At 60.7% G+C, this 57,671-nt stretch carries 53 protein-coding genes and 1 pseudogene (1 of these 54 running past the window's edge); 31 read left to right on the forward strand and 23 right to left on the reverse strand.

Features of this window, described 5'->3' with window-relative positions; genetic code table 11:
• A pseudogene (locus AC2ETI_RS29990) lies at positions 1-238 on the forward strand (hypothetical protein); the annotation flags it as partial.
• On the opposite strand, the gene AC2ETI_RS29995 reads toward AC2ETI_RS29990, so the two are convergent.
• From AC2ETI_RS29995 to AC2ETI_RS30005, 3 genes are all read right to left on the reverse strand, one after another.
• On the reverse strand, positions 220-1,206 hold the full coding sequence (locus tag AC2ETI_RS29995; protein WP_084326093.1) for a DUF4192 domain-containing protein: 987 nt from the start codon (positions 1,204-1,206) through the stop codon (positions 220-222). The pseudogene AC2ETI_RS29990 and the gene AC2ETI_RS29995 overlap by 19 nt on opposite strands.
• 194 nt (positions 1,207-1,400) lie before the next feature.
• A complete protein-coding gene (locus AC2ETI_RS30000; protein WP_011331730.1) occupies positions 1,401-1,757 on the reverse strand; it encodes a hypothetical protein in 357 nt (118 codons plus the stop codon).
• A complete protein-coding gene (locus tag AC2ETI_RS30005) occupies positions 1,754-2,761 on the reverse strand; it encodes a DUF3560 domain-containing protein (RefSeq protein ID WP_084326092.1) in 1,008 nt (335 codons plus the stop codon). The genes AC2ETI_RS30000 and AC2ETI_RS30005 overlap by 4 nt, the downstream gene beginning before the upstream one ends.
• 207 nt (positions 2,762-2,968) lie before the next feature.
• On the opposite strand from AC2ETI_RS30005, the gene AC2ETI_RS30010 reads away from it, so the two are divergent.
• A complete protein-coding gene (locus AC2ETI_RS30010; RefSeq protein WP_084326091.1) occupies positions 2,969-5,776 on the forward strand; it encodes a DUF4365 domain-containing protein in 2,808 nt (935 codons plus the stop codon).
• A gap of 60 nt (positions 5,777-5,836) precedes the next feature.
• Here AC2ETI_RS30010 and AC2ETI_RS30015 read toward each other — a convergent pair whose 3' ends face one another.
• The 9 genes from AC2ETI_RS30015 to AC2ETI_RS30055 all read right to left on the reverse strand — a co-directional run bounded on the left by AC2ETI_RS30015 (position 5,837) and on the right by AC2ETI_RS30055 (position 17,317).
• Entirely contained in the window at positions 5,837-6,412 is a 576-nt protein-coding gene (locus AC2ETI_RS30015; protein WP_256922266.1) for a hypothetical protein, read from the reverse strand.
• Positions 6,409-6,543, reverse strand: a complete 135-nt coding sequence (locus AC2ETI_RS30020; RefSeq protein ID WP_256922265.1) for a hypothetical protein — start codon at positions 6,541-6,543, stop codon at positions 6,409-6,411. The genes AC2ETI_RS30015 and AC2ETI_RS30020 overlap by 4 nt, the downstream gene beginning before the upstream one ends.
• 21 nt (positions 6,544-6,564) lie before the next feature.
• Positions 6,565-7,197, reverse strand: a complete 633-nt coding sequence (locus AC2ETI_RS30025) for a helix-turn-helix domain-containing protein (RefSeq protein ID WP_084326089.1) — start codon at positions 7,195-7,197, stop codon at positions 6,565-6,567.
• 7 nt (positions 7,198-7,204) lie between these two features.
• Positions 7,205-7,936 (reverse strand): hypothetical protein, encoded by a 732-nt coding sequence (locus AC2ETI_RS30030; RefSeq protein ID WP_003942446.1) that lies wholly within the window; start codon positions 7,934-7,936, stop codon positions 7,205-7,207.
• Positions 7,936-13,245 carry a telomere-binding protein gene (locus tag AC2ETI_RS30035; protein ID WP_084326088.1) on the reverse strand — a complete coding sequence of 1,770 codons (5,310 nt, stop codon included), beginning with the start codon at positions 13,243-13,245 and terminating at the stop codon, positions 7,936-7,938. Before AC2ETI_RS30035 ends, AC2ETI_RS30030 begins: the two co-directional genes overlap by 1 nt.
• Positions 13,246-13,443: 198 nt before the next feature.
• Positions 13,444-13,719 carry a hypothetical protein gene (locus tag AC2ETI_RS30040; protein ID WP_011331723.1) on the reverse strand — a complete coding sequence of 92 codons (276 nt, stop codon included), beginning with the start codon at positions 13,717-13,719 and terminating at the stop codon, positions 13,444-13,446.
• Between the two features lie 536 nt (positions 13,720-14,255).
• Positions 14,256-14,996, reverse strand: coding sequence for a hypothetical protein (locus AC2ETI_RS30045; RefSeq protein WP_058037131.1), 741 nt, complete (start codon positions 14,994-14,996; stop codon positions 14,256-14,258).
• A complete protein-coding gene (locus tag AC2ETI_RS30050; RefSeq protein ID WP_003942441.1) occupies positions 14,993-15,958 on the reverse strand; it encodes a ParA family protein in 966 nt (321 codons plus the stop codon). Before AC2ETI_RS30050 ends, AC2ETI_RS30045 begins: the two co-directional genes overlap by 4 nt.
• Positions 15,959-16,642: 684 nt before the next feature.
• Positions 16,643-17,317 (reverse strand): hypothetical protein, encoded by a 675-nt coding sequence (locus tag AC2ETI_RS30055; RefSeq protein WP_058037130.1) that lies wholly within the window; start codon positions 17,315-17,317, stop codon positions 16,643-16,645.
• Between the two features lie 834 nt (positions 17,318-18,151).
• Between AC2ETI_RS30055 and AC2ETI_RS30060 the strand changes: the two genes are divergently transcribed.
• The gene (locus AC2ETI_RS30060; RefSeq protein WP_256922264.1) at positions 18,152-18,439 is read left to right on the forward strand and encodes a hypothetical protein; all 288 of its coding nucleotides are present in this window, start codon (positions 18,152-18,154) and stop codon (positions 18,437-18,439) included.
• A 261-nt stretch (positions 18,440-18,700) separates the two neighbouring features.
• On the opposite strand, the gene AC2ETI_RS30065 is transcribed toward AC2ETI_RS30060, so the two are convergent.
• The 5 genes from AC2ETI_RS30065 to AC2ETI_RS30085 form a co-directional block, all read right to left on the reverse strand.
• The gene (locus tag AC2ETI_RS30065; protein ID WP_253741151.1) at positions 18,701-19,222 is read right to left on the reverse strand and encodes a hypothetical protein; all 522 of its coding nucleotides are present in this window, start codon (positions 19,220-19,222) and stop codon (positions 18,701-18,703) included.
• 77 nt (positions 19,223-19,299) lie between these two features.
• A complete protein-coding gene (locus tag AC2ETI_RS30070; RefSeq protein WP_058037126.1) occupies positions 19,300-19,965 on the reverse strand; it encodes a hypothetical protein in 666 nt (221 codons plus the stop codon).
• 143 nt (positions 19,966-20,108) lie between these two features.
• Positions 20,109-22,109 (reverse strand): cutinase family protein, encoded by a 2,001-nt coding sequence (locus tag AC2ETI_RS30075; RefSeq protein WP_058037125.1) that lies wholly within the window; start codon positions 22,107-22,109, stop codon positions 20,109-20,111.
• A 23-nt stretch (positions 22,110-22,132) separates the two neighbouring features.
• On the reverse strand, positions 22,133-22,390 hold the full coding sequence (locus AC2ETI_RS30080; RefSeq protein ID WP_058037124.1) for a hypothetical protein: 258 nt from the start codon (positions 22,388-22,390) through the stop codon (positions 22,133-22,135).
• Positions 22,390-23,229, reverse strand: a complete 840-nt coding sequence (locus tag AC2ETI_RS30085) for a sigma-70 family RNA polymerase sigma factor (RefSeq protein ID WP_172826992.1) — start codon at positions 23,227-23,229, stop codon at positions 22,390-22,392. The genes AC2ETI_RS30080 and AC2ETI_RS30085 overlap by 1 nt, the downstream gene beginning before the upstream one ends.
• 339 nt (positions 23,230-23,568) lie before the next feature.
• Here AC2ETI_RS30085 and AC2ETI_RS30090 point away from each other — a divergent pair, with 339 nt between their 5' ends.
• From AC2ETI_RS30090 to AC2ETI_RS30125, 8 genes are all read left to right on the forward strand, one after another.
• Positions 23,569-23,823, forward strand: a complete 255-nt coding sequence (locus AC2ETI_RS30090; RefSeq protein ID WP_011331715.1) for a hypothetical protein — start codon at positions 23,569-23,571, stop codon at positions 23,821-23,823.
• A complete protein-coding gene (locus tag AC2ETI_RS30095; protein ID WP_058037122.1) occupies positions 23,820-25,013 on the forward strand; it encodes a conjugal transfer protein in 1,194 nt (397 codons plus the stop codon). Before AC2ETI_RS30090 ends, AC2ETI_RS30095 begins: the two co-directional genes overlap by 4 nt.
• 26 nt (positions 25,014-25,039) lie before the next feature.
• Positions 25,040-25,360, forward strand: coding sequence for a hypothetical protein (locus tag AC2ETI_RS30100; RefSeq protein ID WP_084326087.1), 321 nt, complete (start codon positions 25,040-25,042; stop codon positions 25,358-25,360).
• Positions 25,361-25,499: 139 nt separating this feature from the next.
• The gene (locus AC2ETI_RS30105; RefSeq protein WP_058037120.1) at positions 25,500-26,105 is read left to right on the forward strand and encodes a hypothetical protein; all 606 of its coding nucleotides are present in this window, start codon (positions 25,500-25,502) and stop codon (positions 26,103-26,105) included.
• A gap of 37 nt (positions 26,106-26,142) precedes the next feature.
• Positions 26,143-28,638: an ATP-binding protein gene (locus tag AC2ETI_RS30110; RefSeq protein ID WP_253741148.1), complete on the forward strand. Its 2,496-nt coding sequence runs from the start codon at positions 26,143-26,145 to the stop codon at positions 28,636-28,638.
• Positions 28,635-30,983, forward strand: a complete 2,349-nt coding sequence (locus tag AC2ETI_RS30115; RefSeq protein ID WP_058037118.1) for a hypothetical protein — start codon at positions 28,635-28,637, stop codon at positions 30,981-30,983. Before AC2ETI_RS30110 ends, AC2ETI_RS30115 begins: the two co-directional genes overlap by 4 nt.
• Positions 30,983-32,698 (forward strand): peptidoglycan DD-metalloendopeptidase family protein, encoded by a 1,716-nt coding sequence (locus tag AC2ETI_RS30120; RefSeq protein WP_058037117.1) that lies wholly within the window; start codon positions 30,983-30,985, stop codon positions 32,696-32,698. Before AC2ETI_RS30115 ends, AC2ETI_RS30120 begins: the two co-directional genes overlap by 1 nt.
• Before the next feature lie 11 nt (positions 32,699-32,709).
• Positions 32,710-33,390 (forward strand): hypothetical protein, encoded by a 681-nt coding sequence (locus tag AC2ETI_RS30125; RefSeq protein ID WP_058037116.1) that lies wholly within the window; start codon positions 32,710-32,712, stop codon positions 33,388-33,390.
• Positions 33,391-33,567: 177 nt separating this feature from the next.
• Here AC2ETI_RS30125 and AC2ETI_RS30130 read toward each other — a convergent pair whose 3' ends face one another.
• Entirely contained in the window at positions 33,568-33,987 is a 420-nt protein-coding gene (locus tag AC2ETI_RS30130) for an SMI1/KNR4 family protein (RefSeq protein ID WP_058037115.1), read from the reverse strand.
• A 523-nt stretch (positions 33,988-34,510) separates the two neighbouring features.
• Here AC2ETI_RS30130 and AC2ETI_RS30135 point away from each other — a divergent pair.
• Positions 34,511-34,933 (forward strand): hypothetical protein, encoded by a 423-nt coding sequence (locus AC2ETI_RS30135; RefSeq protein ID WP_253741146.1) that lies wholly within the window; start codon positions 34,511-34,513, stop codon positions 34,931-34,933.
• A gap of 790 nt (positions 34,934-35,723) precedes the next feature.
• Entirely contained in the window at positions 35,724-38,081 is a 2,358-nt protein-coding gene (locus AC2ETI_RS30140) for an FtsK/SpoIIIE domain-containing protein (protein WP_253741145.1), read from the forward strand.
• A 2-nt stretch (positions 38,082-38,083) separates the two neighbouring features.
• On the opposite strand, the gene AC2ETI_RS30145 is transcribed toward AC2ETI_RS30140, so the two are convergent.
• Both AC2ETI_RS30145 and AC2ETI_RS30150 read right to left on the reverse strand, forming a co-directional pair.
• Positions 38,084-38,998 (reverse strand): nucleotidyl transferase AbiEii/AbiGii toxin family protein, encoded by a 915-nt coding sequence (locus AC2ETI_RS30145; protein ID WP_058037111.1) that lies wholly within the window; start codon positions 38,996-38,998, stop codon positions 38,084-38,086.
• Positions 38,998-39,795, reverse strand: coding sequence for a type IV toxin-antitoxin system AbiEi family antitoxin domain-containing protein (locus AC2ETI_RS30150; RefSeq protein ID WP_058037110.1), 798 nt, complete (start codon positions 39,793-39,795; stop codon positions 38,998-39,000). Before AC2ETI_RS30150 ends, AC2ETI_RS30145 begins: the two co-directional genes overlap by 1 nt.
• Positions 39,796-40,017: 222 nt before the next feature.
• On the opposite strand from AC2ETI_RS30150, the gene AC2ETI_RS30155 reads away from it, so the two are divergent.
• Positions 40,018-40,383 (forward strand): hypothetical protein, encoded by a 366-nt coding sequence (locus tag AC2ETI_RS30155; protein WP_058037109.1) that lies wholly within the window; start codon positions 40,018-40,020, stop codon positions 40,381-40,383.
• A 26-nt stretch (positions 40,384-40,409) separates the two neighbouring features.
• Here the strand turns inward: AC2ETI_RS30155 and AC2ETI_RS30160 are convergent, their stop codons facing one another.
• Entirely contained in the window at positions 40,410-40,862 is a 453-nt protein-coding gene (locus AC2ETI_RS30160) for a helix-turn-helix domain-containing protein (RefSeq protein WP_253741143.1), read from the reverse strand.
• Between the two features lie 200 nt (positions 40,863-41,062).
• On the opposite strand from AC2ETI_RS30160, the gene AC2ETI_RS30165 reads away from it, so the two are divergent.
• From AC2ETI_RS30165 to AC2ETI_RS30180, 4 genes are all read left to right on the forward strand, one after another.
• Positions 41,063-42,604: a hypothetical protein gene (locus tag AC2ETI_RS30165; RefSeq protein ID WP_058037107.1), complete on the forward strand. Its 1,542-nt coding sequence runs from the start codon at positions 41,063-41,065 to the stop codon at positions 42,602-42,604.
• A gap of 131 nt (positions 42,605-42,735) precedes the next feature.
• Complete coding sequence (locus AC2ETI_RS30170) at positions 42,736-43,374, forward strand: hypothetical protein (protein ID WP_058037106.1); 639 nt, start codon at positions 42,736-42,738, stop codon at positions 43,372-43,374.
• Positions 43,367-44,035 carry a TetR/AcrR family transcriptional regulator gene (locus AC2ETI_RS30175; RefSeq protein ID WP_228233074.1) on the forward strand — a complete coding sequence of 223 codons (669 nt, stop codon included), beginning with the start codon at positions 43,367-43,369 and terminating at the stop codon, positions 44,033-44,035. Before AC2ETI_RS30170 ends, AC2ETI_RS30175 begins: the two co-directional genes overlap by 8 nt.
• A gap of 146 nt (positions 44,036-44,181) precedes the next feature.
• Entirely contained in the window at positions 44,182-44,997 is an 816-nt protein-coding gene (locus AC2ETI_RS30180) for an alpha/beta fold hydrolase (protein ID WP_058037104.1), read from the forward strand.
• Between the two features lie 12 nt (positions 44,998-45,009).
• Here the strand turns inward: AC2ETI_RS30180 and AC2ETI_RS30185 are convergent, their stop codons facing one another.
• Together AC2ETI_RS30185 and AC2ETI_RS30190 are read right to left on the reverse strand one after the other, a co-directional pair.
• Positions 45,010-45,792 carry a helix-turn-helix domain-containing protein gene (locus AC2ETI_RS30185; RefSeq protein ID WP_058037103.1) on the reverse strand — a complete coding sequence of 261 codons (783 nt, stop codon included), beginning with the start codon at positions 45,790-45,792 and terminating at the stop codon, positions 45,010-45,012.
• 266 nt (positions 45,793-46,058) lie between these two features.
• Positions 46,059-46,535 (reverse strand): helix-turn-helix transcriptional regulator, encoded by a 477-nt coding sequence (locus AC2ETI_RS30190; RefSeq protein WP_082661289.1) that lies wholly within the window; start codon positions 46,533-46,535, stop codon positions 46,059-46,061.
• Between the two features lie 206 nt (positions 46,536-46,741).
• On the opposite strand from AC2ETI_RS30190, the gene AC2ETI_RS30195 reads away from it, so the two are divergent.
• From AC2ETI_RS30195 to AC2ETI_RS30255, 13 genes are all read left to right on the forward strand, one after another.
• Entirely contained in the window at positions 46,742-47,446 is a 705-nt protein-coding gene (locus tag AC2ETI_RS30195) for an SAF domain-containing protein (RefSeq protein ID WP_011331694.1), read from the forward strand.
• A 6-nt stretch (positions 47,447-47,452) separates the two neighbouring features.
• Positions 47,453-48,250, forward strand: a complete 798-nt coding sequence (locus AC2ETI_RS30200; RefSeq protein WP_058037101.1) for a P-loop NTPase family protein — start codon at positions 47,453-47,455, stop codon at positions 48,248-48,250.
• Positions 48,247-49,893, forward strand: a complete 1,647-nt coding sequence (locus AC2ETI_RS30205; protein WP_058037100.1) for an ATPase, T2SS/T4P/T4SS family — start codon at positions 48,247-48,249, stop codon at positions 49,891-49,893. Before AC2ETI_RS30200 ends, AC2ETI_RS30205 begins: the two co-directional genes overlap by 4 nt.
• Positions 49,890-50,771: a type II secretion system F family protein gene (locus AC2ETI_RS30210; protein ID WP_228233078.1), complete on the forward strand. Its 882-nt coding sequence runs from the start codon at positions 49,890-49,892 to the stop codon at positions 50,769-50,771. The genes AC2ETI_RS30205 and AC2ETI_RS30210 overlap by 4 nt, the downstream gene beginning before the upstream one ends.
• On the forward strand, positions 50,768-51,667 hold the full coding sequence (locus tag AC2ETI_RS30215) for a type II secretion system F family protein (RefSeq protein ID WP_058037099.1): 900 nt from the start codon (positions 50,768-50,770) through the stop codon (positions 51,665-51,667). Before AC2ETI_RS30210 ends, AC2ETI_RS30215 begins: the two co-directional genes overlap by 4 nt.
• Positions 51,668-51,783: 116 nt before the next feature.
• Positions 51,784-52,038, forward strand: coding sequence for a hypothetical protein (locus AC2ETI_RS30220; protein WP_058037098.1), 255 nt, complete (start codon positions 51,784-51,786; stop codon positions 52,036-52,038).
• A 178-nt stretch (positions 52,039-52,216) separates the two neighbouring features.
• The gene (locus AC2ETI_RS30225; RefSeq protein WP_125461379.1) at positions 52,217-52,483 is read left to right on the forward strand and encodes a hypothetical protein; all 267 of its coding nucleotides are present in this window, start codon (positions 52,217-52,219) and stop codon (positions 52,481-52,483) included.
• An 88-nt stretch (positions 52,484-52,571) separates the two neighbouring features.
• Entirely contained in the window at positions 52,572-52,886 is a 315-nt protein-coding gene (locus tag AC2ETI_RS30230; protein ID WP_058037096.1) for a hypothetical protein, read from the forward strand.
• Positions 52,887-52,925: 39 nt separating this feature from the next.
• Complete coding sequence (locus tag AC2ETI_RS30235; protein WP_058037095.1) at positions 52,926-53,339, forward strand: hypothetical protein; 414 nt, start codon at positions 52,926-52,928, stop codon at positions 53,337-53,339.
• Between the two features lie 47 nt (positions 53,340-53,386).
• Positions 53,387-53,788, forward strand: coding sequence for a pilus assembly protein TadG-related protein (locus AC2ETI_RS30240; protein ID WP_265155243.1), 402 nt, complete (start codon positions 53,387-53,389; stop codon positions 53,786-53,788).
• A complete protein-coding gene (locus AC2ETI_RS30245) occupies positions 53,785-54,240 on the forward strand; it encodes a TadE/TadG family type IV pilus assembly protein (protein WP_058037093.1) in 456 nt (151 codons plus the stop codon). The genes AC2ETI_RS30240 and AC2ETI_RS30245 overlap by 4 nt, the downstream gene beginning before the upstream one ends.
• Positions 54,237-57,422: an AfsR/SARP family transcriptional regulator gene (locus tag AC2ETI_RS30250; protein WP_058037092.1), complete on the forward strand. Its 3,186-nt coding sequence runs from the start codon at positions 54,237-54,239 to the stop codon at positions 57,420-57,422. The genes AC2ETI_RS30245 and AC2ETI_RS30250 overlap by 4 nt, the downstream gene beginning before the upstream one ends.
• Positions 57,419-57,671 carry the 5' end (the start) of a hypothetical protein gene (locus AC2ETI_RS30255; RefSeq protein WP_058037091.1) on the forward strand. It continues 314 nt past the right edge of the window, so the window shows 253 of its 567 coding nt (coding positions 1-253); it begins with the start codon at positions 57,419-57,421; the stop codon falls past the right edge of the window. Before AC2ETI_RS30250 ends, AC2ETI_RS30255 begins: the two co-directional genes overlap by 4 nt.

Below are 57,671 nucleotides of genomic sequence, written 5' to 3' on the forward strand. Positions count from 1 at the left end.
GGAGGTGATGCAGCGGCAAGCCAAGCGGCTGGCCGCTGCGGGGTTTTTGACGCTTGCTGTCGACCTCTACAGCGCGGCCGGGGTTGCGGGCGTTTCCGTTGTGCTAAAACGCAATTTAGAAAATCGCGGCGAAAAGGAATCGGCGCTCGGCTCCATTCGGCGTAGCGCAAGAAAATCGGTGGCGCAATCACGAAATGCATTGCGCCACCGATTCGTTATCTACTGCGCCTGGGTTTGATGTGCCAGAACTGCCGCAGTCCGCAATTGTTCCCAGATCGCGGGGTGCAGACCGTTGTCGAGAACCTGCTCGAACATCTTCCCGAAGCTGTGGGACGGGTCGAGTCGGCGGCCGCTCGTCAGTGCTTCACGTGCCAGCGCAGAGCGGCGATTGACCCAGTTGAAGACTCCGGCGAACACCATGAGCGGACCGGCCAAATCCTCGGGCAACAGTGCGCCGACTTGCCGCATTACCTCGGCGGCTGCATCGGCATTGTTTTCGTCGATGTGTGCGAACAACAGATCGCGCACCGTCACGTCATGCATGGCAGCAGCAATAACGGCTGCGTGCTCATCGGTAACGGTAATGCCGTGCTGTGACGTGCCGTCCAGGTAGTGCGAAAGTGCCAGATCGAATACCCGATCGGCCGCTCGCTGTGGCTCCATGGCGCGTAGAACGATGCGCTTGGCGCCGAAGGCCCGTGAGGCCGCCGCAGCGCGTTCCGGACCGTGCTGTGCGGCTGTAAACCCTGCTCGGATCTCGCTGCGGGTTTTGAGAATCGTTGTTCCCTCAAACAGCGCTTCGGTGATCAGCGGGTGTGCTGCGAGATCGACGGGTGTACCCGACTGTGCGGCAAGTGATCCCGCGCCCGTCCATCGGCGTACCAGACCATCGGTGAAAACGAACACAGGCGGAACTGAATCGGGCCGAAATGCTTCGAGCGCTTCGGCTACGTCATTGCCCCGTTCGAGCGTGCCAAAGACAACCACGAGCATCGATTGGCACTCTTCCAGAGCTGGTGTCACACGCAGGGAACTCAGAATTCCCTCCGACACGCCAGGGAGCAGGTTGAGGAGGGGGAGCATGGCGACCCTGCACGGGTGCACATCGAGGGTGATGATGACCAACTCGTCCTCGGGAAGATGGCCACCCATAGCCACGGCACCGGCGACAACATCGGACGGGCTGGTCATTCGGAAAGCTGGCATTGCGGAACCCCTTTGGGTCGGTGGGCGAACTGGTCAGATTCACCCGATGGATTGGACTGACGAACACTTGAAAGTTACCCCACGCATACGACAAAAAGGCGCTTTGACCTGTGTCTATGTCCCCGGCGCACCCGGTGCCGGGGACATAGACACAGGAGGCGGCGCAAAGCGCCGGCCTCCCGTGGTTTTAGCTGCTAAGGGGCAGTGATCGCCTCGGCCGTGAATCTGCCGATCCGGGTGCGTGACAGACGAGAATTGGTGCCGCGCACATGCTCGAACCAGGCTTCGCGCTGATCGTCCGGCAGAGCCGCCCAGGAGCTCGCCGTCAGGGTTTCGTAATCGAGAGCGGCGACAGTCTCGAGCGGTGTGAGCAGTCGCCAGCTGGCGAGGCGGTACACGTCCGCGAAGTGGCCGTTAGCCGGTGGCCACTCGGTGTCGGGATTGAGTCGCGTAAATGTTTGGGCAGCAACACGTTCCACGGAACGTGCAACCGGATAGTGGCGCGACTGCCGAAACTCTCCGCTGTGAATCTCGTCCCGAAGACTGTTCACGACCGAACCTCCTTGATGGAAGATGAACTGGCCGAAGATGTTTCGGCTTCCTTCGCCTGTCTGTGTCCAGCAAGTTTGTGATACGGGATAGTGTCCGTCCAATCACCGCCTATCCTCGCCGGAACAGTGACAGATTTCTTGTTGACCCGAACTACCGGATACCAGACACCCGAGCACCTGACCAGATCTCCTTTCGCGATCGTGTCCGGCCCGAAATTGTTGGCCTGACCTGACGCGATCTGCTGGGCGCGGATTTCTTCCCAATAGGTGATCTGTTCGGCCCGCTCGGCGATGCGGGTAATCAGCGACTGACGGTAGGTGCCCTCGGCCGGAGGGAATTTCTCGATCTGCTTCACGCCACGCACCACGAAGAGCGTTCGCTCGTGGCCGTCGAGCTCGCGGTGGTCCGCGCGCTGCTCTGCGTGCATTTTGTCGATTCGATTCTTCACGGTCACGGGGCTGTAGCGAGCCGCTGTGGTCACCGCTGCCGCCTCTGCACGCCTACGTGCTTCCTTCGCCTCCCCCTCGGCTGACACAGCCTGTCCCAGGCGCAGATGGACTTTCTCGAGCGCTCGCCGATGCCGGCCCTCCGAATGGTGCCCGATCTTGATCGGCTCACCCCCAGGGGGAAGCTGGGCAGCCGCGCGCTGCTCTGCCTCCCACGCCGATTCCGCCTGTTCTGACCGGCGCCCCGCCTTCAGCTCGAGCGCTTCCACCCGAGCAGCTTGACGATCAATGCGATCGGCCTCGACCTCGGCCGTCGGCCGCGCTGTCGAGTCGATATCAATCTCGACATCGAAACCACTCGCGCGCAACGCCTCTGCAGTCATCTCGATCAGGCGAACCTTCGGAGCCCGATCCCTACTGCTCCGGATCCCCCAGAAACCGATACTGCGAAACCACCTCCACCCGCGCGCCGCCAATACATCTCCGGAACCATCACCGCGAGAGGTCCCGTCAATCAGCGTTCCATCCGCGGCAGTGTGCGAAATCGTCAACGTCACTTCGAATCTCCGACCTAACAATGGGGCAGGGGGTCAATCCGCCCGTCAGCAATTGGACACCTCCAAACCTACCCTCGATATCCGACAAAAACATGCATTCACCTGCGTGTATGTCCCCGCCGCACCCGGTGCCGGGGACATACACGCAGGATGTGCTTTTCTTTATCGCAGAAGATGAAATTCGTTGAGTGAGGGCGGGAACAGAGAATGAAAGCAAGTAGGACCACCCAGGTAGGGAATATCGGGGAGGCGCTCGCCACTTTGGAGTTCCTTAAAATTGACTGGCATGTTGCACAAAATCCTGCCGGCGAAGTGGGCTCGGATCTTCTGCTGCAGGCGCGAACCGCCGATCTCATGGATCACGGTGCACTCGTGGGAGCTCAAGTGAAGTATGGCCCCTCGTTCTTCGATGAGCCGGAGACTGATGATGACGGAAATATCGTCGGATGGTGGTTCCGTGACGCGGACAGTGAACACGTGAAGTACTGGCTCGACTACGCGGTTCCGTTCATCCTTTTGCTGTGCGACGAGACCACCAAGAAATTGTATTGGGTTCACGTGACACAGGACGCCGTCGTGAGCACGGGTAAGGGCTCCAAGATCCTCGTTCCTGCTCATTCCACCGTTGACGCGGATCACGCCGCGGAGCTCTTGGAGGTCGCCACCGAAGGGCGGATCAGTTCGCAATGGGAAGGGAGCGCATGGGGTGGCGTGAAGGTCCTGGCGGCTGATCGTCTTCGTTACGCCATGCTGGCGCCACGATTGGTGGCCCCACACCCGAACTTGGAAGTGGCGGAACTTAGCTCGGAGGAGGCCGTCGCGCTTTTGGTCAAGATGCGACTACACGATCTGGTACCGCGACCCGAAAGCAGGAGAAAAACATCCCTTGAAAATAGCCCGGCACCAGACCTTGAACAATGTCGGAAATCGAACAAATGGGGTTGGCGTTTTTACGCAGCCCTGCACGACGTTTTGCTTGGTGATGACAGAGCGATTCCTTCTCAGGATGTTGACTCTGATCCCCTCAAGCAGATTATTGAGGAGGCCACAGAACCGCATGACCGCGCTGCAGCGGCAGTATGCGCATGTGCGCTATTGGTCGAAGAATCGAATCCGGAAGGAGGCTTGCGGGTAATCGAGAGCGCCCTCTCGACTACTGAATACAGGCCCATCGATCAGGCTTGGCTGATTTTGCATAAGGCCCGGTGCCTGGCGGAACTTGGCGATCTGGAAGGCGCTCGGCTGTTGGCCCTCGACGTGCAGAAGGTCCGCGCCTCTGCAGTTGACGATCCCACGGCAATGGCAATCACAGGGTCCGGCGCGGACCTCATCTTCAGGCTGGACCCGTGGGCCTCCGATATTGGCGAGTTGATCAAGGGGCGGGACACCCTTGCATCGTGGTGGCGAAATCAAGAGGTTGCCGCCGGCCTTCAGAGCAATTTCGACTCATTGTTCCAACAGTGGGTGGGCGAATCGAAGAGCACCGAATTTGACTCGACTTTCCTGAGGCTTCGAGCCGCGGCTCTGCTCGCTGGGCTGGCGGCGGATCACTCATCCTGGCAGCACTCTCATAAACTACTGGCCCAGCACGTTCTTACTTCGTACAGATCGCAGGACGATCTTGCTGAATCCCTATCAGCGCTGCGGCACGCTAGTGAGGAGAAAGTGGTTGCACAAGTTGCGCGTCATCTACTCCGAGTGGGGCCGGCAGAAGCTGTCCGCGCAGCCGTAGGCAAGGTGAAACTCGATAGGGCGACCCGGACCTCGCTGCACGCAGACCTTCAACTGGTCTCAACCGCCTCTGATGTTCTCGAACCAGCGCAGGCCGACGAACATGTTCGATGGATTTTGTCCAACCTGAGCGACCTCGGGGGGTTGGCATCACGACTACAACCGAGTTTTTCCCTGGAATATGTCCTCCTGGATACTTTGGAAAACCTCGCGCCAGTGGTCTCGGCCGATGCGCTACGCGAAGTGATTGAGTACATCAAAGACTTGCCAGAACAAAGCGATATTGGTTCTGCGCATGACTGGGCCGCAGTAATCAATAACATTCCCACCACCGCATGGACTGATGACGACAGAGCGGCATTGGCCGCGCGAAACGAAGACAGCTCAGAGGTAAAGGAAGCCATCGACCGCGTCCTAGCTGAGGGCGACCCCACTCATAGGGAGAGGATTCGAGAGAAACTTAGAGATGGGAATGTCCTAGCTCTCGATGCATTCGGCGACGTTCGAGATCTTGACGCCGATACGGTGAAGACGGTGATCGACAAGTTAGTCTCGGGAATTGAACAACAAATTCTTGATCTGACGAACGGAAACCTCAACATTGGAGGCTCAGATTTCGCGGCAACGCTGATACTGCTTAACGCCTGGCATCCAGAAGTTGCTGTGTGGGAACCTATCTCGGAACTGTTCACTACCCCTTCGCCTTTCCGTGCTCACCTGACGAAATCATTGAAGGGTTTGAGGGGACATAGCAAGCGTATCCCTACTGAAGTGGTCGACAGGCTCGTCCCGCCGCTCCATGATCTGATGGTTACACCGCCGTCGACCCATCCGTTCTTCCGAAATGAAGATGTTCGAGGCCGGGCAGCGAGTGCATTGGCTGCCCTTCGTCCAGCCGCAATTTCAGATGAAGAACTATGGGATCTTTTGCAGGGCAACGCGCATCAGCGTGCAGCAGCGGTCGAGGTTGTTGTCGGCAAGGGACTGTCTGGCCGCTACGACACGCTCGTGGCGATGTCCCGAGACAGGGATCCGTGGGTGCGCGCCGTTATCGCTAATCAGATAGCCCGAACAACGCCGGAAGATGGAGATGCTATCCGCCTCAAGCTGATTAGTCGGCTTCTCTCAAATGAAGGGACGTTGGTGGCGCAGATGGTTGCGAACATAATCAATTCATCACCACCTGATGTCGAGACTGACCAGGTGGTTGGCATGCTCCGCGAAAACGTGTCTGCGGACGTGCGACGAGCCATCGCTGAATATGACGCAAAACGGGAACTTTGAGTGAACCCCACCAGCTAGGGCCGAGGATTGCAAGAGGTCGAGTTTCGAAACCAGGCTCCGTCACTCTCGATATTGAGAGCGACGGAGCCGCGGTGCTGAAGTGCCTAGATCTTCAGTTTTGATGTGATCGAGTGCCGCCCAGAGGTTTTCATTGTCGCAATCGCGGCGGTGCTGATCAATGGCGGAGATCAGCTTGTCGATCACGATCCGTGCAGCCGGATTGAACGATGCAGCGGCGGCGCCGGCCCAAGCCAGTGGTTCGTCTGCGCGGTTGAGAATGCGATCCAATGCACCTTCGCATCGGTCGAAGAATTTCCCGGTCCGTTTGGCCTGATTGGCATCCTGATCATCTGCCGCGAGCGCGGACTCGGCCAGGTCCAGAAACCCATTGATGATAGCGGTGGCACGTTCTCGTAGAACTGGGTCGAAACCCAAGGCCGCCCAGAAACTGTTCCACCGCACCCGATATCCGCGTTCGGAGTCGAGCGGCACGAGGTGGTCACGGATCAACCGGCCTAACGCTTCGTCATCGAGGTCGCGCAAGTGCCCCGCCAGGAGCGCCGGCTTCGATGCCGTCGGCAATGACTGTGGATCTTTGACGCGTTGCCAAGGCTGTGGGCCTACGGATTCGATCACGACGGAATGTTCTCCGCCGGCCACGACACATCAGTCGCGCCGGCCGGCGACGCCCCTGCCTGTTCATCGATCAAGAACTCGGACAGCACCGCGCTGACGCGAGCTTCGATTGCACTGCTGGTGGGATTCATGTTCATGTCCTTATCTGCCGTTCATTTCAGTTCTCTCGCCACAGCTAACACCGCAAGATCGACAGCCGGCGCGTCATCGGACCAGACCTGGGTTCGGCCCTGAGGCAGGATTTCAGAGCGAGGGTGCACACGCCATGGCTCCACCTCCTGCAGGACCTCGTGGGCAAGTACAACACCATGGAAACGGGTCGGCAGCGTCGTGAGGTCAACGATGGAGCCTCTACGGCGGAACTCCTTCACCGACCGCGCTGAACCGTTACTGATGACAACCTGCCGCCACGGCGTGCCCGCGAGGTCCACGATCGCAACCACATGCGTATCGAGCCATCCACGATCACGCCACGCTGGCAAAATTCCTCGACCTTTTGGTAGTGCGATCGAGGTTATGGCGTCACGGGCATAGTCGGCTTGTTGCTGGCTGCGCAGCTCCGAATCCGGCGCCGGCAGACGCAACTGCGCCAACCGAGCAGAAGGGATCGCCGCAAGCTGGCGGTTGGTGCCAGAAAGCCACCGTCGCACGGTGCGCGTTGAAACCCCGCAAGCCTCGGCGACGACCGCGACGTCCACTCCCCCGCGCTCGGTCTCGCCGTAACAAGTCCGGAGCATCATTTCGAGTCGCTTGCGTGTCCACCGCGGTCCTCGCCGAGAGGGCATCGCTCGCTTACCGTTCCACGTCGAAGCTATTGATTTGGTAGAACTCCCAGCCGCCGACATAGTCTTGGGCTCGGCTGTTCATCCAATTGATCATTCCCTTGTCGCCCCCATTTTCGTAGGCGCTCCACATGGATTCAACCTGGTCGGGTGTCAGGGCCAAGGTGATCATTCGGTCGCGCGCATACTCTCGGGTGCCGGGCCCCTGTACGGCGTCGATCTTGATCTTCCCACCGAAGTTCGACAGTGCTTTTCCTCGTGCGCTGCTGCGTACGCTCGACATCGCTTCTTTACGTGAGGTTCGAGTGGACGCGGATTGTTTCGCTTTGCGGGCCAGTGCATTCAGGGTTTCGGTGCGTGGCTTCGCAATTCGCTGTCGGCCCTCGGGAGCCAGCCAACGCTCGACTGTTCGTTTGGAGACACCCAAATCACGTGCCGCTGCAGCGGTGTTGATTTCGCTGCGCTTTCCCGGTCCGTAAGCGGCCAGCAGCTGAGCCTTCAGGTTCGACGCATTTGGCTGTCCGGAAATGTCGGCCCCTTGCCGGCCGGTCAACTTCCCGAAGAACTCCCCCTGAAGTTTTCCTCGTTCCCCCCTCAAGACTTCCCGGATGGCAGTCTGAGTGACACGAAGCTCTTTGGCTGCTCGCGAGATGTTGATTCGGCCGGCCACGACAGACCCGAAGTCGGAAAGACTGTCTGCGATGCGCGAATACGACGCCCTACTGAGTGGGTTGCGTGCCATCAGGAATCACTCCCCTCCGCACTAGCTGCCCATTCGTTCGGGGCAATCAGCTCCGACTTTCCCCGATAGCCTTGGCCGTCCAAATACTGCAGGTGGTCGGATAACAGTGCCGATCCTTCCGGCTTGTAGTTCCCGAACCCTCGTCCGAACTGCTTCTGATCTCCAGGCCATGCCAATTGTGGATCGCGCTCGTCGGAGACATACAGGACAGTGTCTTTGGTGACCGCTACAGGCCACACTCCGCTGTCCTCGCCGATCTTCGCGATCCGATACATGATGTTCGCGCGAGATTTGGCGACAATGTGGTGGTGTCGCTCGGGCGAGTAGCCGGGTCGCCCGGCCAAATGCATGTCGGAGTTGAGCATGCCAATGGTGTGCGTGTAGATCACTTTGTTCTGCTCACGCGCCAACAGTGCGTCGGTATCACCCTCGATATCCAAGGCGGTTCGCGCATCGCGAATGCGTTCGTACCAGGGCACCAGAACTCGCCCGTGATCTCGCCAGACGAACGCTTCCAAGATCTCCGGCTCGTAACCGAGTTGTGCAGCGCGTTCGAGAGTCGGAGTGGTCACCCACTTCGGTTCGGAGATAGACAGCCCCATCGGATTCAAGGGATTCGGGTAACGCCAGTCCGCTGCGTCGGGGATCTCGATCAGCCAGTACCCGGGAAGCTTGCGATCGAACACCATCCCATCTGGGTGATGCTCTGGCTCCCCGATCGGCAATTCGAGACCAGCAATACCGGCAGCATAGGAACCGCCGCGATCGAAGGCATGAACATAGCGGCATTTCACCTCTGAATCGGAAAGGGTTCGCGACCAGTCGATATCGGCTTCGAAGATCTGGAACTTCTTCGCAAAATCCGAATCGGACGGCGCGAAGATCCGCTTCCATTCCTTGGGACGGGCAGCGATCATCAAGTCGATCCCGGTCGATGCGGGACTCACAGCCCACGGGAATCGGAGTGCCCCAGCCAACAACGCAAGCCGCCTTGCCAATGTTGCTGCGGTAGGAGAGTCACCAAGTACGGGCATCTCTTTCGGGTCCTGGCTCATCCCGGAGATCAGAGCTACCCACACGCCGCGTGCCTCGCCTCGCCACACACGAGTCCAGGTCCCTAGCCGGTCACCCGGCTGCCCGCCAAGCTGCCACCCCTGAGCCAGTGCATCAGTCACAAATGCAGATTCGGCCGACAGCTCCTTGAGTCGATCATTCCTGTTGCGTTTTCCCAACGTGCTGGTGTCAATGCCAACTTTCTGGGCCATCGCATCGGTGATCCAGATCTGACCAGGCACAGACCACGTGTCAGACGTCCACGTCCCGAGATTCAGCGTCGTGACCAACTCGGCGACATCTCCGACATGAACGATCGGAGTAGCCAGCTCGTGACGACTGCCGTCCGGCAGCCACACTCCGTCGACATCGAGTACTGCAGCAGGCGCAGTGAACGCGGCCGCCTTCTCCTTGCCGGTCGTCTTCACTACCTTCGTGCGAGTCTCAGTGGCTTTCGGTGCCGGCGCTACCGGCGGTGAAGGTTCGGGAGCTGGCGTGATTTCTTCCTGATTTCCGGTTGTGCCAGCTGCAATCGCCCGAGAAGCGGCGGTGCTCTGCCACCAGCACGGGAGGTGCATCACGAGTCCGTCGATCTCCCAGCCAGCTTCGTCGCCATGGCAGAGAGCGCAGGTAGATGTAGGTGAGATCTGGAACCCGTCTGCGGAGAATCCCTCTGCATCGGTTTCAATCGCCATTTCAGGCTCCTTGTCGGTAATCGAGCTGGTCAGGCTCTTTGCTTCGGTGGACGAATCAGTCGAAGCTACTCCGTGTCCTGGACTGGTTGGACTACTCAGCCAGCCCTCGAAGAGATCCGGAATCACGGAGTGGCTCGAAGTCGGCTGGTCGGTGGGCTGATCATCGGGCGTCGGGTCCGTTGGCCCGCCCCATCCGGATTCGGGATCGATATTGTCGGGACCGTCGTTGCCGAAAAGTTTGTCCAGCCGGAGAGCGACCATGCGCTGACGCCGGTTCTCGCACTTGATCATGCGCTGCACGGTGTAGCGGGGCATCCGTCCTTTTCGCTCTTCCGCGATCAGCACACCTTCGTCGTACAACGCCCTCGACGCCGTACCGCGATCGATTTGCAGTCCGTCTGTCATCGTTCCGCCGGCGGCCTTGAGTACCTGCTCGAGTCCGGTCAATTCCAGAAGCAGCTGCGGGTCCCCGTCGCACGGCCGAGGGTTCGACACGACATAACCCAGACGGATACCGCGGGCTTCCTCGCGCCACCGCTGAGCTCCGTCGTTGCTGACGCCCATCGAACTTCGGCGCCAACCCAGTCGGCTGGCCAACGGCCATTCCGGCGCTTCCCCGGTTTCGACATCTTCGACAAACGCCAAACCAGTCTGCAATGCGTGTACCAGCAGCTCGCGCACTCGTCCGCCGGTACGCATCGGAAGATCGGGGTCAGTCGAAGCTGTTGCGGCATCGGACAATCCGAGAGTGACAAGGTCGCCGGTTTGCGCAACTTCCCCTTCTGTCAAGGCGCCGATATCGACGAGAAAGCGTGACATCGCGTGCCATCCAGCCCACAAGGAGCCCAAAGCATCTGCCTGGCGGACGCTTTCGCCACTATCGCGCAGCTGGTTGCCGTAGGTGTTTCCCTCGGCGAATGCTTCTTCGCGAATTTCCTCCAGCCGTGGGCACAGCCACTGCAAGAAGCTTGCCATCAGGAGAGCCCGCCCGTGCCGAGAGTCGGCGCCGTCGAGCCGCTTGAGCTCTTCGAGGTCGATCTCGGCAGCCTGAAGGGGGACGACCAGCATTCGCTGGGCTCCCGATCCAGGGCGCGGCATGACTTCAGACGTGATCAGAGCTGACGCCCGCGGCGGTGTGCCATCGAGGACTCCGAGACCGTCCCTGGTGCTGCGGCTCCTCTGCTCGCCATTGTGAACGAGTCGGGCGAACTCTTCGAGAGACTTCTGTGCAGCACCAAAATCGCGCGTCGGAGCGACATCATCTGCCCAGTACAAGGCGTCTTTCGCGGCGTTGAGTTTGATGCGTAACGCATTCAAGGTGTCACCGTTGCCGGACATCGATGTCGCTGGGCGCCGACGGTCCCATTTTTCTCCCCAGTGGTGCATCACAAGGGAGGCGATCGAGGTCTTGTAACTGCCAGGGGAGCCGATCAGAGCGAGCACCCAAGGGTTCGGGCCGAGCGCGGACCGGAAGACGTGGCCGAGAAGTGCTGCCGAGACTCGGGTGGGTGTTCGTTCGAGCATCGAGGCGGAGTGCAGCAAAAACGCCTCCCGGATCCGCTGAGGATCCGGACTGGGTGCCGGCAAGTCGTACATCCTCAAAGGCCCGGTCAGGAGGACCGGCGCCACTCGTCCGCCATTTGCGTCGATGGCACCACCGGCGTGTACGAAGAAGTATTTTCCTTGCTCGTCCCGTCGCCACCCGGTGGATCGATACCGTACAACGCGCCGAATCTCGCGTCCGCCAGCGCCTTTGAGTGCGTCACGAAGCTTTGCAACGCCGCTAGGACGGCTGTCGTAAGCAGGAGGGCCTGGCAGAGTTTCCACCCACGCGCAGTCCCGGTACTCCTTTGCCGGGATCCGGATCCGCAGAAACTCGCGGCTGTCCGGATGCGTGTATCCGATGATTACCGCAGTCAGCTCCTGCGGCGAGGCTGGGTTAATTTCGTTCTGACCGGCCATCGCTTCGCGGCCCATCAAATCAGGCTCGTCGACGTCCACCCCATCGTCGGTGACTTCGAGATATTCCATCTCGACGATGCGAGCATCGATGTCCAGCACCAGCTTTGCCTGCTGATCGCCGTCTTTTCTGGTGACGATCTCGACGAGGTTTCCTTCGATGATTCGATAGACAGGGGCGATGAAATTGGTTCCGCGGATGCCATTGAGAACCACGACCGACGTCGCAGACGGGTCGTTCGCTGTGGTGGCCTCGTCCGCGCCAGCTTCAGTGACTGGCGTGGGTTCGAGCTCCGGATCCTGCAGCAGTGGAGGGATCGCGACGCCTGCGATCTCGTGAGCAGCTCGCGCCGCCACCCGTGCAGCATTCCAAGCAATCGTCGCGGACTCGACGGCTTCGCCGGCCCACTCGGTGCCTTCCTCGGCTGCCTGCTGAACGACTTTGTCCACGAGCTCGCTCAGATGCTCAAAACGGCGCTCAGCCTCCAGAGCCCAGCGCTGAGCGCGTACCAACTCTTCGTCGGACTCGACCTGCGTGTCAGCTAGATCGACACGCGCTGCAGCCTCGGCGAGCGCGACCTCGACAAGGGTCTGCTTTTCGACCACGTCAGCAGCGAAGCTATGTGCGGCGACTTCTCCTGGACGGACCGGAGTAAACCCACCCCACTCGTCCTCGTCCGACCACAGCCCAGCTTCGACGTGGTCGGTGAAATCAGACTTCGGGGTGACTGTGGCAGGGAGTAACAGTTGAACCTGGGCGCCGACTCCGCCCAGCAATGACGCAAGTTCTATGCCGCGCTTCCATCCGGCGCCATCTCGATCGAGAACGACGCGGACCTCTGCACCTTCGAAGAGCTCAGCGCAGGCAACGGGAAAGTTCAGCCCACCCTGCGCATTGGTGGTCGCGACCTGACCCAACTTCTCGGCGGTCTCGACATCCTTCTCCCCTTCGAGCAACCAGACCGGTGACCGGTCGGCCAAGGCAGACAACAGGGCGGGAAGTCGATAGAGGACAGATTCGAAACCTTCGGGCTTGCGCTTGATTCGGGTGCCGTTGGCACTGACAAACAACTGCCGGAACTGCTTGTGACGTGCGCCGTCACAGGAACTGCATTCCTCACGAATGACTTCTTGGACGACGGTGCCGTCCGCAGACACGTATGGGTAGACCTTGACTCGATCCCAGCTGTGCTCAACCTCTGGGGATGGTGCAGCTACGGCGATTCGAGCTGGCAACCGCCCGCCTTTAGGGCGTCGTCGGCCCGCACTCCGTTGCTGAGTCGAACGGCCGACCCGAGTGAGTGCATCGCGCTCAGGAAGCGGTTCGTCGAACAGATCGCCCATGGTCAGGCCCAGGCCCTCGGCAATTTCCGTGGCAGAGGCGTTGCAGCCGTGGCAGTGCAAAAGCACCATGCCGCCGCGATGACCGTTGACCCAGCTCACTGACAAAGACGCATGTCGGTCCGCGTGGACAGGGCACAGGGCCATCAACTCGTGAGGGCCTCGGTGTTGGACCCCGCCATTGGAGTCGACCGCGTTGCGCACGCGGTCGAACGACGACATAGGGCCGGTCGCTGCGCCGCTCGATGCAGCCGCCGTCATGCGATTGCCTCAGCGACACTCGTCGCCAAGGATGGCGAGTGTGCTCGGGATTTGGTTAGAATGGCCATAAGTCCTCTGGACTTGAGTAAGTGAAGTTCGGAAAGTGACGTCGCAAGTCGCTTCCCGGGACTGAAATCGAATCGAAGAACCCCCTCCGGCCGGCAAAGCAGTGGGGGTTTTTCGCTGTCTAGGGCCAACTCATGCTGGAACCGAAAGTTCGCCGTCGGCCGCGTCGCGAGCAGTCTGCGTCCGATGAAGTGCATAGCGGGAGTCGTGGATGCGAAGTCGTTCCGGATCCAACTTCTTGAGGATGTAGTCAGGAATGTCGAGGTTCGAGGCGCGCGCCATGACGAGCACCCAGTAGTCCCCGAGATCGATCCCGAGTTCGTCTGCTCGACGTTCGTAGACCTCGGCCTGGTTGAGGGGTGCGCGCACGGAGAGGCACCGGCGCGCGCCTTTACTTGGTCGTCCCATGGGATGAGCGTAAATCGAAACTGATTCTGAAACGGTGACGCTGGCGGTGTCAGCGTGTCGTGCATGGCGCTGCTCATGTCTGAAATCCCCTCAACCCTCGCAATGAATGCCTCTGATTAGAGGAAGATCCGCGTGCCCCTCGCCGTGTGACAGATGGGGTCAACAAATCTTCGTGCGCATCATGTCGCGAGACCTGGACGGGCTGAGTCGGAGCGGAGTCAGGCTAGCGAGGCATGCACTTCCCCACTACTACGTGTGACCTATCTGCGAAGTTGGTGGGGAGTGGGGGGAGTGGAAAAAAACAGCAGTTCAGACGGTAAAAACCGCTCCCCACATAGGTGGGGAGCGGGGTGGGGAGCGGGGTGGGGAGCGCCTTCAAAGACACGAATCTGCCGTTGCGCTCGCCCAGATCTACGATCCGTTTCGAGGCTACGAAAGCCTTGCGATTCGATGCCGCCTCCGCTGCCGTTCATGTGGGCCTGACAGCAGAGACGGCCTCCGAGGCTTACTTTTTGCTCCTCGGAGGCCGTTCATCACTACTGTGCGGGCGACCGCAGGTGCAGCGACAAGACGCCCGCGAGCAATCGGCTGCGCGATTTGGAACTGACGACCTTCACTTGCTCGTCAAGCCAGTCACGTTGAGCGGTGGTGAATCGGAACCAGGTCTCGACGGGCCCCTTGACCGTGAACGGTTCTTGATGGACCGGAATCCCTGAGGACGATCTGCTTGCTACGGGTTGAAAGAGGGCTCGCAGTCGTTCGATGCCTACTGCGTCGAATGCCTCGATGGCAACATCGGCGTGATCGCATCGCCGTTCGGCCGCACGATTCACCAAGGCGTCGCGAGTGCTGCGATCCAGGTAGGCCGTGACAGTCACCTTCGAGGTATCTGCAGCCGGCGGATTTCCTTCTTCCAGAGTCTGGGCTGGCGGCGCTTCGGTGACTGCCGGTGCAGGTTCGACTACAACAGGAGTCGCGTGGGGTGGTGCGACTGGAGCGGTGACAGCTTCGGGTTCCATCGGCTGCACCCGCACTGGAGATTCAGACGCCGAGACGGCGGGTTGAGGGGCGTCGGTGACTCGTTTGGGAGCCGGCGGTTGAGGAGCTGTGGAGTCGATCTCGGGTTGAGCCGTGTCCGGTGTCTGTGGGCTCGCGGCGCGGCGAGGCTGCAGCCCGCCGGCCGGGGGCAAGAGACCAGCGAGTCCCTCTGCTCGGTTGGGCTTCGGGGCGAAAGACTTGGCAATGCTCTTGCGGTTGCGGACCCTATTTTCACTCATGCCGAAGCCCTCTCAGCGGTGATGGTCGACATCCGTACGAGGATCTCGCGGGTGAGGTTCGAGTAGTCCTCGGCCAGGCCAGAGGCGTTTCGCGAGAGCATCAGATCCTTCGGTTTCGTGCCTTTCCTCAGCGCTGCGATCCGTGATGCGGTTTCCCCGGCCGATCGTTCCTCGAGCTCATGCACCAGAAGTCCCTGGCGTCGCGCGTCGAAGGCGGTGGTTTCCATCGTGCGGATCCGAGATTCGAAAGTCGGGGCCGAATCGCCGATCATCTCCTCGACTGCTTCCCGAATCGTTGCGTCAAGTTTGGTTGCGCGTGAGCTGACGCCGAAGAGGCAGATCCCGCCAAGTTGGAGCTGGGGGTTCACGGCAGGAAGGTTTCGTTCCGGATCTCCGTCTCGTGCTGCCGAGAACTGGCCGGCGATCGTTTCCATGCCGTCGAGGCTGGCATCATCTGCGCGGATTGGAATGACCACAGCGTGGACTACTTCCATCACTGCTTCGATGATCGTGAGATCCGTCGGAGGGGTATCGAAGATAATGACGTCGTAGTCTGCGGCCACTTGCAGCAACATGGCCAGTAGAAGCTGTCCTAGTCGTTTGCCTCCCTGGCGTTGCTGCCTGGACACCATGACTGCGGCAAGGTCGAACATTGCCGGGCCGCCTGGAACGATGTCGAGATTCTCGCGACCACCGACGTTTTGGATGATCGGCGGTGCCGACCCGCTCAAGAGGGCTGAGAACAAGGGCACGCCGTCCTCCTTCACGAACCCGAGGTCGCGGCACAAGTTGGCCTGGGGGTCGAAGTCAAGCAAGAGAACCCGGTAGCCGCCGGCAGCGAGTAAGCCTCCGGTGTTCGCGCAGAGTGAGGTCTTGCCCACTCCCCCTTTGCCGTTGAAGAATCCGAAGCAGGCAGGCAGTTGCTGATGAGTGGGTGTCGTTGGAACGGCATCTACAGACATGGTGGTTCTCCCAATGGACGTTGGTTTCTGACGAGTGGTCTGTAAGGAAAGTTAGCAGGGGTCCTGGACAACTCGCGGTATGCCACGCGTGTGGGGCCGTATGTGTTCAGGCATGTGGGTCGGCATGCGGCACCGCGTGCAATGCCGCGTGTTTGCATGCCGATGTAACTGCAGGTGAACACGTATGTGAACGCGCGTGAGTTACTGCGTGAGTCACTGCGGTAGATTATGCGTGAAGAAATGCGGGTAATAATGCGTGAACACACGCGGACCAAATGGCGTGTAAGAAAACGTGGTCTTCTGCGTGTTGGACTGCCTGCGGTGATACGGGAGATGCAACGTGGTTCTATGCGTGAGTCCCCGCATGATCAGGTGCGGAATGCTCAGCGGTTTGATGGGCGGGTGTGCATCCGTGATGTTTTGCGTGACCGCTCGCAGGATGATGTGCGTGCAGAAGGATGGGCTTGCGTGCGGGGTGGCACTTAGGGTTCTCGTACGGCATGTGGTGCGGGTCTACATGCTGTGCCGCAGGCGGAATCAGTTGCCAATTGGCGTACGGATCCGACTGCTTGTAGGCGAGGGTGACCGGGTGCGTGATCAGAATTCTAGAGCCCCGGACTCACTACTCACTCTGCGTGATTCAACATGGCTTGCTTTGCGTGAAGGTGTGCGTGAAATAGCTGTTTAGCTGTGCTGATGTGGGGTTCGTCGTGGATCGCCGATGGCGCCACGCTGTGCACGCTGCGCCTTGATGCGATGTCCGAGGCCTGCGACGGTGCGGACATCTGCGGCCTGAGCGATGTCGTCAGCCCTGCGAAATCCGTCGAGTTCGACGGCTAGATCGACCAAAGTGTCTTCGAGGATGTCCTCGGCAGCCGCATATAGGTCCCAGAGCTGCTTGAGCTCCCACGCGCGGATGAGGGGATTAGAGAAATAGAGCCCGTCGACGATCTTTTGCACCCGGGCTACCTGGGGATTTGTGCGTTCGTGCGCCTGCGACCAGATCGAAAAGTGGGAACTCGCCGAGCAGGTGACCACAGTTGTGTCCAGTTCGCGAGCAACTGCGGACCAGGATGTGGTCGTTTCGAGGCCTCTGCGCGCATGTCTGGCGGCCTCGCCGAATGCCCGTTGGCACACTGTGGCGTATGCGGCGGCTGAGCGTCGCGCTTGGCTTAGTTCGCGCAGTTCAGACAGGGTGGTGAAGCTTTGGCGTCCGCGAGTGAACTCGGTCGCAGCCAACAGGGCGTCGCTGCTCGTCCATTGAAATCGAGACTGCCTGTATTGGTCGCGGTGCCAGCGGAGATCGTCGATCCATGCCGAGTTGAGCTTGAGGCCCATCTCGCTGCCGGGAACGGTCATAGAACAATGATGACACCACACCGGTGGTGTGTCATCAGTAGTACTAATTGCGTCCCGACGAATCATGCTTATCGCCTTGTTTGGAACTTGAAGGCATTCCGACAATCGCATGCCGGTCATACCGACATACCAGCCAAGCGGCTTCGCAAACATTGCCACTCGCTTTCGAGATCGTCCCAAGGGCGTCCCAATGCCGCATAATACGCCAGTAGAATTGAAATTGATATGAGAGTGGGATGCTTGTGGGACGCCATGCATATGGCCGCGTGATGAAATCAAGCTTGTCACTTCCGCATATGTAGGCAATTAGGTGCTTACGTCTTGGTCGTATCGAAATGATCCGATAGGTTTCTCTAACGGCTGTGGATATGACTTGGGTGCAAGATTCGCGGGTCTTGGGTGAGGTGTCTCGTCGCACCCGAGCTGTCCAGGGAGGGCTGTATAACTCTCAGCAAGATCACTTTAGGTTTTGAGCGAGCGTGTCTCGTTCCCTGTTCAGTATCGGAGATTGACGTGAGTAGCACGCATAACCAAGGCCCGTCTCAGTCGGCTGGCGGGCACCGACCACTCGCCGGGACCTTCCGTTCGGCCGCGGCCCGATCGGTCGAGAGCATCGCTTCCGCGTACATCGAGGGTCACAACGACGAAATTGAACAAGGGTCGGAAGTACCCGCGCATGTGGAGCGCCCCGCCGAGACTGAACCTGCTGGAAGCCAGCAAGATCGGGAGTCAATCGACCGTTCCTCTGACCTGGATGGGGGAGGGAAGTCGTCAAGTGTTCGGGTGCCGGCAAGGTGCCATGCGAAGCTCGAGGAGATGCGGGTGAGCACGGGGATGACGAACGGTCAGATCTTCATCGTCGCGATCGAGGAGACTCATGATCGACTGCCGGAACTGCTCTACCCTGGCGGTCGAATCGGTGGGGGATTATTCGCAGCCCGCGGCATTCGCGCCAAAACGTCACGTGACGATAGTGAGACGCAGGTAACTTACCGACTATTTCATGCCGACTTCGACGTGATTGACCACCTTGTGGCGGAACTGGGCGCAAAATCCCGCTCGCATCTGATCGCGGCGGCGCTGAGCGGATACTTCTTCAAAGACGACGAGCCCGCAATATGACGAGGGGAGTGACGAGGGCGCCTTCAGCGCTTCTTGTTTGCGAGTACCCAAAGGAAAAGAACAAGCACGGGGGAAAAGGCGACAGGGACGGCGAGTACCCAATGCGTCACTGTCCCTGTCTCCACCTCCCTGTTGATCCAAGTCAGTAGAAGGGCTGCGACGAGCCACAGGAACGCGACGTGGCGCCAGCGCAGCCGCCGCAAGAACAGGTTCAGTCCCGCAGGCAGTTTCAGTCTCGACATTCGGTTTGGCATAGCTGGCTCAATTCAGTTGGATATCGACCATGCGGAGTCGGTCGCCGGCAGAAAAGTAGGCAAGCGCGTCAAAGCGCGCTGCCGCCGCTTCAGCCATTTGGACGGCGCTTCCGCGCGCCCGTACAGAAACACCCCATAGATTGCAGGTCTGTTCAGTGGTGGGCATATGGGTAGGTGGGATTCCCAATGCGCCGGCTGTCAGCTGCCGTATATCAGAGTTCTGGTGCCATTTTGGGAACAGATCCAGTTGTGAGAACAGGTGCCTGAGTAGCCCTGTGTGCTCCTCCGGATGGAAGCCGCCCGCGATATGTCCCTCAATGCTGCGGGCCAGCGTTGCGAGCGTGAGGGCCGCCGCGTCGTCGACCAAGGCGTCTCCACTAGCCAGAGAGATCTCCCACGATCGCCCGCTGCCTGTGTCTATTGCCGCAATTTCCCGTACCGGGCGCTCGCCGTTGTCGGTCGCTGCGGTATTGACGTGAACAACAAACAGATCGCGACCGCTGTTGCCGAACGGTGAAGGAGGTGCCATGGCGTGGAGGGTAGCTGCCGGCATGGACTGGATTGCGATCCTTGCCGATGCGGCATTGTCGATCTGAAGTGTCGAAGTCAGTTGTTCTTTGTAGGGGACCGACGATCAGGATAATCGGCGAGGACTGCGGTGGTGAATGCCTGATACTGGGACTCCGCGAAGTCGGCGAAAAGAGTAGCGACCGTCCCGTCGTATGGCTTGCCCTCGATCGTGATTGTTGTTTTCGGCGGGCCCTCGCCAATAGTGGTGTGTCTCTCCAGCGCTCGATGAGTGACTTGGTCCCGCACCAGTTTGAGGAGTCTGAACTTGTTATCGCCCATTAAGGCCTGGCGCCACCGTTCCTGGCCTTCGTGGAGCTGCACACCGTTCTTCCTGATCGCCTCCCTCAGGTGTTCCAGGTCAGACTCGCCATGGCAATCGAACCGCCCTGCTCGTCGCAGTCGATACGCAGCAGCTGCGCAAAGATCGAGGCAAGTCAGGGCCGTGCGCGAGGCAAAATCGATCGGGGCTAGTTGTAGGACATCGAATTGCTCGGGTGCGAAGCGTTCATGGATGTACGTGTCACCCTTGGGGCCAGCAATCTCTTGCGCCAGTCCCGCAGCTATGCGAGTGAACCCCACTTGAAAGGCAGCTGAGGCAATCAGTGCTGAAGCGGCCTCATAGTCTGCGGGGAGTGACTTGAGGCGATCCGAAACAGTGTTTGAGATCGTCAACAGGCGAACGTCGTCACTCGGTCTGCTCATCCCTAATTCTCTCGCACGTCGACGAGTGGATATGTAGAAAATGGGAAAGCGAAAAGGGCCCCACCGTTGGACGGTGAGACCCTTCCCTGGCCGTGCGGTTCATTGTTTGACTGCTTGACTGTGCAGAGATGAGGTCAGGGGAGTCAGGCGGTCACTTTCGCAATCGCGTCGCGGAAGTGGTTGGTCAGATCCTGGAGGGCGGTCGTTCCAGCGGAGTCGATGACCATTTCTCCGTAGCTCTGGTGAGCTCCGGAACCGATGAACGAAGCGAACTTCAGTCCCTCGGTCCCGATCTGTGCCAGTGCATCGGCGCCGTCAGAACCTGCCAGCGCGGTGAGATTCGAGGCGAGCCCACCAAGGTCCCCTGTCTGGGACTGCTGAGTTAGCTGCTGGCCGGTCGCTGACGATGCGGACGCTGCTCCGAGTTTGGCCGGATCAGTCTTCTGTCCACCCCCGAGTGTGCCTACCGCGATCTTCGCGAAGTCGAGGATATGGGGGAGTGCACCCAGACCGGCTCCGATGACATCGCCAGTTTCGATCGCGTGCCAGAGCTGCTTCTGCAGTTCGCCGGCGGAGTTGGCCAAACCGATGATATCGAGGTTGCCTACGAGTCCGACGATCATCGACACGATCTGAGCGGTACCGGACGGGTCGGGGATCATCGCGATGAGTGATGCTGCGGTCTTGTAGTCCAGTCCTGCAGCGAGCTTGACGAGTGGTTCGAAGAGAACATTGATTTGGTCGAACTCGGCGTGCACCGCCTTGACCTTCGCCATGGGATCGAGCGCGGGATCGAGAACGATCTGCGGGATCCGAGTCGTGAAGATGTCGGCGACAGCTGGAATGTTGTTGGCCAATGCGAAGGCATTCGTCCCGATGTGGGTGACCTGATCGATGAGGACACTCGGCTTGATGATCGAGAGCGCGTTCGCGGCAACGGAGAGCCCATCCGCTGGGGTGGAAGTCAAAGGTGAAACCTGATTGGCGAGAGCATCGACGGAAGCCTGCAACTGCGGCACCTGCGCCGCGCCTGTGGCTCCCTGGACTGCCTTCGTTATCGAATCGGCGGCCTTCAATGCGCCGGCCACATCGATACCCTTGACCGTCTCGACGATCTTGCCGGCCGCGAACTCGGGCGTCGATGCGTCCGCTGACTTGAGTGATTGTTCGACGGCGGGATTCTGAGTCACCCACTTGGTCGTATCCGCTACAGGGACCAGAGTGTTTGCAATATCGGATGCCGCTGCGCTCACGCTGGCGAGGTCGGGAGATCCAGACTGGAGCTGCTTCTGCAGAGCGTCGACGTTGCCGGCAAGGCCCGGGAGATCAACCTTCGAGTAGTCCGAAACCAGGGCGTTCTGCAGGGCCGCTGTGTTGGGCTGAGAGCCATCACTCTGCTGTGGACCGGATGCAGTAGGGGGCTGTGAAAGTACTCGGCCGAGACCGGCAAGTAACCCGTCCTTGTTGCTGTTCGTCGAGCAGTACAGGTCGTCGGGTGCGCAGTACGACCGCGTTACCGAGGCGGTCTTTCCGAATCCGCCTGGCCGCGCCCCCGCAATACCGACTCCGTCGACAGGTGGACCGACGAGAGTGTTGTCCTCGCTCGGACTCTGTCGGGGATCGGCAACCAAGCCGACCGCGTTCAGCTTCTCCGCGGGAATCGGACCCTTGTCGTGCCCGATCAGCCACGTCAGATCGCCCGCGACATCCGCCCCTTGGCTGTAACCACCGAGAGCGAAAACAGTACTAGGGCACTCCGCTGCCCGGGTCTGCATGACTCTCGCGGCAGCCTCTATTCCGGTGGCCTTACTCGTTCCGTAAGTCTTGCCCTTGTTGAACGCGGATGCTTCGTAGGCAGGGTAAGTGACTTTGAGGGAGTTTCCGAACTGCTGAACAAGCGGATCAGTCACTTGCTTGAGAAGGCCCGTCGCCACCGAAGAATCTGCTCCCGAATCTGTCTCGAACGTCCCCGTCATCATGACCACCTCCGCAGTGGGGCAGCCTGCAGAAGCCGGTGCGGCATGAGCGGTCCCCGGCGTTGAGATCGTGAGCAGAGTTGACGCCACGGCTGCTGTAAGAAGGGTTGCCGAACCCACCGAACGGGCGCGTCGGTAGTCGGTAGATGGGGAAGCGATGGTCGTCATGACAGATCTCTTTTCGTCATCAATTACAGCGAGGGGAAAGTGGAAAAACCGCTGCCCGAATGTGCGGTCACGGTGTTCGGCAGAAGGTCGACGACCGTGAGGACGGCGCGGTGAGCGAGCGACATCAGCTGTCCCAAAAGTTCGGGATGACTCACGGAAGGGATACGTAGCGCAGCGTCGAAACTTCCAGCAGTCTCAAAAAGAAGGGACGATTCCTTCATCACGAAGCCAGCGATCAGGAAGCACACCAGCAACGAAACTGCGTCGAGAGTTCGAGTCATCACAAAGCCTGCTCGATCGGCCGGGCGCTGCGCGATGCACGGGCGAAGCGCGCATGATCGGACGTCTGATTCGAAGTTCCTACGCTGTTCCGAATCTTCGACACAGCGCGATAGAGCCGCTGACGAAGTGCGGCCGAGGTCATGCCGATCTCAGCCGCGATCGATGTCAGATCGGTGTCGGTCTGGTCGAGATATGCGCGCTGAATCAAAGCTCGGTCGGTGCCGTTGATGACTCCGTTCCGTACAGCCCAAGCGAGCAAGTCCTGGGCGAGAAATGGGTTCTCGGTTTCCGCCTCAGGAGCATCGGAACGATCCATCAGATCCGACGCGGGGATCTCACCGGCAAAGGTGTTCTCGTGTGCGATCTTCTTCAAAGTCCGCAAAAAGAGAGCTGCATAAATGTTCTCTCCGGACGGGCGATACTCGGCTATCAATGACATGAAAGTGGCGATTGTGGTGGCCGCACGCTCGTCGTAAGCGTGGTAGGAATCGAAACCGGCCACCCGCGCGTGACGGGTCAACGAGATCAACTTCCCGAGCATCAGCTGCAATAGCGCTCGCCCCGCGAGAACGCTGCCCTCCTGGTGGAGGGTCAACAGTGCCAGCAGTACGGCGTCGCGATCGAGACGATGGGCGCCGGCCAAGTCGTTGAGTTCCTGAACCTGATTCAAGGCCGGCTGATTGACCGACCATGTGAGCACCTCTGCCGCTGCTGAGGGTCGTGCGCACAGCTGCATCCATTCGGTGTTCAGACGGCTGTAAAGGTCGCCTCGAGCCGCGACATGGGACGGCAAGGCGGACGACGAATGGCTGGGGGCGGTTGCTGCGTGGGTGGACATTTCCACGGGTCTCCTCTGTGCGCGTGCGAGGTTGGTCTCGCGCCCAGTAGAGCAGCCCTATATTGCCTCTGACCTGCATGTTTGTTGTTGTCAGGGGAGTGTTTGTTGTTGCCGGAGATGTTGTTGCCGCGAGCTTTGCCGTGAGTAGATGCGCGTGCATCGAAGGCATCGACGTGCACGTTTGAACCTCTGGCAACAAGCAACTGACCGCGCTCGGAAAAAACTTTGAAAAAGTTCGGCGAGCTCTGTCACTCAGGTCTTCGCGCCCGGATCTTCCTACAAGTAGAAGCCCACAAAATCGGTGCGGCTTTCACACTCGCCAGTCGCCAGGAGGACCGGATGCACGACTCGATGCAAGCGCTACTGCACGATCTCGGCTACGCCCATGCCATTGCTGAGGAGATCCGTCGAGTCGCTGCGGCTCTCACACGAAACCCATTCGACGAAGATGCCAGCGCCGCGCTCTCGTTGTTGGTATTCGCAGAGGCGCCGGCCGCTCGTGCAGCGCTTGCACGGGCAATGAGCGCCGACATCTCGGACGGCGAATCAGAACTCGACTCGTCAGAGCAGCCGTCCGAGGCAGGTATCCGATGAACATTGATTGGAAGAAGATCAACAACTTCGGGCGCACTCCGAAACGGAAGCAGGATGGTTCCGCAACCGCCGATTCCGCCGAGACGATCGTCGATGAAGTAGAGGAGCGTGTCCGCGCAGAGCGAGTTCAGTGGGGCCTTCGTCAGCAGTGGACTACACGCGCAATTCGCGGTGCGATCATCGCCGCTCTCGTCGCAGGAATTGTCTCACTGCTGCTCGTCGTATTCGGCTCGTCGTCAACTCCGGCAGTCGTCAAAGCAACTGACAACGAAGCACAAAGCATTGACACCGCAGCACAAGCCCAAGCCGAAGATGTAGCCCGTCAACTGGTCGTGACGTGGCTTCAAGGCAGCCGAGGAAACGAGCGTGAGATCGAACGGTTCGTTGCCACGCCACCGAATCTTCCGGCATCTGCGCTCTACGTTGCGACGGACCCCGCCATCGCATCAATTGCCTTCGATCGCAACGCACGAACCTACGCCGTGACGGTATCGGTCTCGGTACGCCCCGCCAACGATGCCTCCGCAACAATCGTTCGGCGCTACTTCCAAGTTCCTGTTGTTGTGACCGAATCCGGTGCGCGCGCCGCCACACTTCCTTCCGAAGTTGCGCAGCCGTCGACAGCTGTAGACCTTCAACTCGGATATAAGTTCCGAGTCGCGAATCACCCGATCGGAACCTCGGCCAACCAGTTCCTCGCCGCACTTCTGACAGGCAACGGCGAGGTTGCTCGCTACCTGACGCCGGGGGTCTCCATCGCACCGATCGTCCCGGCGCCATACCGCAGCATCGCACTCACCGATGTGCTCTCCTCGGTCGATCTCAGTGCGTCGAACTCGGCTGCACCGCGTTCAGATGGCGACGTCGTGCGCTTGTTGATCACTGCATCTTTGAAGATCACCGACGCCGAATCTGTCAACGGTCAGTACGCGCTGACGATGACTTCCCGCGGCGGTCGCTGGGAAGTCAGCGCCATCGACTCAACGCCGCTCTTTGCCACTACTGCCCCTCGCCGCGACGTCAATTCGTCGACCACGAGCGCCCCGACCCCGTCGACTCCGAAGAACGCTCCGTCGACTTCCGCATCGACATCCGTAGCGCCGACTCAGGCTCCCGCGCCAAGCCAAACTCCCGGATTGTCGCTTCCAGCTGTCGGCGAAGTCCCACTGTTTTCCCCTTCAGGAAACTGACCCCTCGAACCGAAAGGTGACCCATCATGTCCCTCGCACTCGCCGCCGCTGACCCCAACACCGCGATCCTTGCCGCCGGCGTCTTCGAAAAGATCGGAGAGCTGACCACCAATGGAAAGGTCGCCCTCCAATCCGCCGCCAGCTGCCTGGTCCTGTTCTTCCTTCTCCGGAACTTGATCCAGTCCTTCACGATCGCCCGGCTGGTCGTCTCCGCTCTCATCGGGGCTGCAGCGCTCTGGGTCGTCTTCAACATGGACTCCCTCAAAGACCGAACCGGAGAGGACCTGGCCATCTCTGTCGTGCAGGTCGTAGAAGCGCCGGACCCGGGTCTGGATCTGCCCGTGTAAACGGCGACCGCGCGCCCATTCGGATCGCCCTTCACCGACCCTGACAAGGAGGACTGCAGATGTCCGAGGTAACCACCGCGGCAACGGACGCGACCACACGAGCACACCGACAGAACTCCTCACGCGAGTCGGTGCCCGCATGAACGACGACAACAATGTCGAAGTCATCAAAGACTTCACAACAGCTCGGAAAATCCCTCAGCTGATCGGCCGCACACCCGACGGTAAGAAGCTCCCTTTCGGCCCCTACACAGTCCCGCAAGCAGTCAGTGGCGCCGCCGTCGGAGCAATCCTGTGGCTCCTGCACCCGTTGTGGCTCGGCGACAACATCACGTGGAACGTCGGATTTTTCGTCGCATGCTGCGGCGGCACGGTGTTCGTCGTCGGCAAACTCCGATTGGCCGGCCGAAGCCCAGCATCTGTCGCTCAAGGGGTCAAAAAGTCCGTCTTCGCGCCGCCTGAGGCCAAGCTGAAGATCAACGGCAAACGCGTGAATATCCGAGCACCGCACCTTGTTCACGCCGGCGGCTACATCACTGCCGATCCGCGCATCGAGGACCAACTCGTCGCTGCTGTGGAACCCGAATTCCCTTCTGAATCTGTACCGGTCGCACACAACGCTGTCGGCACTCGGTCGCGACCTCAGGAACTGCCCGCCCTCTCACCTAACGACCCCGCCCCGCGCCCCGGCCGATCAAGCGTCAAGGAACTCCTTGCGCTGGCCAACGCCGGAAACCCCGAGTAGAAAGCGATCCGCCGCAATGGAACAGCCAACTCTGTCGATGGCAGCAAATATCCGGTGGACGAAATCCGGTGTCGTGTGGGCCGACTACGTACTGAGCGGAATGGACTACGGCTACCGACCCAACGTCGACAAGCGCACCGCCCGGACTCTGCACACGATGCTCGTGCGCGCACTGCCCGGCGAATCGATGTTGATGGGCATCGCGTCGTCGCTGAGTGCGGAAGCGGTCGTGGCGAGAATGACCGAAGGGGTTGATCTCGACGTCCACACAGACTGGGCGATCGAATGCGAAGCGACCCTCGACTCCATCGAGCTCTATCGCCCCGGCCAACGAGTGTTCTATCTGAGCATCCCCCTGACAACGACCGGACTCGCAGGACAGGCAAAAGCCGCCACGCACGCCGCATGGACGTCGCTGTCGGACTTCATCGGACTCCCTCGAACCTCCGTCCCCGAAGACGAGGTCCGGGCGCGTATTCGCCAAGCGGATCTCATCGTCGCCGATATCCCCGCAGTCTTCGAAGCTCGACCGGCAACACCAGCACAGATGGTTTGGCTCTGGCAGCACTCCATGACCCGCGGCCTCCATGTCGATCGAGACATGCCTGGCGCCGCGTCCACGCCTTCCCCGAAATCGGGAGCGGCGCTCGCCCCAGCACGACTCGACGAAGGCGCGCAATCAGATCGCGATGCGCCCACGACTTGGTGGCGTCCGAAGGTTCCCACATTCAGTCGAGTTCTCAAGGTCGACCAGCCCTACGACATCGATGATCGGCCGGCGTCGTACCAGGTGATTCTCGCGCTAGCGGATATGCCCTCCGGTGGTGTCCTCTTTCCCGGCTCGGAATTCTTTTCCCTGGCGGATGACTTCGGAGACATCGACGTCGATTTCGTTGCTCGCCTCAAGGTGACAGCAGGCACTGACGTGATGCGTGCGAACAAGCGTGCGCTGGAAAACCTCAAAGAACAGTACGAGCAGCGGGAAGGCGAGCTGGCAGGCGGACAGGGCGCCCTCGATATCGCAGCCTCTGCACTGACCGAGTACAGCTCGCTTCTCGAAACCAACCGTGACGAGGTCGAAGTTGCCTGGACAGCGCTTTTTGCCGTAGGCGCGCCCACCGAAGAGCAGGCCCTCGCTGAAGCCCAAACAGTGAAGAAGTCCTTTGAACATCAGGACTACAAGCTGGTCGCGCCGCTCGGATTTCAAGAGGACTTGTGGTGGGCGATGATTCCAGGCGTTCCCTCGTCGAAGATCGTGCGCGAATTCGGGCACATCACCACCTCGACACATTTTGCTGCCTACATGCCGTTCACTCGCAACGATCTGGGCGACAGTTCCGGACCTCTGCTCGCACTGAACATCACGGCAGCCCGGATCGGTGCGGTACACAACGACATACTCGGTAAGTCCCTCCGCGACCAGTCCTCTTCGTGGGCTGTCACCGGGGAGCTCGGATCCGGAAAGTCCGTCACCATGAAGGTGATTGCCGGTCACGTCGTCGACTGCGGCGGCCAGGTCATCGGTATCGATCAAAGTGACCTCGGTGAATACGCCAACTGGGCTCGGGCGGTCACGGATGCGGTCATCGTTGATCTGGTCGAGCCCGATTACAGCACCGACCCACTGCGGATCTTCCCGCCCAACATCGCGGCGGAGATGACGCAATCGGTGATGCTGGCGTTGCTGCGAATCCAGCCGACATCAACGCACGGCAAGGCGCTGGCCAAGGTGCTCGAACCGTCCTATCGCGCGAAGCACCCCTACGCAGGGCTTGGCGAGCTCACCGAGCACCTCCTCTCCGCCGACTGCCTGATCGACGGTGCCTACGACCTCGGCGAGGAGATGAACGTCTACGCCCGGTTGACCTATGCCGCAGCGCTCTTCGCGAAAGACCTTCCGGCATTGCCGATCACCGCGCCGGCGATCATCTTCCGCACCCACCGCGTGGAGCTCCCCACCCAGCTGCAGACAGAGAAGCAGCACCTGTACGACAATCTGCCGCTCGAGAAGCGATTCGGTCACGCCGTCTACACACTCATCGCGAAGATCGCCCGCGGTCAGTGCTTCGCCGACGCCGACCAGATGGCGCTGTTCCTCGTCGACGAAGCTCATCACCTTCTCAACGCCGACGACGGTATCGACATCGTCGAAGATTTCGTACTTCAAGGCCGAAAGTCCTCTGCAGCAGTGGGATTAGGTGATCAGGACTGCGCGTTCGGGACACCGAAACTTCGCGGCCTCATCAAAACCCGATTTGTTCATCGCCACACCGACGAAGGCCTCGCCAAGCGCGCGATCGAGTGGCTGGGCCTGGACCCAGAGAACCAAGACCTGGTCAAAGAGCTCACGGAGCAGACAGCGCCGGTCACGGGAAAAGACGGCTACGTCGAGCCGCACCGCCGAGGCGAGGGCTACATGCGAGACGGCAGCGGAAACGTCGGCCGCATCAAAACTCTTCTCCCCGCCACCGAATCGCGCCGTGAAGCCGCGCTGACCACCCCGAAAGACAACAAGAAGCTGGTGAAGGCATGACCTCGACCGCGGCGCACCCCCTCGACCAGGACGCTGTCGAGGGCAGTCCCGAAGCCCGCGAGTACTTCAGCGTCCGCGCCGCGGTCACACACTCACTGCGTTGGCTCCTGCACTCCGCCAGCCGGATCGCCCAAGCGTGGATTCCCGAATCCTGGTTGGTCGTCATCATGTACGTGAGCAAACCGATCTCTCGCTGGCTGTGGTCACGCTGGTGGAGCCGCCTGCTCATTCGGGTGGCCGCGGGATGGCACGCTCTTGGTGCACTTTTGCTGATTTTCGCTACGCCCGCGGCTGCGGACCCCAGCGGAGGAGGAGGTGCATCACCGTTCTTCGCATGGATGGCGCTCAAGGACACGCACGGAATCGACGCCTGGAGCTACTTCCTCTCGATCGACAAGGGCAACGCCTCAATGGGCGGCGGCTGGAGAATGATCTGGGCGTACATCATCACCCTCGAATACGAGGTCTTCCGATTCATGATGGCGACGGCGATCTGGTTCATCACTTACGCGTTGTCCTTCGACTGGATCGAAATGATTCTCACGCCGGTCCGCACCATCGCAGACTCCGTCACCTCGATCACCGACCAATTCGCGCTCACCCCACTGATGTTGACCATCGCCGGATTCAGCGTGGCCGTGTGGTTCGTACGCGGGCGCTTCTCCACGGGCATCTACGAACTGCTCATGTCGTGTGTCATCGCGGCCGCGGCCGTCGGATTTCTCGCCAACCCCCTCGACCGGGTCGTCGGTAACGACGGCCTGGTCTTCGCTGCACGCGATGCCGGACTCGAAGTCGCGTCGGGACTGGCGAACGGTGGAAATACCAGCGGCAACGCCGATCAGCAGATCGACACCATCAAATCGACCCTCGTAGATACCTTCCTGCGCCAGCCCACTCAGCTGATCAACTTCGGGGTCGTGCTTGATGCGCCGGACAACAACGGCAAGTGCGTCAAGGAATTCGACGAGGCTTACGCCGCGACCCCGGACGGGCCCGGGGTCATGGACAAGGTGCAAGAGAAGGTTGGTGACATTCTTCCCGGCGCGGGGGCGGCCCTGGATCTGCTCAATCCGGATGACAAGCCTGAAGATCGCATCAAAGACGCGATCGCGGCGTGTGATGGCGATGACGGTCCGATGAAGCAATACGCCGACAATCCTGGCCCTGGTCAAGCGATGGGTCTGCTCTTCTTGATCTTCGCCGGCACCCTGCTGATGCTCTTCGCGATCTACCTGGCGGGCAGGTTGGTTCTCGCTGCAGGGGTTTCGATCGGCAACGCCATCAAATCCATCCCTGGCATCGTCGTTGCCATCGCACCGTCGATGCGTGGACAGTTTTGGCGCACGATCGCCAACGTCGCGATGTCGCTGCTGCAGATGATGTTTTCCATAGTTTTCCTGGTCGGATACGTGCTCGTCGTCCAAGACCTTTTCGCTTCAGACGAATCGAATCTCATCCGCACCGTCTTCTTCGTCGACATCTTCCTGATCGTCGCACTCCTCCTCTTCCGTCGCGCGATCAAGGGTCTGCAACGGATGTCGGACAGTCTGGCGTCGATTTTGGCGAAGCGACCCGATGCCGCACCGACATCCATCACCAGATCTACCCCTACGTCGGGTCGAGATATCGCGTTGATGGCTGCGCAGGGCCGGCAGATCTACCGTGGCGGCAAGGCCGCGGTCCAGGGCGCAGGCAAGATCGCGAAGAAAGCGACCACATCAACCAAGGCCGTTGGCTCAGTAGCTGGCACCGCGACGTCGACTGCGGTAACGGGAGGCGTCGCTGCCGCAGTCTGGGCGGGCACGAAAGCAGTCTCCGGAGCGAAGAAGGCCAAGAAGTCGATCGACAATCTCTCCGACCCGGCCACGATGGCCCGTTCACAGTCCTCGGGTTCACGGTCCTCTACGAGCTCACCGAGCCGTGGAACCGGTGCGGATAGCGCGGCGGCCGCGGTGCGCAGTCGACTTTCGAAATCGGCTGTCGCAGACAAACCGGGCATCAAGAAGTCGATTGGCACGGCGCCGTCGGGTCTTGCTCCGGAGCGTGGACAAGTTCGCAGTTCAGCATCGAAAACTGTTGCACCAGACGGTCGGGCCTTCCGCGAATTCACCACCGATTCCGGTGCGCCGCTGCTGTTGCCCACCACTCCCACCCGCGCCCCGAAGGCGCCGAAGCCAACCGCCGCGCCGGCACGTCCGCCCGCCGCTCCAGTTGTTCCCGCCGTCAACATTCCCACCGGATCCGGCTCCAGAACTGCCGGACTGATGGCGGCGGCAGCTCAAGCAGGAGCGGGTAACGCGAGGACCCCGCAGCCGAGCTCGCTGACCCGGCGGCCTCGCTGATGACGCTCCTCGCCGCACCACCGTCCCCCGATTCGGGAAGTTCGTCGAAGAAGTGGTGGTGGATCCTCATCTCCGTGCCGATCGTGTGCATGGTCGTGCTGATGGCGCCGATTCTCGTCATCTTGTCCCTCACCGGTGAGGACACCACCTGCGGTCAGCCGACCGGTACCGACATTCGTGCAGACGGATCGTTGGTAGGTCTGAAACCCGGATCTCTGGCAGTTCCGATGGCCGAAGGTACGTACACGATCAGCTCGCCGTTCGGCATGCGAGAAGGCGGAATGCATGACGGACAAGATTACGCGGCCCCGCTGGATACCCCCTTCTACGCTGCAGGAGACGGTGAAGTCGTCGTCGCTGGACCGGCCTCGGGCTACGGACACTGGATCCGCATCCGGCACACCATCGACGGGCAGACCGTCGAATCTCTCTACGGGCACATGACCGCAGCAGGAGTGCTCGTCAAAGCCGGCGACAAGGTCACCGCAGGCCAACTCATCGGCAAAGTCGGCAGCGAAGGACAATCCAGCGGCCCGCACCTGCACTTCGGTATCTACCCAGGACAATGGTCGATGGGCGGTGGAGTCGACCCGGTTCCCTGGCTCAAGCAACGAGGAACCGCCTCCCCTGCAGCAGCCTCCGCCCCAACGCAGCCCGATGCAGAGTTGGTGGCGAAATCCACCCCCGCCGGCACGGGCGGTCTCAACGCAAGCCAAACGGCGCTGGCGAAACAAGCTGTCGCCATAGGCGAGTCCATGGGCGTTCCTGATCAAGGAATCGTAGTTGCCTTGGCCACCATGAGCCAGGAATCGACTTACCGAATGCTCGCCAGCTCCAACGTGCCCGAGTCGCTGCAATATCCCCACGACGGCGTCGGAAGCGATCACCTCTCGGTCAATCAATACCAACAACAAGTCGGCATCTGGGGCACCGCGGAAGAGCTGATGAACCCCGTAACGGCGAACGTCAAATTCTTTGACGCGTTGCTCAAAGTTTCGGGCTGGCAATCCATGCCAGTCACCGTCGCCGCCCAAACCGTGCAGGGATCGGCTCACCCGGAGGCATACGCCGACGACGAAACGCTCGCTCGGCAACTAGCTTCGCAGTTCAAAGGTTCAGGCAAAGACCTGACGCCGCAGGAGCTGGCAGACATCGTCAAGGGTGGCGCCGCAACAACGATCATCGACGGCGGCGCCTGCGCGCCTGGGACCTCGAACCCCGGTGGACCTCAGTTCAAGCCGGGTGGGCCGTTCGGAGCGAACGTGATCGCTGCGGCCTCCCAATGGATCGGAACAACGTACGCGTGGGGAGGCGGAGATCAGAACGGTCCAACGAAAGGCATCAGTGATGGTGGCGGGGCAGGAGATGCGAACGGCGATTCGAACAAGGTCGGCTTCGACTGCTCAGGCTTGACGTTGTACGCGGTTTACCAAGCCTCCGGTGGCCAAATTTTGCTCCCTCACTTCACCGGAAGTCATTCCAACCCCGGCCAGCTGTACGACTCCCGAGGCCAAGACATTCCGTTCGACCAGAAGCGTCCAGGTGACCTGATCTACTTCGGCGCAGGCGGCGACACCCATCACGTCGGCATTTTCTACGGCACCGAAAACGGTCAGGACATGTTGCTCAACGCCCCGGAATCGGGGAAAAGCGTCTCGATCATGCCGCTCTCCGGCTGGGCCGGCGAAGAGATGTACGTCAAACGATTCGGATAGGAACCTTCACCATGATTACTCGCAATCGCTCGCTCGCGCTTGCTGCTCTCACATCTGCCGCGTTGGTACTGACAGCGTGCGGAGGAAGCGACGAACCCGAAGATCATCCGGTGGAAACGAGTGCCGAGGCCGACACCTCGTGGACGGTGCCCCCACTCCCATCGACAGACGTCTTCGCTGAGGGTAGCCAGTCCGGCTCGGCGCCGACGACAGTTCCGTCGCCGCCGACCGCCCCTCCAGCCCTGACCACCACTCCGCCTCCAGCGCTCCCCGACACACTGGCCGGAGCCAACGAGAACGATGCAGAATCGGTCATGCTCGCCGCCGCTCGCACCATGCTCTCTTACGCGCCAGGCAAGGACGTAAACCAATCCGCGGCAGCTCAACGGGCGGCGCCACTTCTCGACGAGAGGTACTACGCCGCGAATGCCGACTCATTCATTGCGCTTGCACCGATCACCGGTAAGCAATGGCAGAACTGGGCAGACGACCACGCGATCGTCATTGCCACAGCGAGCATTGCCGGCGACGAACACCCTGCTGATCAACCCGCCAAAGTTTCCCGTGTGCTCGCAGTGACACAAACTGCCACCGGACCTGATGGAAAAGAACTGAGCAAAAACACCTTCGCTGTCTACATGAGTGCCGTCAAAATCGGCGTCTGGCGTGTAAGCGCAGTAGCCGTCCGATGAACTAGTGCCCCGTCGAGGGGGCGACATGCGTGTATCCGTAGGCCGGCCCCAGCCACGACGCCCGCAACGCCTTCGATCATCTCGGTGACAGGTCCGGTCGTTGTGGGGCGACCACCGCGGACATGCAGCCCGCGAGGGCGACAAGGGCAGCCGGAATCGCGCGGATGCCTTCGTGAGTCACTCGTCGACGTTCTCCTCCAACAGCGTGCGGAAACTGGCAGCCAGTCGAACAACTGTGTTTCCGTTGTCATGGTCGACCAAGCACACGCTTCCGTCGGCAGCGATCCAGATCGGATTCCCCGACCCGTCGTCAGCGAACACCACCCCGTCGATGAGGGCGCCGTATGCGTCACGCGCCCCCATGGTCAGCTCGATGCATGTCTCACGACCGATAAGCTCGGCGTTGTCCCATGCGTGCACTGACACGCCCACGAAGCATCCGCCCCAACGTCCCACGAACTCGGTGAAGTCTTTGTCCGGGATGATGTCGAGTGCATGCAATCGCGTGTGAAGCTCGTCTGCCGGAATCGGACGGCCGGGACCGTAGAAGTCCACGGTCCGCTCGATGCGAGCGACCAACTCGTTTCCGAGAGCCATATCGGAAACTTACTACCGGCGCAGGACACTAGGCCCGGCATCTCAAACTGACGGGGCAGCTGCTGGATCGCTTCAAATCCGCGCGGGTAATGCTGGCTCCCCTCCCGCACTAACGCTCTGGCTGCGATCCGGAGAGGAAATCACTGCTCGATCCGTTCGCCCCGGTGTTGTTGCCACAGCTCGACCACGCGATCTCCGCGAGGTCGAGCTCATGACGACTTTCGGATTGCAGGATCTCGCCAGCAATGTACGTTGACCAGCTCGAATGATCGTTGGCAATAACGGCCAGTGCTCGGATCCGAACATCAGCGTCGAACCCCGCCACCTGGAGACCACCGCAGATCGCCGCGCTGGATCCAACGAGTCGGCATCTGCATGTTTTTGCGTCGGTCATCTGTCTGATTCGGGCAATGCCGGCCGTTACGATCGCACCGAGCGCCGAAGCTCCAGGCCGAGATTCCGGCGCCGCTGTGATGGAGGGGTCAGGATGTTCGGTTGGAAGAAGAAGCGCAACGATTCAAAGATGACGCTCGACGATGTGATGTCGAAGCTCAGGCCTGACCTGAGTCGGGAATCGCTCGGCGTCGGGCCCGACTTTCCGGGCGTCGCCCCGAACCCGCTCATGAGCAGTGATGCACGCAAGCGCAATGCGGAACTGCGGAGGGGGGTGCTTGCGCTCGGCGTTCTCGTCGACTGGCGGGAGGTCAACAGCAATCCACGCGTGGTCCTGATGTTCGACGTGGAGACCTCCGACGGCATCTTGTTCCGCGGTATCGCAGACGAAGACCTCACGATCACCGAGCTGACACGACTCGCCCCAGGACAGACGTTGCCCGTGCGCTACCGGCCGGCTGTCATGGACCACTACGTCGCCCTTGCCCGGGACGCGGACGCCGCCCACGTTCAGCAGCTCTCCGACGAGATCGCGAGCCGCAAGCGGACCTGACCTGAAGCCATTGCCCGGGAACCCTAGGCGCGACCCGTCGCCCTGGGTCAGGGTCGAAAGGCATTTGCAGGACCGGCGAGGACGTTCCCCAACTTGTGTGCCGAAACTTGCGATGTGGGAATCTGCTCGAACTTGTGTGGGTGAGACTCGCGCGAAACGGCTCGCGGCCGGACACATCGCAGGCTGTTGAACAACAGGTGCGTGGCCGTTGATTGGCTAAGGGGACGGGCTTGGGACGCCCATGGGAGAAGGTTCTTTTCAGATTGTCTGTTGGCTGAGGCGTGGGATAGATGGACGGCTCGGATCTTCGTTCTGGAGCCCCGCAACCTGCTGAACAGCGCGAATCGGTGTAGTTGCCGGGGAGAGAATTTATCCCCTACGCGGGGGGGCGCTCCGATCCATGCTCACTTCGTTGCGCTGTTCGGAGCGTAACCCACGTGTCAAGGGGTGACGGTGTCATTTCGCGATTGATGTGAGCGCGAGTTGTTCTACGAGTTCCGCGAAGGGGAGTTGCCGTGGGAGTGCCATGGGATGCCTCCCATGAACATCTCACTCGTGGTGTATCTGATGCGGGGCGGTGTCGGATTTACACGTAGCTGTTCCGGCTTGAGTGAAAGTGGAGAGAGATTTCTTCGGCCGCGATGTCACTCAGCTCGGGTTGGCGGGATCTTCCTGTGAGTAGAAGAACCATTCGAGGCAACTGCGCGTGCGCGCGGTTGGCCGACCACAGGAGGAGCGCCATGCAGATGCAGACCGGATTCGATTGCCGTCGGGTGATCGGGGGTCGGCGATGACGAGTCCTGCGCAGGAAAAGGCTCCCGCCAGATTCGCTCGTACCCCTCGCATAAGTTCACTGCCGGCGCGGTCGCGGACTTGGGTTCGCGACAGCTTCTGCCTCGGAAGCGCGGCAGTGGGTGTCGGCGCCGGGGCGCCGCTGTTCGGGTATGCCGCCTTGTCAGTTCCGGCGGCCGCAGGACTGTCGATAGGCGCGGTGTACGCCGGAGTCGCGGGGAAGAAAAAACAACTGCGCGATGTCGAGGTCGACGAAGTAATCGAACGACTCTGCCCCGTCATGGGCATCCCGGAAGCGACGCGGGCGGTGTTGTCGGTATCGAAGTGGAGCGGAGGGACTCCGGGCGTGCCGGGAAAACTCACCGTGTATTACACGTCGGCGCAGCCGCTGAACGACGACACATGGTTCGACGACATTTGCGAGGTTTTCGAAGACCAGGGGTGGGGGTTCTTTGCACTCGCCGAGCACGATCCCAACCGTCGGCGGTTGATTTTCACGCCCGCAGCGGAGCCGGAACGAGAGCCCTCCGACAGTGAAGCGGTGGCGCGTGCAAAACGCTATGTCGGGCAACTGCTGGGACCGACCGCAACAGTGACTGCGATTGATGTCGATACCAAGACCGGTGAAGTCACCTCCATGATGGTGCGGCACGAAATCGGATCGAAGCTCGTGTCTGATGGCTATCGCACTCGTGTCGAACGCGCGATCAATGCGATGTTCCCCGGACGCTGGCGTGCAAAGTGGAACCATCACACGGACGAGGTGACGTTCGAGCAACGTGCTGCGTTCCCCGACAGCGTTTGGTTGCCCGCCCCGGACATCGACCCGGATGTCGATTTGTTGGCCAGCTACGACTCGGTGGAGATCCCCTACGGGGTCGACGAAGACGGCAACGAGGTGGTGTGGCGCCCCGCGATCGATCCGAATCTGATGCTGATCGGACCTCCCGGTAGCGGCAAGACAGTGACGGCACACAACCTGTTGGTCAACTTCTCGCGCCGCGGATGGCCGATCTGGGTGCTCGATGGAAAATATGTCGAATTCCTCGGCTTCCAGGACTGGCCCAACGTCCAAGTGGTCGCCACGACCATCGAGCAGCAAGTCGCGATGGTGCATCGTGCACGCGACTTGATGGAGTACCGCTACCAGAAGATCGTCACCGGCGAGGCAACGGAAGCGGATTTCGAACCGGTGCTGGTGTTCCTCGACGAGTGGGCGGAATTCCGCGGCAATGTCGAAGACTGGTACACCTCGGTCAAACCGAAAGGCGGCCCGAGACAACCACCGGTGCTCGCCATGCTGGCGTCGATGGCACGCAAAGCGCGTACCTCGCGAGTGCATCTGGTCTTCGGTACTCAGCGTCCCGACGCGATCTACTTCCTCGGCGACATGCGCGACAACTTCGCGATGCGCATCTCCATGGGACGGCTCTCGCCTCAAGCGGCCACCATGATGTGGCAGTCGCCGACGATTGGCACGAGCGTTCCGCGCAAGTGCCGCGGGCGAGGCACCACTGTCACCGACAACTATCAGCCGCTCGAAATCCAGTGCTACCGCGTGCCGGATCCACGAAAGACCCGTGACGGTACTCCGGACGCTGATCTCCTCGACAGGCTCCGGCCACCGGTGACCAGACACCCGCGGTTGCTGATCGTTCCTCCGGAATCTCTCCCGGACATCGACGCCTCCGACGAAACGTCAGAACCCGCTCCTCTGACCTATTTCGACTACGTCGCCGCTGACTGGGTCCTTGCCAGTGACCGACCCGACCTCGACCCGGTACTCAAGCGAGCACGGATGAACCGCGATACCGATCGCCGAATCGCATCGCCGACCGCATTGTTGGGTCTGTTGGGGGCGCCCGAAACTCCGACGAAGCGACCAGCGATGGCGGACTTCGTCGACCTCGACACCTACCGCAGGCCGACGCTCGCGAAAAACGATCCCGCAGCTGCGGCGGCGTTTCTCGACAAACTGGCCGATCCTGCAATCCGAACAGAACAGTCGAACCTCGACCAGACCCGAACCAGACTCACCGTCGTCAAGGAGGCGGTCGATGATGCGGCTCCAAGCGAGGAATCGGACTATGCATTCGCCAGTGGAGACGAACACGAGGACCAATACGGACCTGTCCAGGATGTTCGCGCCGCTGACGTGGCACTGGGTGATCTGTTGTTGATGGAGGACACCGACGAGTGGGTCGTTGTCGACACCGAACCCGAGCCCGACATCATCGAAGACTCGTTGCTCTCGTTGACCTGGCGCAGTGACACCGACGAGGTGGGCGATCTTGCGATTCCGGACAGTTCCTACGTCTCGATCCGCAAGCCTGTTCAGGTACCTGAACTGGTGTGACCTCAGTCGAGCTCGGCCGGCACCCACTGCCGCGCGGCGGGGTCCCATGTCCCTGTGGATCTCCGCCCCGACAGCAATGGAGACAGTGCACGGCTGAGCTCGGCGAGTGCGTCGTCGAGCGTATGAAGCTCGGATTTCAACGATGTCTTCGACGCGAGTGCACGATAGCCGGCGGCCCAGCTCGGCCCGGGAGATGCAAGCGTGTGGGGGAGTGTGAGCACGCGGCGGGTTTGTTGGGCCCGTAGTGCGTTCACAGTGTCTTCGGCGTCGACCGTGCATGAGGTGATGATGAGTAGCAGATCAACGAGATCACGGAATCGCGTTGAGGGGGTGACCTGCTGAGGCCCGTGAAGTTCGTACATCGCGCACAGTTTGTCAGCGATCTGGTCAGCGATAGGTACGACCGTGAAGGCCGGCAGCGTCGAGACGTCTGCGATCTCGACGGCGGGGCGGGGCTGCAGTCGTTCCACCGGTCCGATCAAGGTGCGTTCGATCGCAATGTCGATCGGAAAGTTTCCTACGCGCGTAGTGCCGAGATAAACGGTTGCTTTCAATTGAGCACCCCGACTGACGCCGGTCAGTGATCCTTTCGCCTCGATCTCGAAAGTGAACCGGTCCAGGTCCGGGCGGACGCTGAGAGCTCGTAGTTCGTCGACGGCACCGATGATGTCTGTTCCGGGATGAAGCAGATCGACGTCTTGGCTGTGACGGGCCCCAGGGATGCGAACGAGCATTCCACCGCCTCCGGTGAGGATCCACCGCGAATCAGGTGACGAGAACACCCTCGCCAGGAACCGCTGGGTGAAGTACTCGCGTTGAAGTTCTTCAGTCGTGCGACCGGATGTCTTTGCCTGGCTTCCCAGGCGTGCCAGCAGTGCCCGGTGAAATGCTGCTGCCGACGGATAGTGTTGTGCCACTATACGATTCCTTGTTTACGCAGCGCGCGAAGTGCGGCGGGCAGGGCGGGATCACGCAGAATATTCAGGACGCCGGGACCGTGCCCGACCTCGTCAGCGGCTTCCTCCTGGCGAGAGGCTCTCGTATCGGTCGGTGTGGACATCAGGTCCGAGGCGGCGACATCGTCGATGAGGGCGGCGATCAATCCTGCTCCGTCACCGAGGGGTGCGCCGTAGAGGTGCGCAAATGGGCGCAGTTGGGACTCCAACTGTCCCCGCGAGACCTGATCGGTGCGCAATGCATCCCACACCACGCCAGCGAGGTGTCCACCGTCTGTTCGAGAAGATGCGAGGTCGACGATCGTCCTTGCTGTCGTCGTGACGGGCAGGCCGTCGAGTAGAGACCAGTGTGTGGGGTCCAGCGTGGCGACGTGGAAACGGACTCCGTCGCTACGTGTGTTGCGCCGGCGCGGAACGGTGAACTCTGCAATGTCAGCATCGATGTCGCCGAGTTGTCTCAAGTCGGCAGCCGTTCGATGAGAGGCGACCCCGCGGGGATCGGCACTGCCGATGCGCTCTGTCGCCGAGCGTGTCGGGTCGAGTGCAAGCCACTGGGCGCGCACGTGATCGGTGGGGTGAATCGGCGTCCCTGTCAGCCGGTACACGCCATGTCTGATGCGGGTGAGGATGAATCGGTCTGCCAACCGCTTGAGGTGTTGCGCACTTACGCCCGACTCTGCGGCCTGCGCTGAGGTGAACATGCCCCACTGGTCCTGGGCGAGGTCAGCCAGTGCGAGGAAGCGATCATCACCTTTCATGCACCAATAATATCACTCTAGGTGTAATTATTGACGATCCAAAGTGGAGTTTCAGTGAAACTTCCCCGCATCTGACGAAGACCGCAAGCGTGTCAATCACCTGCCCGTCACGTGCGCCGCCCAGGTTCCGAAATTTGTTTGCCGACGCGTGTCACACAGGACGTCTCGACCGGATCTTCCTACTCGTAGAAGCCCAATTCCGGCGACACGAGGAGATCGGTCATGTTCGAGAGCCAGTCAGAACCCCAGCGTCCCACCCCGGGTACGGCGAACGCGGCAGGACTGTCTGACGCGGATCAGATGTCCCTGCTGATGGCAGCCCCACTGATCTTCGGAATCGTCGTCGGCGCCATTCCGGCCATGTCGGCAAGGGCCACGGCCTGGCTTCTCGAACACAACATGATCATCGCCGCAACGGAATCGCCCTTGCTGGCCCTTCCTGGCGCGGAAGGCGCTGGCCTCGATATCCGCCGGCTCATCGTCGTCGCTGCGGTGCTTGCGGTAGCGGTAGCCCTGGCGGTCAGCGGCTTACGCCAGGCAGTTGATCGTCGTCGTCAGCAGCGGCTGCGAGTGGGTGATCAAGGATGAGGAAACTCGCAGGTCCGGGATGCGCGCTAGCTGGTCTTGGGAAGAGGGCGGAGAGGTCTGGTTCGAGCTCGGATGAACGCGGCACGGATCGTCTGGATCTCCACATGCAGAGCCTCGCTAAGTGCGGTGGCGTGGCGATCGGCGAGAGTCCCTTCGCCGCGCTCGATCCTGCCGATCGTCGTGGTGCTCAGGCCCGTGCGGCCGGCGATATCCTTCTGGGTCATTCCCGCGAGATTGCGCAGGTCAGCGATCGTCCTGTTCTTCTCTGGCACGAAGATCAGTTGATCGAGAGGGATGCCGAGTTGCTCAGCGGCACGCGCCAGATGGTCGGGCGACGGTTGCGATCGTTCGGTTTCCCAATTGTGAACGGTGGTCGGGTCCACGCCGATTGCGCGGGAGAGATCGCCACGGCTGATCTTGGCCGCGGTTCGAGCCTTTTCGAGGGCCTTCGGCTGGAAGCCGTTCAAAGGCAGTCTCACCTGGATTGTCCGTTCATCGCTGGACATCCTATTGAAGATGTAGATACCATCGTTGCATACCGGGTTTAGATTCCAGTGATAAACACCAGAACGGCCTCAACCAGCGAGCATTCGCTGTTCTCGACGACCCGGTGCGCTCGAGTACGAACTGTTCACACGTACATGCGGCCTGACCAGCCGCTAACGGAAAAGAGCTTCCGATGACCACCAGCACCGCAGCACCACAACGCACGTCCGAAATCTCCAGCAGCCGACGCGGCTGCCGTTCCTCTGCACGCCAAGCGTCGGTAGCTAGACTGAATACAGCCGGAATCCCCGCCCGGTCTACTACACCCAGTCGCGACGACGGGTGGTTCCAGACATCGCGACAATCGGGTTCAGGGGGACGTGACGGGCAGGCTTGGACACCTGCCCGTCACGTCGATACATCAGTCGACCTCGCAGACGTTCGCTACCACGTCAACGCTCTGATGTGCGCCGGAATGACAACCGAGCTGATCGCTCAACTTGCATCACTGCCCGTCGAAATCATCCGGGCGTTGCGCAAGACTTCCACGACGTCAGCACCACAGCGTGTCGTCGACGCTGTCCTTTCAATCACCTTCCACCCCAGCCGCGGCCGCGATCTCACGCCGGCTGTCGGAGCGCACCGACGTCTGCGTGCACTCAACGCAATGGGCTATGGAGACGGTCTCCTGGCAGCTCGTCTCGGCGTCGACATCGACGTCGTCACTGGCATGCCGACCAAGAGCCTCATCCCCAGTGGGCTATGGAAGGCGATCGCCGGCATCTACGACGAGCTGTCCATGCACCCGGGCCCGGATGCCGAAATTCGTGACCGATCACGCGCGGATGGCGTCGTACCGCCGCTCGGGTGGGACGACGACGAAATCGACAACCCCAAGGCGCGGAGTCAGGAACGAGTTCAACCTCGACACGGTGGGGGAGGTGTTCCCGTTGACGAGGCAGTCGTGATCCGCCGGCTCGGTGGGGAGCAGTTGCCGCTACGCCTCTGCGAGCGACGCGAGATCGTGCGCATTGCGTTCGAACAAGGTTGGTCTCCTTCCGAGCTCGCGGCACGGCTTTCCATCAAATACGACTCGGCAGTCACCGAATTGAGCCGCTACCGGCGCGCACTTGCACGTGATGCAGCGGTCGACAGCGATTCATCGACAGAAGAGAGTGGCTCACAGGAAACAGCCGTTGAAGTCCTTGGTGTTCGCGAAGAATCCGACGAACTGTCTCCTGTCGAGCCCCTGTCGGGTCGGGAGCTGGAACCAATCTCGCTCGACGAGGATTTGTCGGAAGATGCGACATCGAGCGCTCACGCGTCCGCCGCGCTCAACCGGAGCGTCGAACGAGTCCAGTTGTCTGGTTCTCGGTCGGGACATAGGAATGGCGCGGCACGGCTCCGCCCGCCGCGCCACATGATGCGCACTCTGAGTACGCGGTGCCCCGGTGTAGGCCCTGGCGGCATTTCTCGCCACAAATCCAGCCGAGACATACTGCGTCCCAATCTGATTGATCGATCCATCAAGCCAAATCAACAGGTAGACGATGCAATGCAGCGCTCGCCATCGGCGCCCGCACGCGCCTCGCGGCGGCCCGGTCTCTTTTTCTCAGGGGCCGGCGGGAGGGCATTCACATACGGCCCGGTAGATGGTCAGCTGCGGCGAGAGGTAAACCGTGGCAGTCAACCGCAGGGATACTTGCGCCCGATCGACATTGCCGACACCGGCTGAAGTACATCTCGGCAAGATCTCCTTTGGACTCTGAAAAGCTTTCTCTGACAGCGGATTACAAAATCGCATCACGTTCTATTCATATACAGACATCTCCGGTCTCGACCCGAGACCCCAGACGGGACCTGCTCATGAACACGACATTCGCCTCCGCGCTCAACACCATGACACCCGGCGACGCTGTTATGTGTCTTGCTGCCGGAACGGTCGAGCTTGCTCTCGATGACGCACCTGAATCAATGCGCTGGCACTGGTTCGCCGATCTCCTCGACTCGCAATGGGGGTTGACCGGCAGGCTTGCGCCCATCCTGACCGAGCCTGTCATGTCCGAACTGGAGCAGGCTGCCCGTATGTGCCGCGCCGCAGCACAGCATCCGCTAGACCCCCAGGTCTGGTTATCTGCATACCAATCCACAACAGCGCTGGTAGAAGACCCTGCGGTGATCTCAGCAGATGCCCTGCACCTCGCGCTCTCCGCAGCCAACGACATCGCACTGGAAGCAATGGACACTCCGCATCCTGATTTTTCGGTCGCCGTCACGCTGGCATTCGAAGCGCTGACATCGGTGGTGGCCGTCGACCGCGAGGTGTCCAGAAGTTGGATTCTGACTGCAATCGGAGAATGGGTCGCGAGGACAGAATTGGATCAGTCAGGCCTCCGATCTGCACAATCGCGCACTAACGCTGACAATAGGCAGATTGCAAATGCTTCCGTTGTTTCTGCAGGATGTAGCGAGAAGACACTGCTGAAAGTGAGAGGGAATGCGTGAAACCGTCGTCCAATCAGAGCCGGTGAGTCCAGGTCATTTCGGTTCACCCAGCCCATCCGTCGTCGGGGACGCGGTCAAAGGAAGGCGACGGCAGAAACGGGCGGGGATTACTCGCGAGAAAATCGTCGATGCTGCCGCACGTCAGTTCGATGCTTGTGGATTTGCCGCGGCAAGTATCAACACCATCATCGAAAACGGGAACCTGACCAAAGGTGCAATATATTTCCATTTCTCTTCCAAAGAGGAACTGGCACAACAGGTTATCGAGCGATGGTCAAATATGGTGAATGACGAGTACGTGGCTCTCGGAGAGGCTGGTGATAGGTCCCCCTACCGCCAGCTGGTGCGGTTCTGCAGCGAGATGGCGTACCGTATCGATGCCGATCCCATCCTGCGTGCTGGGTTACTTCTCACTGTCGAACCGTCCGTTACGGGCGGGAAAATTGCATATATGGAGTGGCACAAGAGCATTGATGAATTGGTTGTCCGCTCCATAGAGTCAGGCGAGATAAGAGACCGTCCCGCAAGCTACCGACTATCTGATCAGGTGTGCGCGACATTCATTGGCGGGGCTCAACTTCAGTCGGTTGATGGGGGCTCACCCAATCTGCGAACACGGATAGTCGACGTGTTCGACGGACTTACCGGCGGTCCGGACTAGCCGAAACCTCGCCTTCTACGACGACCCGCAGAGGCCCTGGATCTTCCCCCGGAGCCTTCCAAACCCTGAAAATCTACCGCGCTCGTGTATGCACGTGAGCGGACTCGAATCCCCGGTCGGAAAAGGCCACCCCTAGTATCGGGTTCGTGCCGAACGTGAGAACGCCCGACGCCGATATCTATTACACCGACAGTGGGGGAGAGGGGCCCGTCCTGCTGCTCGGGCATGGATTCTTCATGGATTCGTCGATGTTCGCCCCGCAGATCGATGCCCTCGCCGGCAATATCAGGGTGGTTGCCTGGGACTCGCGCAGGCACGGACGAACAATCGATCACGGCGCCGCATTCACGTATTGGGATTTGGCTCGAGACTCCCCGGCGGTCCTCGACGATCTCGAGATCGAGACAGCAATCGTCGGCGGAATGTCGCAGGGCGGCTACACCGCGCTACGGACGGCTTTGCTTGCTCCCGAGAGAGTCCAAGCGCTCCTGCTACTCGACACCGAAGCATCTGCCTGCACCGATGGCGAGAAAGCCGGATACAAGGCCATGTTCGATCAGTGGTGCAGCGATGCCCCGATCGAACCACTTGTCGAAGCTCTGGCACCGCAATTGATCGGCGGTGACTCGCGAGAGTCCTCGCGAGAGTCGTGGGCGCCGTGGATCGAGAAATGGACGACAAGCGATCGGCGAGCGATTCGACCGGCCGCAGAGTGCTTGATCGAACGCGACGATGTCGTCGACCGGTTGAGTGCTATCGAGGTGCCGGCGTTGATCATCCGTGGCGAACATGACATGTCCGCGCCTGCGGCCAAAGCAAAACAGTTGTACGACCATTTACCGCTCGCAGTTCCAGTCCTCACCATTCCTGGCGCAGGTCACGCAGCCAATTGGACCCACCCGCAGCCCGTGAACGAGACCATCGCGGCCTTCGTGACGATGGTTGAAACAGGCTGGCTGTAGAAGTTTGAGCAGCTATTCGGTTCCCGGGATTCGCACGCCTAGGTACATCTGTACGGGGTAGTCACCACGCATTTCCGTGTGTACCTGGACGTGAACGCGGTATTCCTCGCCGGTGTCGGCATCGCGCAGATGCATGAATGGCTGGTGTCGGCCGAATCGAACATCCTCTTTGTCCCACAGGCGCCGAAATGCAGGGAACTTGCTCAGTTCTTCCAGGGTTTCGATCGCCCATTCAGGGTTGTAATAGCGTCCCATCAATGCGCGGAACCAGTTCACCGTCAAGGTCGTCTCGGCTTCCCACTCCACCATGACTTGCTTGGACTGCGGTGTGGAGAAGAACCAGCGCAAAACATTGCCGTCGTCGAGAAGGCCTGGAAAGGCGCGATCATAGGCAGCGTTGCATTCGATGACATTCCATCGCTCATCCAGATAAGCCACCAGATGTGGATTGAGCGCTGTGATGACCGTGCGCATCTCGGGTGTGATGAGTGATCGGTATTGCTCGATCGTCCACGGGGTGGTCGATGTTTCCCGTTCCGTTTGAGTGCGGCGAGCAAGGTTGTACAGGTGTCGGCGCTGGGCCGGATCGAGGCCGAGTTCCCGTGATGTCGCTTCCAGAAATTTGACTGAAGGGTTCGGCGATTCGTTACGTTCGATCTGCGTGATATGGCTCACGCTCCAGAAAATATTCGCCGCGAATTCGGTCCTTGTCAGACCGTCCGGGTGCTGCGGTGTGGATCTGGTGCGCAACGCGCGCAGGTAATCGCCCAGGTTGGGCGGTCGGACGGTATCCATGCATGACCTTTCGTGAGTATCTGTAACGGGACAAACACCCAAAAGCTGACCTACGGCGAAAAGTCAATACTCGCAGTAACACTCTTTAGTGGTACCGGCCAGACTCGCGCCGGTCACACAAACCTGCTGTGCTGTTTCGCGAAAGACTCACAGCTGCGTGGCAGGCAGGAGAGTGAAACCAGCAGGGAGGCGAGTCAACACCGGGGTGGGGAGACCCTCGGAGTTGACTCCAGAGGGGGATAGCCATGCCACGTTTACGGCGAGGCTCAAGCAGGCGTTCCAGGAGGTCGCCGCTTGGCCTTCATATACGCCCGATTCACCTGTTCCTCAGAAATCCCCAACGCCTCCGCCAAAGCAGTCTGGATCTTGTCGGTGAGGGCGATCTCACCGCGTTCAATGCGCGTGATCGTCGTGGTCGTCAACCCGCACACTTTGCCGAGCTGGGGTTGGGTAAGTCCGACCAAGCATCGATAGTCACTGAGAAAGCGCTGCTCCGGATCCGTGACGACGACGTCGCCGACTTGGATGTTCAACGCCTTCGTGGCTCTGGCCAGGAAATCTATCTGAGGAGACACGGCGCCGATCTCCCAGTTGCGGATGGTCGCGGCGGTCGTGTCCGCCAGGCGGGCGACATCGCCACGGGACATCCGAGCTGCCTTTCGGGCAGCTGCGAATGCGTCTTTATCGAAGCCGCGCAGGACGTTGCGGCTCATCGGATTGGTCCGTCCATCGCTAGACACCATGCCGCAACCCTTCTAATATGCCATCCAGATTGGCTTTTAGATTTGTCACCAAGATTGACAGGGATTGCGGCGAACGTACCGCCACCGAAAAGCCGAGGCAAACCGTTCTGCAGCGCAGTTGGCGCCAGCCAGTCCAGGTCCCGACCTACTGTCCCCGTACGACCTGCCCACCCTGTCCACTCGTCCACTGTGAAGGACCACCACACATGGCATCCCTACTGACCAAAAAGATCGATTCCATCCGCTCGTCCGGTGACAAACAACCAGCACATAACGGCGCAGACCCGGATAGCCCACCCGACCTGACTACCCGCGCGCGAGTGCGCAGACGTCCGATCTATCTTGCTATCGGCGTTGCGCTTGTCGTCGTCGCCGTGATCGGCATGCTCGCCGCAGTGAGCGCGATGCGCGCCACGACCGACGTCCTGGTCCTCGCGCGCGACGTCCAACAGGGCCAAATCATCGAATCGAAGGACCTCACGGTGAAAACCGTCAATGTCGATGCCGACCTGGGTGCCCTCTCGGCGGGTGAACGAGGTCGTGTCATCGGAATGAGTGCCGGCACTCGATTGCCGGCAGGAACAGTGCTGATGCCTGCGGCGGTCACCGACCAGGTGGTGCCCGGAGAAGGCTTGACGATGGTCGGCATCACCGTGGGATACCCACACCTGCCGTCGGAAGCAATTCTTCCCGGAGACATGATCCGCGTCGTAGACACACCCCGAGAAGGCGACGACCCGCCGGTTACTGGACCTATCAACACAAAGGCGCAGGTCTACTCGACGACCACGATCGCGGAAGCGGGCGAAACCACTCTCAACCTCCTGGTCCCGGAAGCCGAAGCAAACTGGGTCGCCGCGCGGGCTGCGACCAAGCGCGTGTCCATCGTCCTCGACAACCGAGTGCGGTGATTTCCCATGTACCTCGCACTCATCTCTGCATCCGGGGCACCAGGAGTCTCCACGACAGCACTCGCTCTGGCCTTGAATTCACCAAGTAAGAACACGCTCTTGGTCGAAGCCGATCCAATCGGATCCTCGCCCGTGCTGGCCGGATACCTCCTCGGCGGCCGCTACCACGACAAATCATTGATCAACCTCGTTGACGCCAACCGCCACGGACGCCTCAAATCAGCGCTGGCCTCCGAGGTGATCACCTTCCCTGACACCACGGTCTCTGTCCTCCCTGGTCTTCTACATTCCGCTCAAGTCGATGCAATGCGCGGTGTCTGGAGTCCACTCGGAATCCATCTCGCAGGACTTGCCGTCGACGATGCCAACGTCATCGTCGACGCCGGCCGGATCGGACAACACGGCTCGCCGGTCGAAATGATCGTCAGCGCCACGACCATTGCCATCGTTACCCGCACGACCCGTCCGGCACTGGCGGCACTGCGCGCTTCGATCAACGGATTGCGTCAACAACTGTCAGCGACACAGTCCACGGCAAGCCTCGGACTCATCCTCATCGGTGAATCTCCGTACAACGCCGACGAAGTAGCCAAGGTCACGGGACTCGATGTCATCGCCGTCATCCCGGATTCGAAGGACGCGAAGATCTTCTCCGACGGCGAGGTGCTGACCAAGTGGCGCCGCCGCCGATCGCTGTATCTCCATGCGCTGCACCGAACCACGTGGCCCAAGATCGAAAAGTTCGCGGCCACCCACCAGGCCGACTGGAAGTCCAGCCTCGCCGTGACAGGAGACCGACGATGACAACTGACGAGACAGCACAGAGTGCGCACAAGAACATCACCGATCTCCCGTTCTTCTCCGCGACGCTTCCTTCCGTCGATCAGCACTCGGCTTCCCCCGAACCAGTGACCCCGGTGTCGGCAGAAACCGCTGATTTCTTCCGCACCAACCACCTTCACGATCTACCTCCAGCACCCCGGCATAGTCCTCCGGACGAGTCCGTGCGGTCGCGGCGGAGTACGCCCCCGAAAATCGCGGTCGACCGACAACTCGTCCGCGCCCTGCAGCGAGAAGCGGCCGAGCTACTGCGCGAACACCGCACCAAGCGTGACCGAGAGCTCAACGATCCGAAGAACACCAAACTCGTTGTGCCGTTCACCGAAGACGAAGAACGCGAATACGGCCGAGAAACAATCACCGGATTGGTGAAAAACCACGTCCAACAGACGATCCGCTCCGGCGGCGAAGCCTTCAACCTCGACCAAGAACATGCCCTCATCAAGGCGATCTTCGACGCTCAGTTCCGCCTCGGGCCCCTCCAAGATCTCGTCGAAGAACCCGACATCACCGACATCTACCTCAACGGTGACGCCGTATACGTCAAATACCCCGACGGACACTACGAATACCGAGCTTCCGTCGTCGACAGCGGCGACGAACTTCTTGAGTGGATGAGCCTGCTCGCATCCAGGGCCGATAACGGTGGCAGGCCCTTCTCCAGAATCAATCCCTCGCTTCGACTCAACATGCAAGGCAACCATCGACTTTCGGTCCTGGGGTACACCACCATCCGGCCCTCCGTCGCGATCCGCATCCACCGCCTGACCAACATCACCCTTGAGCAGCTATCGCTCGATCACCACATGATGCCTCCGGAACTTGCGCACATCCTTGGATGCGCCATGCGAGGCGGAGCGTCGACCGGCGTCGGCGGCGGAATGGGTTTCGGCAAAACGACATTCGCCCGCGCTCTCGCCAACGCACTCCCCGTTCACACACGAATCGGAGTGGCCGAAACCGAACGAGAACTCTTCCTCGACGAACTGCCCGGCCGGCGAGACTTCGTCGTCGACGCCGAAATGATCATGGGCGGCGGCGAACGCGGTCCAGACGGACAGCTCGCCGGCGGCTTCAGCCTGAGCGCAATTCTCTATGAGTTCGTCCGTCAGGGACTCGACTACCTCGTAGTCGGCGAAATCGCCGGCCACGAGATCCTCGCCCTGGTCAAGGCGCTCCAAACAGCCAATGGTGGCCTTTTCACTACCCACGCCTACACCGCGCGCGGCGTCATCGACCGACTCGCCAACCTCGCCCAAGAGCCCCCGATGAACGCCACCGCGGAATACATCGAACGGCAGCTGGCAGAACACGTCGATGTGATCGTCCAGTTGGCGACGAAGGTCAGGGTCAACCGCGAAGGCACCACAACCGCAGTCCGGTATGTCTCCGAAGTCGTCTACGTCGAACCTGGCGACGACAAGCTACCCAGCTTTTCCACGATCTACCGCGGATACTCCGACGGCACAGGGGTATTCGGCACCATCCCACAGCCGCTGCTACGCAAGCTTCTCGCCGGCGGATTCAAGAGACTGAACCTCCCCTCCGACACTCTTCGGAGTTTCGACGAAGAACGTGAACTCTTCGACGACGAAGGAGCTGCATGATGTACCAGCAAATCGGCGTTTTCCTCGTCCTGCTTCTGTGCGCGGGAGTCGGCTGCCTTGTCCTGGGGTGGAGGGACCGCCGCGATCCCACAGCCCCCACTCGGCAGCGTCCACGTAAGGGCGAAAGAGTAAAGATATCCGGGACCACCCAAATGCTCCTGGCGGTAGGGATCGTGGCAGGTGCCAGCGTCTACTACCTGAGTGGATGGCTCTTCACGCTCTTCCTCGTCCCGGCCCTTCTCGTGGGTCTGCCCTACCTCCTGAGCCGACCGGAAGCGGAACACCAGATCCGCCGTCTGGCCGCGATGGACGAATGGACGCGCAACTTGTCGAGCAGCATGCGAGCCGGCTCCGGAATCGAACACACCATCATCTCGACTCCTATCCCGGAAACGCTCAAAGACGAGATCACTGCCTTCATCAACAGGCTCCGCAACAATGTCCCACCGGCTGAAGCGGTCACACGATTTGCATCCGACCTCAACGACAGCGTCGGAGACAAGATCTGCGGCGCCCTCCTCCTTGCCATGCAACTGCGTGGTGTCGGTCTGGCCAATGTTCTCGAAGGCCTCGCCGAAGACGTGGGCGATACCGTCGCCCGCCGCCGGCGCATCGAAGCGGACCGCAAATCGACTCGAACACAAGCCAAATGGGTCACCATCATCACCATCGCCGTCCTTGCCGCAGCTTTCGCCTTCACAAATTTCATGGAGCCATACCGTTCAGGCGGCATGCAGATCGTCCTACTGATCCTGCTGACGCTCTTCGCTGCGGATCTGTACTGGATGAAACAAGCCACCAAGCCGCCGACCTACCCGCGGTTCATCGGAACCAATGACCGCGTCGAACGCACTGACCTTGTAGGAGCGCAGCGATGAGTATCACCATGACGATCATCGTCTATACCAGCGTCGGCACAATCGGCATCTATCTCGTGGCCCTGTACTTCCTGCGAGCCCAACCTGCCCTCACCGACGTGATGTCCAGGATGTCCGGACCCGCGCCGGAGAAGGCAAGCACAGCAGGGACATCACTCGTCGACGGGCTCGCCAACAAGCTCGGCCTGCGCGTACATCCCTACCTACAAGACAGCCGATTCCTCACCCTCCCCACATCGGACCTCTCACTGCTGCACAAGGATCCGGCGCACGTCCTCGGTGAAAAACTTGTCGCGGCATTCTTCGGTCTGTTGATCTTCCCGATACTGAATCTGATTCTGACCGCGTTCGGATTGGGATTGGCATGGTCGATGCCGGCGATCCTCTCACTCGCGACCGCCGTCTTCCTCTTCGTGATTCCCGACATCGATATTCGGCGCCGCGCAGCTGCGGCTCGCGCCGAATTCGCACAAGCCCTCAGCTCCTACATCGACCTGGTCGCGCTATGCCGACGAGGCGGAATCGGATCCACGCAATCCCTCGAGATCGCCGCCCAAGTCGGAGACAGCTGGGTGTTCCTACGACTGGACGAGGAACTGTACGAAGCCGGCCGCTCCGGCGAAGCGCCCTGGAGTGCCCTCACTCGCGTCTCTCAGCAGCTCGGACTCGCAGAACTCGGCGACCTCGCAGACATCATGACGATGACAGGCGACAAAGGCGCCAGCGTCTACACCTCACTGCGAGCCAAAGCCGCCAGCCTGCGTTCCGCACAAACCTCCGCTGAACAGTCCGCCGCCGTCGAGGCAACAGAGAAGCTTGCCATGCCCCTCGCCGGCCTCGCCGGCCTGTTCATGGCACTACTCCTGATCCCGGCCGTGACCGTCATCAGCGGCTAACCAACAACAAGAAAGGAATGCCCTCTGAACAGGCAAAACAAAGAAGGACCCATCGACCGGACTCATCCAGTCCAGGACAACTGCTACACATCCAGCACACCAATAAGGAGCACGCCATGACCACCAAGGCCATCACCACCACCCGACGCGCAACCCGCGCTGCCATCACCTCGTACCTCGCACTCACGATGATGTTCGTCGCCGCACTCGCCGGCAGCCTTCTGCAGCGTGCAGGCGGTAGGGATTCGGACCGTGGTCCGTCCACCCTCGAGTACGTCATCCTCGCCGGAATCTTCGCCGTCGCGGCCATCGCTGCCGGCGCCGTAGTCGTCCAGAAGATCCAGTCCCGCGCGGACTCCATCCCCGACTGAAACTGCCGAGCGCAGTTCGGATGCTGGAGAACAAAACCATGGGCCTATCGATAGCGCTGAGGACATGGAGTGCAACGTCGCTCTCCAGTGCTCGGCGCTATCGATGCACGACAGGATCCAGCCCTGCCATTCCGAGAACGAGAGAAACGAGAGAAGGGGTGTTTAGGTGTTGATCGCGATGAGCATTTTCGCCGGCGCACTTGCCCTCTGCGGCGTTGTCTGCCTCGTCTTCAGCTATTGGACGATGGAGCACGTAATTCTGTGGGCGATGTGGGCATCACTTCTGGTGACGTTTTGTTTCTTCTTTTTCCCGTGGAGAACATCTCTGGTCGTTATCGGGGGTGTGGTACTCGGAGTGGGCGGTCTTTTCGGTCTCCGCTACGTCATCGACACAACGATGCAACGACGGCGAGGAGCAACCGAAGTACTCCGCCTTCCGTTGTGATTCTTCCTTGCCGAACGAATGATTTTGGATCGGCTTCATACGAAACAGAATTCACCGACCACCAGTCCCGCTGAAAGGTAGAAAACGGATGATGACCACACTCGGCGTACTGCTCGTCACGATGGCTCTCTTGCTGGCGATAGAAACCATCATCGATGACCACTCCATGGCGTTCATTTACGCCCCCATGGCAGCGGTAATCATGATAATCGTCCTGCCGTTCCTGGCAACCGACCTGATGACCGACGAAAACACGTCCCGTGCAGCACGTTTCGGCACTTTTGCCGCAGCATTCCCCCTCTCCATAGCCTTTGTAGCCGCAGTGACATGTTCTGCCGTGTTCGTCCGCAACCGTGTGGAAACCAAACGCAGAATCGCAGCCCAAAGAGATCTCGCCACCTAACCCGACCCCACCATCCGGACCGCAGAGAAACGGACAGTCATGACACTGGAACAGCTGATCGACCGGTGGCGCCACGACGACCGAGGGCCCACCACGCTCGTCACCGTCATCGCGATGGTCGCTTTCCTGATGATGTTCTCCGTACTGCTGCAAACCGCCCTGTTCTTCCACGCACGGGACGTCGCCAACACCTGCGGCGAAAAAGCATTGCAAGCCACACGTTCTCAGCAAGGGAACCAGGCGCTCGGGCTCGCTGCAGCGAACGCGTGCATCGCGAAGTCGGGATCGGGTGACCTTCAAGCGCCGGTCGTGACGGTGAACAAGACACTCCGCGAAAGCACCGTCACGATCACCGGAAAGTCTCCGTCCCTCGTCCCGGGGCTGGAATTCGCCATAACCGTCGACCACACCAAACCCACAGAGCGCGTGACCAATCCCGGAGGTGTCGGATGAAGCTGAGCCAGTGGATCGCTCGCGCCCGCTCAAACGATCGAGGAGATGTGACCATCGAGTTGTGCCTCGCGATCGTCGTCCTCCTCGTCCTACTCGGATGGATGTACGCATACGGCATCAACCGTCAGGCACATCAAAAGGTCGAGCACGCCGCGGGAGAAGCCGCCCGAGCAGCATCACTCTCACGTACCGCCACTCAAGCCAACCCCCTCGCATACCAAGCGGCCATGGACTCCATGGACGGTCAAGGACTCAAATGCACGACCATGAACGTCAGCGCTGACACCTCCGGATTCCGCACTCGCCCAGGAGTATCCGCAACCGTCGAAGTCACCGTCAGTTGTGAAGTCTCCTACGACGCCCTCGGATGGCCCGGCGTCAGCGGAGGACGAACGATCGAGGTCACTGCAATCTCACCCATCGACACCTTCCGGGAGCGCACCAGATGATCACCGCACTGCGTAAGCGACTCACCTCCAGGCTCCCCGAGGAACGCGACAAGGGCGCCGTGACGCTGATGACTGTGATACTCGCTCCCATCCTCATATTCTTCGTGTGGGGACTCATCGTCGACGGCGGTGGAATGCACACCGCAGCTCAACGCGCGGACAACGTCGCAGAAGACGCCGCCCGGGCGTCCGGACAGCAGATCGTCGGATCGCTCAGTGCGCGAGGGATCGATACGGTTGTCGACCCCGTACGCGCCGTGGCGGCCGCGAAACGCTACCTCGCCGACGCCGGTGTCGAGGGTGAGGTCATCCCCACAGGGCCTCGCACACTGCTGATCACCACCCGCATCGTGTACGACAACAAGCTTTTGCCCCTTGGTTCGAAAGTGATCACGGGTAGTGCAACGGTGAACCTCAACCGCACCAACGCGGGGGAGGTGTACCGGCCATGAGTGCTCGCACAGTCCGATCCCGCCTCGCAGGACTCGGGTACCTCCTGATCCTGCTTCTGCTCGTGGCCGGTATCCCCGCAGCACTGTGGGCATTGCGCGGTAATCCTCTAGACATCCCCTTTTCGGATTTCGAGAGTCTGCTCTCGAGCCCCGACGACGGCAGCCTCCTCGTCGCACTTCTGCCCCTCGTCGGCTGGGTCGCGTGGGCGACATTCACCCTCCCGATCCTTGTCGAGCTCGCAGCCACACTCCGGGGCGTCAAGGCGCCGAAGATCCGGCTTCTCGGGTCGCAACAGAAAACGGCGACTTTCCTCGTCAGTGGTGCACTGCTTCTGCTGACAGCCGGCACGGCAACCGCTACACCTGCACTCTCGCAACCAGCGGACATCGCATCACCTGCGCCCTACGCACCGATCGCCGCACAGCAAGACCCGAGCGGCCCCGCCCACACTCAGGTGGACCCGCGCGCTGCACGGCCTGCAGTTCAGCCCGCCGGCCCGACCGTGACCACCGTCCGCGGAGACACACTGTGGGGACTCGCCCACACTCACCTCGGCGACGGACGGTTGTTCACCGAACTGCTCGAACTGAACAAAGACGTTGTGCCCGAAGCGGGATTCCTCGCAGAGGGAATGACGCTGCAACTCCCCGCTGCAGTGCAGGACGTCGTACAAGGCGCCTACACCGTCCAAGCTGGAGATACACTCTGGGACATCGCCGACCGAGAGCTCGGCGATCCTTTGCGTTTCTCTGAGATCACCACTGCGGACGGGTCGCCCGCGGGAGACCTGATCACTGTCGGACAGCAATTGATCATTCCATCCGCGTCCGCCCAAACACCCGTGCCGGCAGCGGAGGCAGCCCCCCAGCAAGCGGCCGTACCTGCGCCGGTTGAGGCGCCGGTGCCAGCCCCCCAGGCGCAGGTGCCCGACGCGGCACCGGACCCCCTCCCAGAAGTTGCAGCGACACCGAACTGGCAAGTCGACCCCATCGAGCCCCAGATGCCTGCGAATATGGCCCCTGATGCCGAAGCATCCGTGATCACCGCCGACGCGGAAGACGACTCCTCCAGCTCGTCCGACGTTGTCTACATCGCCCTCGGTATCTCCGCACTCGCCGCCGCCGGCCTGACCGGCCATCTCGCGCTGCGCCGTCGGCAACAGCAGCATCGCCGCCGCCGCGGCGAGCGCATCGCCCTGCCCGCCAAGGAAGCAATCCTTGCCGAACAGGCATTGACGGCCGCTGTCGATCCGTTGACCACCGCTCATGTCGACACTGCATTGCGGAACCTCGCGCAGTACTGCCGAGCGAACGAGATCTCCATCCCCAGTCTCCTTGCGGTTTTCATCGGTGACGACACGATCGAACTCGGATTGCTTGAGGAGATCTCGCTGCCCCAGCCATGGATGCAATCAGACGACGACACGTGGATGGTCGACCCACGGGCGTTCCCTCGTTCGGTCCCGGACATCGACGTCAGCCCATACCCAGCCCTGACCGCGATGGGAACGAGCGACGATGGACGAGAGCTCATGCTCAATTTGGAGGAAATAGGGCATCTCTCCATCACCGGCACACCTACCGCCACCGCAAATGTGCTTCGCGCGATGGCCGTCGAGCTTGCCGTATCGCCGCTGGCCGATTCCCTTCACCTCAACGTCGTCGGATACTGCGGCGACCTCGCAGGCGCAGTGAACACTGGCCGTATCACGCACTCCGACAGCACCGATGAGGTGTTGGCGCGCTTGGCTCGCCATCTCGAACGCGACGCCGGCATCCTCGACGAGAACGAGGTTGCATCCATCGCACAGGCACGGAGCGTGTACGAGACCAGTGAGCTGACTGCTCCGGAAATCGTCCTCATCTCCGACCCGTTGACAGCTGAGCAAACAGAAATCCTGACCTCGATCGCCCGTAGCGCCCCGCGGATCGCGTTCGCTGCAGTCACAACGCAGAACTCGAACACTCACTCCGACTGGACATTGGATGTCGCCGACGACGGAACTGCGACACTGGTCCGCCCTGGTATCGCATCAGCACAGCTCACTGTCACAACACTCGACGAAGCCGGCTACGAGAGCATTGTCAGTCTGTATGCCACTACCGCCCATGATTCTTCCCCAGCTGTCGAACCGGAGGCTGCGGACTTCGGTTGGGAGGGGGCACGTCTCGACTGCGAGATCACGACCGAGAATCTCATCACCAGTACTGACCCTGCGGCTTTCACGGTAGTTCGGAACGACGACAACGTATTTGAGGAAATCAACTCCGAGACAGTCGGTGACATCGACACCGACTCTGCGGCTGAGACCGAAACCGAGATTGTTGCGTCCCATCCCGAACTTCCCGCGGCGCCACACATTTGGATTCGCGTCCTCGGAGAACCCACCCTCACGCCACTTACTCCGGGCTCAACGGACCGCGAGAACTCGCGAAGCCTCACCGAAATCGCAGCTCTACTGGCATTCAGCGACGGCGGAGTGCCCGCAACTGAGCTCACCGCAAAGATGTGGCCGCACGACGTCGAACTCGTCAACGCGGCCAGCACTGCCGAAGAAGCGAAGACGGCAAACGCGCGGCTCCGTAGCCGCCGCAACCAAGCCGTCACACGACTGCGCAGCTGGATGGGAGATACCGACACCGGGGACGCAGCGCTCATCAAGTCCGGAGACCGAACCGGCCGAACGCCACTTCGCCTCCACCCTTCAGTGACCACAGACTGGGACTACTGGAACCAGCTCGTCGACGCTCACCCTGCGAAGACGACAACCAAACGCCTTGAATCCGCACTCGCGCTGGTGACCGGTCAGCCCTTCACCAGCGACGACCCGATTGCCTACCGGTGGGCAGATCACATAAAGCAGGAAATGATCTCCGCGATCACCGACGTCGCAGAAGAGCTTGCCGGCCGCTACATCCGCGGCGAACAGGTCACCCAGGACCTCGATGCCGCAGGAATGGCAGCCCGGGCCGGCCTCACGGTCGACAGTGCTCACGAAGGCTGCTGGCGAGCGGCCATCATCGCCACCCACTTCTCCGGGGACATCGAAACCACCCAGACCCTCATCGACACCCTCAAAAGCGAACTCGACGAACTGCAAGTCGACGCACACCCGGAGACCAACGAACTCCTCAGACAGCTCGACACCACCACCGACTACCGCATCGGAGCCGCATCATGAACCGCCGCCTCGCAGCCATGCTCACCCTCACTGCGGCGGCCTGCCTGACCGCAAGCTGCAGCATCCTCAGCCCGGAGCCCGGCACCCTCAACACCAGCAGCGGCCCGACCTTTACCGGCCCCCCTGGATCGGGAAAATCACCTGAACAGCAAGCAGGAGAAGGTGCCCTCGCCAAGATCAGCGAGTACTACACCGTGCTCGCACGATTGAACTCCGACCCCGCTGCCCCGCTCTCTGACCTCGATGCCG

Source organism: Rhodococcus sp. MurmanLake-1, assembly GCF_056945715.1.

Bases quoted from the DNA above. Each gene is read 5' to 3' on its own strand.
- AC2ETI_RS29995 (WP_084326093.1), bottom strand. From the start codon at position 1,206: ATGCCAGCTTTCCGAATGACCAGCCCGTCCGATGTTGTCGCCGGTGCC.
- AC2ETI_RS30010 (WP_084326091.1), top strand. From the start codon at position 2,969: ATGAAAGCAAGTAGGACCACCCAGGTAGGGAATATCGGGGAGGCGCTC.
- AC2ETI_RS30020 (WP_256922265.1), bottom strand. From the start codon at position 6,543: ATGAATCCCACCAGCAGTGCAATCGAAGCTCGCGTCAGCGCGGTGCTG.
- AC2ETI_RS30025 (WP_084326089.1), bottom strand. From the start codon at position 7,197: ATGCCCTCTCGGCGAGGACCGCGGTGGACACGCAAGCGACTCGAAATG.
- AC2ETI_RS30030 (WP_003942446.1), bottom strand. From the start codon at position 7,936: ATGGCACGCAACCCACTCAGTAGGGCGTCGTATTCGCGCATCGCAGAC.
- AC2ETI_RS30035 (WP_084326088.1), bottom strand. From the start codon at position 13,245: ATGACGGCGGCTGCATCGAGCGGCGCAGCGACCGGCCCTATGTCGTCG.
- AC2ETI_RS30040 (WP_011331723.1), bottom strand. From the start codon at position 13,719: ATGGGACGACCAAGTAAAGGCGCGCGCCGGTGCCTCTCCGTGCGCGCA.
- AC2ETI_RS30045 (WP_058037131.1), bottom strand. From the start codon at position 14,996: ATGAGTGAAAATAGGGTCCGCAACCGCAAGAGCATTGCCAAGTCTTTC.
- AC2ETI_RS30050 (WP_003942441.1), bottom strand. From the start codon at position 15,958: ATGTCTGTAGATGCCGTTCCAACGACACCCACTCATCAGCAACTGCCT.
- AC2ETI_RS30055 (WP_058037130.1), bottom strand. From the start codon at position 17,317: ATGACCGTTCCCGGCAGCGAGATGGGCCTCAAGCTCAACTCGGCATGG.
- AC2ETI_RS30060 (WP_256922264.1), top strand. From the start codon at position 18,152: ATGACGAACGGTCAGATCTTCATCGTCGCGATCGAGGAGACTCATGAT.
- AC2ETI_RS30065 (WP_253741151.1), bottom strand. From the start codon at position 19,222: ATGGCACCTCCTTCACCGTTCGGCAACAGCGGTCGCGATCTGTTTGTT.
- AC2ETI_RS30070 (WP_058037126.1), bottom strand. From the start codon at position 19,965: ATGAGCAGACCGAGTGACGACGTTCGCCTGTTGACGATCTCAAACACT.
- AC2ETI_RS30075 (WP_058037125.1), bottom strand. From the start codon at position 22,109: ATGACGACCATCGCTTCCCCATCTACCGACTACCGACGCGCCCGTTCG.
- AC2ETI_RS30080 (WP_058037124.1), bottom strand. From the start codon at position 22,390: ATGACTCGAACTCTCGACGCAGTTTCGTTGCTGGTGTGCTTCCTGATC.
- AC2ETI_RS30085 (WP_172826992.1), bottom strand. From the start codon at position 23,229: ATGTCCACCCACGCAGCAACCGCCCCCAGCCATTCGTCGTCCGCCTTG.
- AC2ETI_RS30090 (WP_011331715.1), top strand. From the start codon at position 23,569: ATGCACGACTCGATGCAAGCGCTACTGCACGATCTCGGCTACGCCCAT.
- AC2ETI_RS30095 (WP_058037122.1), top strand. From the start codon at position 23,820: ATGAACATTGATTGGAAGAAGATCAACAACTTCGGGCGCACTCCGAAA.
- AC2ETI_RS30100 (WP_084326087.1), top strand. From the start codon at position 25,040: ATGTCCCTCGCACTCGCCGCCGCTGACCCCAACACCGCGATCCTTGCC.
- AC2ETI_RS30105 (WP_058037120.1), top strand. From the start codon at position 25,500: ATGAACGACGACAACAATGTCGAAGTCATCAAAGACTTCACAACAGCT.
- AC2ETI_RS30110 (WP_253741148.1), top strand. From the start codon at position 26,143: ATGGCAGCAAATATCCGGTGGACGAAATCCGGTGTCGTGTGGGCCGAC.
- AC2ETI_RS30115 (WP_058037118.1), top strand. From the start codon at position 28,635: ATGACCTCGACCGCGGCGCACCCCCTCGACCAGGACGCTGTCGAGGGC.
- AC2ETI_RS30120 (WP_058037117.1), top strand. From the start codon at position 30,983: ATGACGCTCCTCGCCGCACCACCGTCCCCCGATTCGGGAAGTTCGTCG.
- AC2ETI_RS30125 (WP_058037116.1), top strand. From the start codon at position 32,710: ATGATTACTCGCAATCGCTCGCTCGCGCTTGCTGCTCTCACATCTGCC.
- AC2ETI_RS30130 (WP_058037115.1), bottom strand. From the start codon at position 33,987: ATGGCTCTCGGAAACGAGTTGGTCGCTCGCATCGAGCGGACCGTGGAC.
- AC2ETI_RS30135 (WP_253741146.1), top strand. From the start codon at position 34,511: ATGACGCTCGACGATGTGATGTCGAAGCTCAGGCCTGACCTGAGTCGG.
- AC2ETI_RS30140 (WP_253741145.1), top strand. From the start codon at position 35,724: ATGACGAGTCCTGCGCAGGAAAAGGCTCCCGCCAGATTCGCTCGTACC.
- AC2ETI_RS30150 (WP_058037110.1), bottom strand. From the start codon at position 39,795: ATGAAAGGTGATGATCGCTTCCTCGCACTGGCTGACCTCGCCCAGGAC.
- AC2ETI_RS30155 (WP_058037109.1), top strand. From the start codon at position 40,018: ATGTTCGAGAGCCAGTCAGAACCCCAGCGTCCCACCCCGGGTACGGCG.
- AC2ETI_RS30165 (WP_058037107.1), top strand. From the start codon at position 41,063: ATGACCACCAGCACCGCAGCACCACAACGCACGTCCGAAATCTCCAGC.
- AC2ETI_RS30170 (WP_058037106.1), top strand. From the start codon at position 42,736: ATGAACACGACATTCGCCTCCGCGCTCAACACCATGACACCCGGCGAC.
- AC2ETI_RS30175 (WP_228233074.1), top strand. From the start codon at position 43,367: ATGCGTGAAACCGTCGTCCAATCAGAGCCGGTGAGTCCAGGTCATTTC.
- AC2ETI_RS30185 (WP_058037103.1), bottom strand. From the start codon at position 45,792: ATGGATACCGTCCGACCGCCCAACCTGGGCGATTACCTGCGCGCGTTG.
- AC2ETI_RS30190 (WP_082661289.1), bottom strand. From the start codon at position 46,535: ATGGTGTCTAGCGATGGACGGACCAATCCGATGAGCCGCAACGTCCTG.
- AC2ETI_RS30195 (WP_011331694.1), top strand. From the start codon at position 46,742: ATGGCATCCCTACTGACCAAAAAGATCGATTCCATCCGCTCGTCCGGT.
- AC2ETI_RS30200 (WP_058037101.1), top strand. From the start codon at position 47,453: ATGTACCTCGCACTCATCTCTGCATCCGGGGCACCAGGAGTCTCCACG.
- AC2ETI_RS30205 (WP_058037100.1), top strand. From the start codon at position 48,247: ATGACAACTGACGAGACAGCACAGAGTGCGCACAAGAACATCACCGAT.
- AC2ETI_RS30210 (WP_228233078.1), top strand. From the start codon at position 49,890: ATGATGTACCAGCAAATCGGCGTTTTCCTCGTCCTGCTTCTGTGCGCG.
- AC2ETI_RS30215 (WP_058037099.1), top strand. From the start codon at position 50,768: ATGAGTATCACCATGACGATCATCGTCTATACCAGCGTCGGCACAATC.
- AC2ETI_RS30220 (WP_058037098.1), top strand. From the start codon at position 51,784: ATGACCACCAAGGCCATCACCACCACCCGACGCGCAACCCGCGCTGCC.
- AC2ETI_RS30225 (WP_125461379.1), top strand. From the start codon at position 52,217: ATGAGCATTTTCGCCGGCGCACTTGCCCTCTGCGGCGTTGTCTGCCTC.
- AC2ETI_RS30230 (WP_058037096.1), top strand. From the start codon at position 52,572: ATGATGACCACACTCGGCGTACTGCTCGTCACGATGGCTCTCTTGCTG.
- AC2ETI_RS30235 (WP_058037095.1), top strand. From the start codon at position 52,926: ATGACACTGGAACAGCTGATCGACCGGTGGCGCCACGACGACCGAGGG.
- AC2ETI_RS30245 (WP_058037093.1), top strand. From the start codon at position 53,785: ATGATCACCGCACTGCGTAAGCGACTCACCTCCAGGCTCCCCGAGGAA.
- AC2ETI_RS30250 (WP_058037092.1), top strand. From the start codon at position 54,237: ATGAGTGCTCGCACAGTCCGATCCCGCCTCGCAGGACTCGGGTACCTC.